General features: G+C 62.7%; 64 protein-coding genes and 1 other RNA gene (2 of these 65 running past the window's edge). 29 read left to right on the top strand and 36 right to left on the bottom strand.

The features are described 5' to 3' along the window. Together NKL04_RS27665 and glmM are read right to left on the bottom strand one after the other, a co-directional pair. Positions 1–303, bottom strand: the start of a protein-coding gene (locus NKL04_RS27665) for an outer membrane protein (protein ID WP_023673590.1). It extends 543 nt beyond the left edge of the window; 303 of the gene's 846 nt are visible here — the first part of the coding sequence; its start codon is at positions 301–303; its stop codon lies off the left edge, out of view. Between the two features lie 252 nt (positions 304–555). Continuing rightward, entirely contained in the window at positions 556–1908 is a 1353-nt protein-coding gene (gene glmM / locus NKL04_RS27660; RefSeq protein ID WP_023688970.1) for a phosphoglucosamine mutase, read from the bottom strand. Positions 1909–2252: 344 nt separating this feature from the next. Between glmM and NKL04_RS27655 the strand changes: the two genes are divergently transcribed. Continuing rightward, positions 2253–3254, top strand: coding sequence for a hypothetical protein (locus NKL04_RS27655; protein WP_023703183.1), 1002 nt, complete (start codon positions 2253–2255; stop codon positions 3252–3254). Positions 3255–3494: 240 nt separating this feature from the next. Continuing rightward, positions 3495–3947: a hypothetical protein gene (locus tag NKL04_RS27650; RefSeq protein ID WP_023688968.1), complete on the top strand. Its 453-nt coding sequence runs from the start codon at positions 3495–3497 to the stop codon at positions 3945–3947. A gap of 73 nt (positions 3948–4020) precedes the next feature. On the opposite strand, the gene NKL04_RS27645 is transcribed toward NKL04_RS27650, so the two are convergent. Then, on the bottom strand, positions 4021–4896 hold the full coding sequence (locus NKL04_RS27645) for an NAD(P)-dependent oxidoreductase (protein WP_031209980.1): 876 nt from the start codon (positions 4894–4896) through the stop codon (positions 4021–4023). Positions 4897–4924: 28 nt separating this feature from the next. After that, positions 4925–5689 carry an SDR family oxidoreductase gene (locus tag NKL04_RS27640; RefSeq protein WP_023703180.1) on the bottom strand — a complete coding sequence of 255 codons (765 nt, stop codon included), beginning with the start codon at positions 5687–5689 and terminating at the stop codon, positions 4925–4927. Between the two features lie 185 nt (positions 5690–5874). Here NKL04_RS27640 and NKL04_RS27635 point away from each other — a divergent pair, with 185 nt between their 5' ends. Continuing rightward, on the top strand, positions 5875–6243 hold the full coding sequence (locus NKL04_RS27635) for a winged helix-turn-helix transcriptional regulator (RefSeq protein WP_023726185.1): 369 nt from the start codon (positions 5875–5877) through the stop codon (positions 6241–6243). Between the two features lie 66 nt (positions 6244–6309). On the opposite strand, the gene ftsH is transcribed toward NKL04_RS27635, so the two are convergent. From ftsH to ybgC, 9 genes are all read right to left on the bottom strand, one after another. Beyond that, positions 6310–8235, bottom strand: a complete 1926-nt coding sequence (gene ftsH, locus NKL04_RS27630) for an ATP-dependent zinc metalloprotease FtsH (RefSeq protein WP_023673598.1) — start codon at positions 8233–8235, stop codon at positions 6310–6312. A 103-nt stretch (positions 8236–8338) separates the two neighbouring features. After that, a complete protein-coding gene (tilS, locus tag NKL04_RS27625; RefSeq protein ID WP_352724676.1) occupies positions 8339–9745 on the bottom strand; it encodes a tRNA lysidine(34) synthetase TilS in 1407 nt (468 codons plus the stop codon). A gap of 51 nt (positions 9746–9796) precedes the next feature. Further along, entirely contained in the window at positions 9797–10879 is a 1083-nt protein-coding gene (gene ybgF, locus NKL04_RS27620; protein WP_023733018.1) for a tol-pal system protein YbgF, read from the bottom strand. Positions 10880–11090: 211 nt separating this feature from the next. Next, positions 11091–11597, bottom strand: a complete 507-nt coding sequence (gene pal / locus NKL04_RS27615; protein ID WP_023684182.1) for a peptidoglycan-associated lipoprotein Pal — start codon at positions 11595–11597, stop codon at positions 11091–11093. Between the two features lie 249 nt (positions 11598–11846). Continuing rightward, the gene (gene tolB, locus NKL04_RS27610) at positions 11847–13151 is read right to left on the bottom strand and encodes a Tol-Pal system beta propeller repeat protein TolB (protein WP_023700292.1); all 1305 of its coding nucleotides are present in this window, start codon (positions 13149–13151) and stop codon (positions 11847–11849) included. A gap of 38 nt (positions 13152–13189) precedes the next feature. Beyond that, the gene (tolA, locus tag NKL04_RS27605) at positions 13190–14347 is read right to left on the bottom strand and encodes a cell envelope integrity protein TolA (protein WP_023700291.1); all 1158 of its coding nucleotides are present in this window, start codon (positions 14345–14347) and stop codon (positions 13190–13192) included. A 7-nt stretch (positions 14348–14354) separates the two neighbouring features. Then, the gene (gene tolR / locus NKL04_RS27600) at positions 14355–14807 is read right to left on the bottom strand and encodes a protein TolR (RefSeq protein WP_023673843.1); all 453 of its coding nucleotides are present in this window, start codon (positions 14805–14807) and stop codon (positions 14355–14357) included. A gap of 9 nt (positions 14808–14816) precedes the next feature. After that, the gene (gene tolQ, locus NKL04_RS27595; protein ID WP_023673844.1) at positions 14817–15527 is read right to left on the bottom strand and encodes a protein TolQ; all 711 of its coding nucleotides are present in this window, start codon (positions 15525–15527) and stop codon (positions 14817–14819) included. Between the two features lie 312 nt (positions 15528–15839). Beyond that, positions 15840–16310: a tol-pal system-associated acyl-CoA thioesterase gene (gene ybgC / locus NKL04_RS27590; protein ID WP_023700290.1), complete on the bottom strand. Its 471-nt coding sequence runs from the start codon at positions 16308–16310 to the stop codon at positions 15840–15842. Between the two features lie 65 nt (positions 16311–16375). Here ybgC and NKL04_RS27585 point away from each other — a divergent pair, with 65 nt between their 5' ends. Next, positions 16376–17626, top strand: a complete 1251-nt coding sequence (locus tag NKL04_RS27585) for a glycoside hydrolase family 5 protein (RefSeq protein ID WP_023700289.1) — start codon at positions 16376–16378, stop codon at positions 17624–17626. Positions 17627–17770: 144 nt separating this feature from the next. Here NKL04_RS27585 and NKL04_RS27580 read toward each other — a convergent pair whose 3' ends face one another. The 6 genes from NKL04_RS27580 to NKL04_RS27555 all read right to left on the bottom strand — a co-directional run bounded on the left by NKL04_RS27580 (position 17771) and on the right by NKL04_RS27555 (position 22386). Beyond that, the gene (locus tag NKL04_RS27580) at positions 17771–18670 is read right to left on the bottom strand and encodes a metallophosphoesterase (RefSeq protein WP_023700288.1); all 900 of its coding nucleotides are present in this window, start codon (positions 18668–18670) and stop codon (positions 17771–17773) included. Positions 18671–18804: 134 nt separating this feature from the next. Then, a complete protein-coding gene (gene ruvB / locus NKL04_RS27575) occupies positions 18805–19842 on the bottom strand; it encodes a Holliday junction branch migration DNA helicase RuvB (protein ID WP_023700287.1) in 1038 nt (345 codons plus the stop codon). Between the two features lie 43 nt (positions 19843–19885). Next, entirely contained in the window at positions 19886–20506 is a 621-nt protein-coding gene (gene ruvA, locus NKL04_RS27570; protein WP_023700286.1) for a Holliday junction branch migration protein RuvA, read from the bottom strand. A gap of 10 nt (positions 20507–20516) precedes the next feature. Continuing rightward, positions 20517–21023 (bottom strand): crossover junction endodeoxyribonuclease RuvC, encoded by a 507-nt coding sequence (ruvC, locus tag NKL04_RS27565; RefSeq protein ID WP_023668769.1) that lies wholly within the window; start codon positions 21021–21023, stop codon positions 20517–20519. 66 nt (positions 21024–21089) lie between these two features. Beyond that, a complete protein-coding gene (gene rcdA, locus NKL04_RS27560; RefSeq protein WP_023668768.1) occupies positions 21090–21620 on the bottom strand; it encodes a protease adaptor protein RcdA in 531 nt (176 codons plus the stop codon). A 385-nt stretch (positions 21621–22005) separates the two neighbouring features. Further along, complete coding sequence (locus tag NKL04_RS27555; RefSeq protein WP_023668767.1) at positions 22006–22386, bottom strand: hypothetical protein; 381 nt, start codon at positions 22384–22386, stop codon at positions 22006–22008. Positions 22387–22696: 310 nt separating this feature from the next. On the opposite strand from NKL04_RS27555, the gene NKL04_RS27550 reads away from it, so the two are divergent. Continuing rightward, a complete protein-coding gene (locus tag NKL04_RS27550) occupies positions 22697–23248 on the top strand; it encodes a DUF2269 family protein (protein WP_023700285.1) in 552 nt (183 codons plus the stop codon). A gap of 7 nt (positions 23249–23255) precedes the next feature. Here NKL04_RS27550 and NKL04_RS27545 read toward each other — a convergent pair whose 3' ends face one another. Next, a complete protein-coding gene (locus NKL04_RS27545) occupies positions 23256–24026 on the bottom strand; it encodes a sulfite exporter TauE/SafE family protein (protein WP_023700284.1) in 771 nt (256 codons plus the stop codon). Positions 24027–24244: 218 nt separating this feature from the next. On the opposite strand from NKL04_RS27545, the gene NKL04_RS27540 reads away from it, so the two are divergent. After that, the gene (locus tag NKL04_RS27540) at positions 24245–24742 is read left to right on the top strand and encodes a GNAT family N-acetyltransferase (RefSeq protein WP_023700283.1); all 498 of its coding nucleotides are present in this window, start codon (positions 24245–24247) and stop codon (positions 24740–24742) included. On the opposite strand, the gene NKL04_RS27535 is transcribed toward NKL04_RS27540, so the two are convergent. After that, a complete protein-coding gene (locus NKL04_RS27535; RefSeq protein ID WP_023704892.1) occupies positions 24699–25136 on the bottom strand; it encodes an Lrp/AsnC family transcriptional regulator in 438 nt (145 codons plus the stop codon). The two genes, NKL04_RS27540 and NKL04_RS27535, sit on opposite strands and share 44 nt — an antisense overlap. Before the next feature lie 131 nt (positions 25137–25267). Here NKL04_RS27535 and NKL04_RS27530 point away from each other — a divergent pair, with 131 nt between their 5' ends. The 3 genes from NKL04_RS27530 (at position 25268) to NKL04_RS27520 (ending at position 28087) form a co-directional block, all read left to right on the top strand. Continuing rightward, positions 25268–26185, top strand: a complete 918-nt coding sequence (locus NKL04_RS27530; protein ID WP_023700282.1) for a DMT family transporter — start codon at positions 25268–25270, stop codon at positions 26183–26185. A gap of 143 nt (positions 26186–26328) precedes the next feature. Beyond that, on the top strand, positions 26329–26976 hold the full coding sequence (locus tag NKL04_RS27525; protein WP_023700281.1) for a thiamine phosphate synthase: 648 nt from the start codon (positions 26329–26331) through the stop codon (positions 26974–26976). Positions 26977–27022: 46 nt separating this feature from the next. Beyond that, on the top strand, positions 27023–28087 hold the full coding sequence (locus NKL04_RS27520) for a tetratricopeptide repeat protein (protein WP_023694591.1): 1065 nt from the start codon (positions 27023–27025) through the stop codon (positions 28085–28087). A 9-nt stretch (positions 28088–28096) separates the two neighbouring features. On the opposite strand, the gene NKL04_RS27515 is transcribed toward NKL04_RS27520, so the two are convergent. After that, a complete protein-coding gene (locus NKL04_RS27515) occupies positions 28097–29113 on the bottom strand; it encodes a zinc-dependent alcohol dehydrogenase family protein (protein ID WP_023700279.1) in 1017 nt (338 codons plus the stop codon). Between the two features lie 101 nt (positions 29114–29214). Between NKL04_RS27515 and NKL04_RS27510 the strand changes: the two genes are divergently transcribed. The 7 genes from NKL04_RS27510 (at position 29215) to NKL04_RS27480 (ending at position 35338) form a co-directional block, all read left to right on the top strand. Next, positions 29215–30078, top strand: a complete 864-nt coding sequence (locus NKL04_RS27510) for a LysR family transcriptional regulator (RefSeq protein WP_198029287.1) — start codon at positions 29215–29217, stop codon at positions 30076–30078. Between the two features lie 141 nt (positions 30079–30219). Further along, positions 30220–30786 (top strand): elongation factor P, encoded by a 567-nt coding sequence (gene efp, locus NKL04_RS27505; RefSeq protein WP_023668757.1) that lies wholly within the window; start codon positions 30220–30222, stop codon positions 30784–30786. A 22-nt stretch (positions 30787–30808) separates the two neighbouring features. Beyond that, the gene (locus NKL04_RS27500) at positions 30809–31609 is read left to right on the top strand and encodes an inositol monophosphatase family protein (RefSeq protein ID WP_023700277.1); all 801 of its coding nucleotides are present in this window, start codon (positions 30809–30811) and stop codon (positions 31607–31609) included. A gap of 109 nt (positions 31610–31718) precedes the next feature. Continuing rightward, a complete protein-coding gene (gene trhA, locus NKL04_RS27495) occupies positions 31719–32435 on the top strand; it encodes a PAQR family membrane homeostasis protein TrhA (RefSeq protein WP_023700276.1) in 717 nt (238 codons plus the stop codon). Positions 32436–32614: 179 nt separating this feature from the next. Further along, entirely contained in the window at positions 32615–33640 is a 1026-nt protein-coding gene (locus NKL04_RS27490) for a MotA/TolQ/ExbB proton channel family protein (protein ID WP_023668754.1), read from the top strand. Between the two features lies 1 nt (position 33641). After that, positions 33642–34673: a peptidoglycan -binding protein gene (locus NKL04_RS27485; protein ID WP_023700275.1), complete on the top strand. Its 1032-nt coding sequence runs from the start codon at positions 33642–33644 to the stop codon at positions 34671–34673. Between the two features lie 239 nt (positions 34674–34912). Further along, complete coding sequence (locus NKL04_RS27480; RefSeq protein ID WP_023700274.1) at positions 34913–35338, top strand: hypothetical protein; 426 nt, start codon at positions 34913–34915, stop codon at positions 35336–35338. Positions 35339–35416: 78 nt separating this feature from the next. Here NKL04_RS27480 and NKL04_RS27475 read toward each other — a convergent pair whose 3' ends face one another. Further along, positions 35417–35770 (bottom strand): DUF1304 domain-containing protein, encoded by a 354-nt coding sequence (locus NKL04_RS27475; RefSeq protein ID WP_023700273.1) that lies wholly within the window; start codon positions 35768–35770, stop codon positions 35417–35419. A 145-nt stretch (positions 35771–35915) separates the two neighbouring features. On the opposite strand from NKL04_RS27475, the gene NKL04_RS27470 reads away from it, so the two are divergent. Beyond that, on the top strand, positions 35916–37403 hold the full coding sequence (locus tag NKL04_RS27470) for a carboxypeptidase M32 (protein ID WP_023700272.1): 1488 nt from the start codon (positions 35916–35918) through the stop codon (positions 37401–37403). A gap of 10 nt (positions 37404–37413) precedes the next feature. Here the strand turns inward: NKL04_RS27470 and NKL04_RS27465 are convergent, their stop codons facing one another. Beyond that, complete coding sequence (locus NKL04_RS27465; protein WP_023700271.1) at positions 37414–39216, bottom strand: ABC transporter transmembrane domain-containing protein; 1803 nt, start codon at positions 39214–39216, stop codon at positions 37414–37416. 204 nt (positions 39217–39420) lie between these two features. Here NKL04_RS27465 and rpmE point away from each other — a divergent pair, with 204 nt between their 5' ends. Continuing rightward, entirely contained in the window at positions 39421–39642 is a 222-nt protein-coding gene (gene rpmE, locus NKL04_RS27460; protein WP_023668748.1) for a 50S ribosomal protein L31, read from the top strand. Between the two features lie 186 nt (positions 39643–39828). On the opposite strand, the gene NKL04_RS27455 is transcribed toward rpmE, so the two are convergent. After that, complete coding sequence (locus NKL04_RS27455; protein ID WP_023700270.1) at positions 39829–40470, bottom strand: TetR/AcrR family transcriptional regulator; 642 nt, start codon at positions 40468–40470, stop codon at positions 39829–39831. Between the two features lie 116 nt (positions 40471–40586). On the opposite strand from NKL04_RS27455, the gene NKL04_RS27450 reads away from it, so the two are divergent. Both NKL04_RS27450 and NKL04_RS27445 read left to right on the top strand, forming a co-directional pair. After that, complete coding sequence (locus NKL04_RS27450; protein WP_023700269.1) at positions 40587–41414, top strand: NAD(P)H-binding protein; 828 nt, start codon at positions 40587–40589, stop codon at positions 41412–41414. Position 41415: 1 nt separating this feature from the next. Further along, the gene (locus NKL04_RS27445) at positions 41416–41892 is read left to right on the top strand and encodes an anthrone oxygenase family protein (protein WP_023668743.1); all 477 of its coding nucleotides are present in this window, start codon (positions 41416–41418) and stop codon (positions 41890–41892) included. Positions 41893–41925: 33 nt separating this feature from the next. On the opposite strand, the gene NKL04_RS27440 is transcribed toward NKL04_RS27445, so the two are convergent. The 4 genes from NKL04_RS27440 to NKL04_RS27425 form a co-directional block, all read right to left on the bottom strand. Further along, on the bottom strand, positions 41926–42237 hold the full coding sequence (locus tag NKL04_RS27440; RefSeq protein ID WP_023700268.1) for an Rdx family protein: 312 nt from the start codon (positions 42235–42237) through the stop codon (positions 41926–41928). Further along, a complete protein-coding gene (locus NKL04_RS27435) occupies positions 42234–43022 on the bottom strand; it encodes an RDD family protein (protein ID WP_023700267.1) in 789 nt (262 codons plus the stop codon). Before NKL04_RS27435 ends, NKL04_RS27440 begins: the two co-directional genes overlap by 4 nt. 80 nt (positions 43023–43102) lie before the next feature. After that, positions 43103–43852 carry a YebC/PmpR family DNA-binding transcriptional regulator gene (locus NKL04_RS27430; RefSeq protein WP_023668740.1) on the bottom strand — a complete coding sequence of 250 codons (750 nt, stop codon included), beginning with the start codon at positions 43850–43852 and terminating at the stop codon, positions 43103–43105. A gap of 180 nt (positions 43853–44032) precedes the next feature. Further along, complete coding sequence (locus NKL04_RS27425) at positions 44033–44356, bottom strand: ArsR/SmtB family transcription factor (protein ID WP_023668739.1); 324 nt, start codon at positions 44354–44356, stop codon at positions 44033–44035. Between the two features lie 51 nt (positions 44357–44407). Between NKL04_RS27425 and NKL04_RS27420 the strand changes: the two genes are divergently transcribed. The 3 genes from NKL04_RS27420 to NKL04_RS27410 are packed head-to-tail and all read left to right on the top strand — an operon-like array spanning position 44408 to position 45785. After that, entirely contained in the window at positions 44408–44890 is a 483-nt protein-coding gene (locus tag NKL04_RS27420; RefSeq protein ID WP_023668738.1) for an SRPBCC domain-containing protein, read from the top strand. A gap of 20 nt (positions 44891–44910) precedes the next feature. Continuing rightward, a complete protein-coding gene (locus tag NKL04_RS27415) occupies positions 44911–45273 on the top strand; it encodes a VOC family protein (RefSeq protein WP_023700266.1) in 363 nt (120 codons plus the stop codon). A gap of 29 nt (positions 45274–45302) precedes the next feature. Further along, the gene (locus NKL04_RS27410) at positions 45303–45785 is read left to right on the top strand and encodes an SRPBCC family protein (RefSeq protein WP_023698429.1); all 483 of its coding nucleotides are present in this window, start codon (positions 45303–45305) and stop codon (positions 45783–45785) included. A 21-nt stretch (positions 45786–45806) separates the two neighbouring features. Here the strand turns inward: NKL04_RS27410 and NKL04_RS27405 are convergent, their stop codons facing one another. From NKL04_RS27405 to ssrS, 5 genes are all read right to left on the bottom strand, one after another. Continuing rightward, on the bottom strand, positions 45807–46568 hold the full coding sequence (locus NKL04_RS27405; RefSeq protein ID WP_023700265.1) for a TerC family protein: 762 nt from the start codon (positions 46566–46568) through the stop codon (positions 45807–45809). Positions 46569–46638: 70 nt separating this feature from the next. Continuing rightward, positions 46639–47463, bottom strand: coding sequence for a TIGR00282 family metallophosphoesterase (locus tag NKL04_RS27400; RefSeq protein ID WP_023700264.1), 825 nt, complete (start codon positions 47461–47463; stop codon positions 46639–46641). Positions 47464–47519: 56 nt separating this feature from the next. Beyond that, positions 47520–48047, bottom strand: a complete 528-nt coding sequence (locus NKL04_RS27395) for a DUF3592 domain-containing protein (protein WP_198029286.1) — start codon at positions 48045–48047, stop codon at positions 47520–47522. Positions 48048–48129: 82 nt separating this feature from the next. Beyond that, complete coding sequence (locus NKL04_RS27390) at positions 48130–48714, bottom strand: 5-formyltetrahydrofolate cyclo-ligase (protein ID WP_023700262.1); 585 nt, start codon at positions 48712–48714, stop codon at positions 48130–48132. A 92-nt stretch (positions 48715–48806) separates the two neighbouring features. Further along, positions 48807–48962, bottom strand: a non-coding RNA gene (gene ssrS, locus NKL04_RS27385) — 6S RNA. Between the two features lie 149 nt (positions 48963–49111). On the opposite strand from ssrS, the gene NKL04_RS27380 reads away from it, so the two are divergent. Both NKL04_RS27380 and NKL04_RS27375 read left to right on the top strand, forming a co-directional pair. Further along, positions 49112–49312, top strand: coding sequence for a hypothetical protein (locus NKL04_RS27380; RefSeq protein ID WP_156951428.1), 201 nt, complete (start codon positions 49112–49114; stop codon positions 49310–49312). 8 nt (positions 49313–49320) lie between these two features. Continuing rightward, a complete protein-coding gene (locus tag NKL04_RS27375; RefSeq protein ID WP_023700260.1) occupies positions 49321–49554 on the top strand; it encodes a hypothetical protein in 234 nt (77 codons plus the stop codon). Here NKL04_RS27375 and NKL04_RS27370 read toward each other — a convergent pair. Further along, positions 49544–50386: a BRO family protein gene (locus NKL04_RS27370; protein ID WP_023700259.1), complete on the bottom strand. Its 843-nt coding sequence runs from the start codon at positions 50384–50386 to the stop codon at positions 49544–49546. The two genes, NKL04_RS27375 and NKL04_RS27370, sit on opposite strands and share 11 nt — an antisense overlap. A 64-nt stretch (positions 50387–50450) precedes the next feature. On the opposite strand from NKL04_RS27370, the gene NKL04_RS27365 reads away from it, so the two are divergent. From NKL04_RS27365 to NKL04_RS27350, 4 genes are all read left to right on the top strand, one after another. Continuing rightward, entirely contained in the window at positions 50451–50942 is a 492-nt protein-coding gene (locus NKL04_RS27365) for a hypothetical protein (protein WP_023700258.1), read from the top strand. A 51-nt stretch (positions 50943–50993) separates the two neighbouring features. After that, a complete protein-coding gene (locus NKL04_RS27360; RefSeq protein WP_023700257.1) occupies positions 50994–51881 on the top strand; it encodes a DDE-type integrase/transposase/recombinase in 888 nt (295 codons plus the stop codon). 5 nt (positions 51882–51886) lie between these two features. Continuing rightward, on the top strand, positions 51887–52249 hold the full coding sequence (locus NKL04_RS27355) for an Imm8 family immunity protein (RefSeq protein ID WP_023700256.1): 363 nt from the start codon (positions 51887–51889) through the stop codon (positions 52247–52249). Between the two features lie 134 nt (positions 52250–52383). Then, a complete protein-coding gene (locus NKL04_RS27350; protein ID WP_023700255.1) occupies positions 52384–53223 on the top strand; it encodes an AAA family ATPase in 840 nt (279 codons plus the stop codon). Between the two features lie 41 nt (positions 53224–53264). Here NKL04_RS27350 and NKL04_RS27345 read toward each other — a convergent pair whose 3' ends face one another. Continuing rightward, a protein-coding gene (locus tag NKL04_RS27345) for an MFS transporter (RefSeq protein ID WP_023700254.1) crosses the window boundary here: on the bottom strand, positions 53265–53814 show its 3' portion. 989 nt of this gene lie beyond the right edge of the window; 550 of the gene's 1539 nt are visible here — the last part of the coding sequence; the start codon falls outside the window, past its right edge; the stop codon is at positions 53265–53267.

Genomic DNA, 53814 nt, shown 5'->3' with positions numbered 1-53814 from the left:
GACCTGGTAACCGACACCGGCGCCGGCCGAAAAGGAACTCTTCAACTTGCCGGAGGCGAACGAACCGGGGAGTTGGGGCGGTGCCGGGCTGTAGGTGGTGTAGTCACCACCGCGGAACTTCGACCAGTGATAGTCGATATCGCCGCGGATGTACCAGCCGCCGAAATCGGCCGGCTGCTCGTAGGCGATCGGCGCCGGCGCCTCTTCGACCACTGGCGGCTCCGCCAGATCGGCGGCGAATACTGGCCCGGCCACGCCTGCGAACAGCGCGGCAAGGAAAGCCATTTTTGCTGCATTGAACATGTTTGTCACCCCTGAGAACCCGTCGGAACTTTGAATCCGCTCGAATGTGTTTGACCTCAGTTGTGGATAATGAATTGCAAAAGTTAAAAGGCGTTTAACCCTGTCGATTAACCACGAATTCTCGACATTTTAGCAAACGGCCTCCGCCGGCATGACGCTTGGACCAACCCTGGCCGAAACAAAAAGCCCGCCTGCAGGCGGGCTTGAAGTCTTGAGCCGGCAGTTCGCCCCTGCCCGTCGGAGGCAGCGCAATCAGGCGGCGCTGCGCGTTTCCGAGATGATGTCGACGATGTCGTTGACCACGGCCTCGACCAGCTGTGGGTCGTCGCCCTCGGCCATGACGCGGATCAGCGGCTCGGTGCCCGAGGGCCGGATAACCAGGCGGCCGGCCTTGCCTAGACGGTTGCGCGCATCTTCGATCGCCGCCTTGACCAAGGCTTCTTCAAGCGGCTTGCCGCCGGCGATGCGGACATTCTTCAACAGTTGCGGCACCGGCTCGAATTTCTTCGACAATTCGCTGACCGGCCGGTTCTGCCGCTTGATGCAGGCCAGCACCTGCAGAGCCGAGACCAGCCCGTCGCCAGTGGTCGAGAAATCGGACAGCACAATGTGGCCCGACTGCTCGCCGCCGACATTCAACCCGTGCGCGCGCATATGCTCAACGACATAGCGGTCGCCGACCTTGGTGCGATGCAGCTGCAGCTTCATGTCGCCAAGGAAGCGTTCGAGGCCGAGATTGGACATCACCGTCGAGACGACGCCGCCGCCGGCCAGTCGCCCGCTCTGGTGCCAGGACTCTGCGATCAGCGCCATGATCTGGTCACCGTCGACGATGGCGCCGTTCTCGTCGACGATGACGACACGGTCGGCATCGCCGTCGAGTGCGATGCCGATATCGGCGCGCACTTCATGCACCTTCTTCTGCAGGCCGGCCGGATGGGTCGAGCCGCATTCCTTGTTGATGTTGAAACCGTTCGGATCGACATTGATGGCAATGACCTCGGCGCCCAGTTCCCAAAGTGCGGCGGGCGCCACCTTGTAGGCTGCGCCATTGGCGCAATCGACGACGATCCTGAGACCCGACAGCGACATCGAGCGCGGCAGCGTGCGCTTGGCGAATTCGATGTAGCGGTCATGCACGCCGTCGACGCGCTTGGCGCGGCCGAGCCCGTCGGAATCGGCGAGCGCCAGTTCGATATCCTTGTCGAGCATGCTCTCGATGCGCTCCTCGATCTCGTCGGAGAGCTTGTAGCCATCGGGACCGAACAGCTTGATGCCGTTGTCGTAATAAGGGTTGTGCGAGGCCGAGATCATGACGCCGATATCGGCGCGCAGCGAGCGCACCAGCATGGCGACCGCCGGTGTCGGGATCGGGCCGAGCAGGAACACATCCATGCCGGCCGCGCACAGGCCGGACACCATGGCGTTTTCGATCATGTAGCCGGACAGCCTGGTGTCCTTGCCGAGCACGACGCGGTGGCGATGGCTGCCGCGCTGGAACGACAGGCCGGCGGCCATGCCGACCCGCATCGCGATCTCAGCCGTCATCGGAAACTTGTTGGCGCGCCCGCGAATGCCGTCGGTGCCAAAATAACGTCCTGCCATGCTTGCCAGAATCCCCGTCGGTTTTCAGCCGGCTCGTAATGCCACAATTGGTCCGAGCCCGACTATCACATTGTGTGATTGTATATTACCAATTCTTAGAAAATCATTGTAGCAGGCTGTTCGGAGCGTTGGCAGCGTATCATGACACGGTGTTGCCGCAATATAGCATTCACACTGGGCCACACTGCGCAGATTGGGCCGGTAAGCCGGGACTGTTGGAGGGGCAGATCGCAAGGGTCCATCACCTTATCGGGAGAACGCCGTTTAGCATCTGGCGCAGCCTAGCGTTGAGAGCTATTGATTGACACAGATACAACCTATGGGCGCAGCAACGGGAGAACGCCATGCTCATCCACCGACTTGCAACTTTGACGGGTCTTGCCGTCGCAACCTTGTTCATGGCGGCGCCCGCCAACGCGCTGACCATGGCCCAGTGTAGTACCAAGTATAATGCCGCCAAGGACGCCGGCACGCTGAACGGGCAGACCTGGAATCAGTATCGGAAGGCCGAGTGCGGCACCGACGCGGCGGCCACCACCGAGACCGCAAAGCCGGCGGCCAAGAAGGCCGCTGCGGCCAAGACGGACACGACCAAGGCCGCCGCTGCTGATGACGGCGCCAAGGGTCTGACGGCCAAGGAATGCAGCGCTAAGTACCAGGCTGCCAAGGCCGCCGGTACGCTCAATGGCGCAAAGTGGAACGACTTCCGCAAGACCGAATGCGCCGCCGGCGCATCCGCCTCGGCAGAACCGGCCAAGGCCACGACCAAGGCCGCAGCCACAACCGACGATGGCGCCAAGGGCCTGACGGCCAAGGAATGCAGCACCAAATACCAGGCGGCAAAGGCCGCCGGCACGCTGAACGGCGTGAAGTGGAACGACTTCCGCAAGACCGAATGCGCCGCCGGGGCTTCGGCCGCGGCAGCACCCGCCAAGGCAACCACCAAGGCAGCTGCCGACAGCAGCGGCAAGGGCCTGAGCATGGCCGATTGCAGCGCCAAGTACCAGGCTGCCAAGTCTGCCAATACGCTGGGCGGCAAGAAGTGGAACGACTTCCGCAAGGCCGAATGCGGCGCAGGCGCAGATGACGACGACACCGTGCCCGCTCCGAGCGAGGCGACCTATACCAGCGAGCCCGAGAAGCCCTCGGTCACCGCTCCCAAGGGCGTGAAGTTCCCGGCCGCGATCTCGAAGAAATACGCCGGCGAGACGCCGGCCAAGGGCCGCATGCATACCTGCCTCGAGGTGTATTATGCCAACAAGGACGCCAACACGCTCAATGGCCTGCGCTGGATCCAGAAGGGCGGCGGCTTCTACAGCCTCTGCAATGCCAAGCTGAAGAGCTGATCGCGTAGCCATATTCTCCAGACAAAGGCCCGCGCATCGCAGCATGCGCGGGCCTTTTTATTGCGCTCGAACACACCCGGCGTTGATCGCGTTTCCATATCGCGGAAGCTGTCGGCATCATCTATTCGCCCACACTGCCCACCCCAGACATATCGGTGGTTCGCAAAGATTCCAGTTGGACATATGCAGAACAAATGGTATACAAAAGGACATCGAACTTTTGTCAACCAGGAGGGTCTTATGTCCAGATTGAAATTGGCGGCATTGGCTGTGACGGCATGGATTGCGTGGAGCGTCGCCCCTGCAAGCGCACTGACGATGAAGGAATGCGGCGAGGCCTATCGCACAGCCAAGGAAGGCGGCACTCTGAACGGCATGGATTGGACCGCTTTCCGCACCGAGAAATGCGCGACGTCAGCTGCGGAGAGTGCCAATGCGGATGCGGTCAAAACCGAGCCGCAGTCGCAGAAGGAAACCAGCGCGGCGGTCGCCCCCGCTGTAGCGCCGACGGGCGTGACATTCCCGACCACCCTCGCCGCCGAATTCAAGACCGAGAAGCCCTCGAAGGCGCGTATGAAGACCTGCCTGCAGGGCTACCACGGCAACAAGGACGCGGGTACGTTGAACGGCCTTCGCTGGATCCAGAAGGGCGGCGGCTATTACAGCCTCTGCAACGCCAAGCTGAAGAGCTGATCGACCAGCAGCGTTTGAAGATCGAAGGCCCCCAACCGCAAGGTTGGCGGGCCTTCTCTTGGGTCTTGCCCCGTCAAGCGCCTTGTTTCGAGAGCTGGAGCAGTGCGACCAGGCTTGTAAGATCGGCATTGGCCTGGCCGGCAGCCACCCCGCGCTTCATCAGGCTTTGCATCGGCAAGACGAGTTCGGTGCTGACATCAGCCGACCTGCTGGCATCGATGAGATTGACGTAGGCATCAGCCTGCATGCCCAGGTTGGAAACGACATTGCTGGTGTGATCGCAACTGTCGATCTGTTCCGCCCACTTCGGCAGCAGGCCTTGCATCGACTGAAGCCAGGAGGCCAGCAGCGGCATGAACTCGCCGGCCGGGATCCCTGCTGCGCCCGTCAATGCCAACGCCTGCAGAACGCCCGCGAACATGCCGTACATGCCGCTCAGAAGCGAGATATCATAGAGCGGCGCGAGGCAAGCATCCTCACCGAGGAATTTGCTGGTGCCGAGCGCTCCGAGCTGCCCCGAACAGGCATCGAACGCCTGGCGCGAACCGCTGTAGAGAATCAGGGCGTGCGGCCCGCCGATCATCGGCGGCACCGCCATGATGCCGCCGTCGATATAGCTGGCGCCCTGGCTCACCGCCCAGCCCGACATCGCCCGCGCCTGCTCGGGCGTGCCGTTGGTGAGATTGACCAATGTGCGGCCCGACAGCGCCTCTCGGCTTGGGCCGAGCACCTCACGAACGGTGTCATAGACAAGCAGGCACGCCACGATCAGTGGACTCCATCTGACGGCTTCCTCGACACTCTTGGCCACAATGGCGCCCTTGGCTGCCAAAGCCTCAGCCTTTGCCGGAGAACGGTTCCACACCGTCACCGCATGTCCCTGGTTCAGAAAGGCTTCGGCAAGCGCAGTGCCCATGGCGCCGAGACCGATTACTGTTATGTCGCTCATTCTGCTTCTCCTTGGTTTGGTTGCGCGGTTACGCCGGTGTCGGGGTCAGGTCCTGGCCAAGGCCACCGTCCACGGTCAGCCGCGCGCCCGTGGTGAAGGTCGCGTCGAACGCCAGGAACAGCACTGCACGCGCCACCTCCTCCATCGTGCCGTGGCGCTTCATCGGCGTGACCGCGTCGCCGATCGCCATGAAGGCGGCCCGCTCCTCGGCCGAGGCGTCGGCCACACCCATCGTCGGCGTATCGATGAAACCAGGGCTGACCACATTCACGCGGATCCGGCGCGGCAGAAGCTCGGCGGCCAGGACCTTGGCGAAGGCGCGCAGTGCCGCCTTCGATCCGGAATAGACGCTCATGCCGCCGGTGCCGGATTCGTCGGTGATCGACGAGGTGAAGACTATCGCGCCACCATCCCTGATGAGGGGCAGCAGGCGCTGCGCGGTGAAGAAAGCGCCTTTGGTGTTGATGTCGAAGGTGCGATCGTAACTGTCCTCGGTGACCCGCTCCACGGGTTCGAGATTGGCCACCCCGGCATTGACGTGAAGGAAGTCGATGTGGCCAAGCTTCTGCCCCACTTCGGCACCGAGCGTGACGATATCGGCCATGTCTGAGATATCGGACCGCACGACATGAGCTCGCGAAAGCAGCTTGGCTCGCGCGGCCTCGATGTTGCGCTGGTCGCGGCCGGTGACCAGGACCTCGGCGCCGCTTTCGATCAGGGCTTCGGCAACGGCGAGCCCCATGCCGTGCGTCCCGCCGATGACAACGGCCTTCTTGTTTGCGTATCGTGTCATGATCCATCCCTTTTTGACAAAATCCGGCCGCCGACGGCCTTTGCAGGTCGAAGCGAGGTACCGATATGATGTTGTGGTGTTCGCCGATGCCGGCGAGCTGGTTTGAAGCTATGGACCGGCTTGGTTTTTCTCAAGTACCGACAAAAATGTAAGCTACCCACCGATTGCTCAGAATTGGATGAAACATGGGAAAGAAACAGCCAGATAGTTGCGGATTGGGGCCGGCGCTGGAGGTCATCAGCGGCAAATGGAAGGCGCTACTGCTCTGGCAGATTCACAAGGCGCCGGCACGATTCGGTGAGCTGAAGCGGCTGGTGCCTGACATCAGCGAAAAGATGCTGATCCAACAGCTGCGCGAAATGGAGGCCGACGGCATCGTCCATCGCGAAATCTTTCCCGAGGTGCCGCCGAGGGTCGAATACTCGATTACCGAATTCGGCATCGAGCTGGACAATGCCCTGATCCCGCTGGCCAGATGGGGCAAGCAACATGCTGGCCGGACTGACGGTGTGCGCCCCGGCAAAGCAAATGCATCCGTCCCGCATGCTATTTGAGAGACCCTGAATAGCAAAACGCCGCGGATTGAGCCGCGGCGTTTTCTTGCATCACATGATGTCAGCTCAGCTCGACGGCTGAGGCTCCATGCCGCCTTCGGGCTCGGGACCCTTCTTGCGGCGGCCGGACTTCGGCACAGCCGAGCCGCGGCTTGTGGGGGTGTCATCCCCCAAATCTCGCGCGGGCTTCTGCCCGGCGATCAGCTGCTTGATCTCTTCGCCCGAAAGCGTCTCGTATTCGAGCAGGCCCTGCGCCAGAGCGATCCATTCCTTCTTCTTCTTGGTCAGAATGGACTTGGCCGTGACATAGGCCTCGTCGATCAGGCGGCGTACTTCGGCGTCGATGATCTGCGCAGTCTCTTCCGAGACGTTCTGCGTGCGCGCCACCGAATGGCCGAGGAAAACCTCTTCCTGGTTGTCGCCATAGGCGACGTGGCCGAGCTTGTCGGAGAAGCCCCAGCGCGTCACCATGGCGCGCGCCAGCTTTGTCGCCTGCTCGATGTCCGAGGACGCGCCGGAGGTGATGTTCTCCTTGCCGAACTTGAACTCCTCTGCGACGCGGCCGCCCATCATGATGGCAAGCCGCGAGATCATGTATTTGTAGCTCATCGAATAGCGGTCGCCTTCCGGCAGTTGCATGACCATGCCGAGCGCGCGACCGCGCGGGATGATGGTCGCCTTGTGCAGCGGATCGGCCGACGGCACGTTGAGCGCCAGGATGGCGTGGCCGGCCTCGTGATAGGCCGTGAGTTCCTTTTCGGCCTGGGTCATGGCCGACGAGCGGCGCTCGGCGCCCATCATGATCTTGTCCTTGGCGTCCTCGAACTCGGCCATGGTGACAAGGCGCTTGTTGCGGCGCGCCGCCATCAGAGCGGATTCATTGACAAGGTTCATCAGGTCGGCGCCCGAGAAGCCCGGCGTGCCGCGTGCGATCACCTTGAGGTCGACATTCGGTGCCAGCGGCACGTTGCGCACATGCACCTTGAGGATCTTCTCGCGGCCGACGATGTCGGGGTTCGGCACCACCACCTGGCGGTCGAAGCGACCCGGACGCAGCAGCGCCGGATCGAGCACGTCGGGCCGGTTGGTGGCGGCGATAAGGATGATGCTCTCGTTGGACTCGAAGCCGTCCATCTCGACCAGCAGTTGGTTCAGCGTCTGCTCGCGCTCGTCATTGCCACCGCCGAGGCCGGCGCCGCGATGGCGGCCCACAGCGTCGATTTCGTCGATGAAGATGATGCAGGGAGCATTCTTCTTGGCCTGGTCGAACATGTCGCGGACACGGCTTGCGCCGACGCCGACGAACATCTCGACGAAGTCGGAACCCGAAATGGTAAAGAACGGCACATTGGCCTCGCCGGCGACCGAGCGCGCAAGCAGCGTCTTGCCGGTGCCAGGAGGGCCGACCAGAAGCACGCCGCGCGGGATCTTGCCGCCGAGGCGCTGGAACTTCTGCGGATCGCGCAGGAACTCGACGATCTCTTCCAGATCTTCCTTGGCCTCGTCGACGCCGGCGACATCCTGGAAGGTGACGCGGCCATGCGCCTCAGTGAGAAGCTTGGCCTTCGACTTGCCGAAACCCATGGCGCGGCCGGAGCCGGACTGCATCTGGCGCATGAAGAATATCCACACGCCAAGGATCAGGATCATCGGCAGGTAGGAGATCAGATAGCTGAACAGCGAGTTGGAACCGTCCGACTCAGGCCGCGCATTGATGGTGACGTTCTTGTCCTGCAGCCGCGAGACCAGCTGCGGATCGCCAGGCGAATAGGTCTGGAAGCCATTGGCGTTGTCAGCGTAGGTGCCCGTGATGCGGGCGCCGGCGATGACCACCGTCTTGACCCGGCCGGCCGCGACCTCTTGCAGGAACTGCGAATAGGGAACGTCGGTCGAGGCCCCGCGAGTCTGCGGCGTCTGGAACAGATTGAAGAGAGCAATGAGCAGGACCGCTATGATCGCCCAGAGCGCGAGATTGCGATAATTCGGATTCATCAATTGTCCCGTTGGTGCCCGCTGGGACACGCGTCATGAGAGGAAACTTGCGCCTAACATAGGGAGAGCGCCCCCCCTTGCCAAGCATAACAGCACGTCTGGGTTAAGCTTTCGCGCCATGATCAACCGGCACTGTGGCGGCCAAAGGGCAAGCCGGGACAGGCGGTGCGCCGATCAACTCGGCCACGGCCTGCGCCAACACCAGATCGAAGCACGGCAGAAAACGGGCAAAGGGCGCAACGGCGGGACTGACGGCGATTGCCGCCGCCGCCGCTACATCCCCTGCAAAACCAAGGCATTCGCCGCCGCGCCATAGCGCCGGTTCCGCAGCCAGGGCGGCGCGCACAAGGCTTGGCGGCGCGCCATCCCCGGCAATCGGCGTTTTGGCGGCGGCAGCGGCGCCAAGCGGCGCGATCAACCATGCACCCGAACTGTCGCCCAATGTGATCGCCCCGGCTTCGATGTCTGGCGTGATCCGCCGGCGACCGTCCCAAAGCAGAGTGCCAGCTATTGGCGCGGAACGCGGCAGGTCGCGCGATTCACGGCGCAGGAAGATGCCGTTTCGCCTGATATCGACGACCGCCCGCGACAATGTGGCGCAAAGCCGACCGGCCCGCATTTGCTCGAACAGCGCTTCGCCGCGCGCCTGGTCCGGCAACAAGGCGGTGCCGCCCGTCGCCGCCAGCAGGACACGCAGCGCATAGACCGCGGCTCGCGTGTCGTCAGCTTCGGCAAGACCGGGATCGAGACGGATGAGACCCCTCGCCGGCCGGCTGGCAAATTCACCGATCAGGGCGGCGGCGCGGCGACCGAGTTGTTCGCGCTCGCCGGCGGCCCGCCTGGCCAGGCCGATCGCTTCGGCAAAACGCTGCCCGCTCCGGTCTTCGCCGAGCACGGCCCGGATGCGCGGGCGTTCGAAATTCGTGTCGATGTTGGTCGGATCCTCGACCCAGCCGACATGTTCGCGCTGCAGGAAGGCGCGCAACGCCGCGCGCCGAGCGCCGAGCAGCGGCCGCGCGATCCAGATCCGCCAGTCATAGAGGGTGGCAGGCGCCATGCCGGCGAGACCTCGGCCTGCAAGCTCTCGCCCGTCATTCCGCGCGGCTCGCATCAGGACGGTCTCGGCCTGGTCGTCGGCGGTGTGGCCGGTCACGATCACACCAATGCCTTGCGCCTGCGCTGCCTCGGCCAGCAACCGGTAGCGCGCCTCGCGCGCCGCCGCGGGCAGGCCGGCCGACGGCTTGGCGCCGGACCAGTTGAGCGTCCGGTGCGCGATGCCGCGCTCGGCACAAAGCTTTGCCACGCTGCGCGCTTCGGCTGCTGCTTCCGGACGCAGGCCGTGGTCGATCGTCACCGCCAGCAGCCGGGCTGTCGGGGCGCTGCGGTCGAGGTGAGCCTTGAGGAGAAGAAGGAGGGCGGTCGAGTCGCTGCCGCCGGACACGGCCGCAAGCGCGCCGTTGGTAAAGTCGATCTGCGAAAAATTCGAAAGGTCAGGCTCGGTATCGAGCATCAATGCATGTCGCGCAAAAGTGGTCCCGGTTCTGGGACAACACGGCAAAGACTAGCACGCCGCCAGCGCCCTCTCCTGCTTGACGCGTTCCTTGAGCGCGGCCGAAATATCGGGATAGCGCTTGCCGATCTCGCCGAAGGTGGCGCAGGCGACATCCTTCTGCTTGAGGCCGACCAGCGACACGCCAAGCTTCAGGAGCATGTCAGGCGCCTTCTTGGCCTTCGGATAGTCCTTGCTGGCGGAGAGGAAAACCTCGGCAGCGTCATGATACTTCTGCTGGCCAAGCAGCGATTCGCCAAGCCAGTAATGCGCGTCCGCCGCCTTGGCGTCCTTCGGGAAGCGGGCGATGTGGTCGCGAAAACCCTGCTCGGCGGTGCTGTAGTCGCCCGACAGGATGAACTGGTAGGAGTTGCGGTAGATCTCTTCCGGGTTGTTGGTGGCAGGCAGCGCCGCCACCACCGTGCCGTCCGACTTGCCGGTCTTAGCCCCGGCAGCCGGCGCCTCGGCGGCGGGAGCCGCACCTTCCGCCGGCGCCGCTGCCTGCGTGTTGCCGCCGGCGTCGATTACATTGCCGTTCTTGTCGACGGTAATGGTGCCGAAGGTCTTGGGCGGCGTGCCGTTGATCACCTTGCCGGGATCGCCGGTCTGCGATTCGACGATGACCTCGCCGACGCTCTGGCCGCCATCCGACTGCGCGCCGGCATCGGCCGGCGCCTGGTCTGCCGGGGCCTCGGCGACGCCGGTGCCCGCGCCACCGTCCTGCGGCGCGGCCTCCGATTTCTTCTGCGCGGGCGGCTGCCCGCTGGAGCCGCCTTCCAACTGCTGGAAGCGGAACTCGTTGTCTTCCTGCTGCTTGCGCATCTGCTCCTGCATCTGCAGGATCTGGAAGTTGAGTTCCTCGAGCTTGCCGTTCATCTGCCGGAGCTGATCTTCCAGCCCCGCGGCGGCGGTGCCGTCCTGCTGCTGCGCGATCTGTTGCTGCTCCGGCTTCTCCTTCTTGCCGAAAATGCCGAGCGTCGGCAGATGGAAGGAAAAGCCGCTATCCGCGGGTTGTCCGGTGCCGCTCGCAGAAGCCGCGAAGCCTGATACGAGCAGCAGCGCAAGCGTGCCGCTCAAGACCGATCTGAAATGCATGTGCCTCTCGCCGTGAATATCGTGAGCCTGTTCGCGCCTTCCGATCACAGTGGGACCGGCACGACGCCCTCGGCTCTTAGCAGGAGGCGAGACTTCGGCCAAATTTTGTTTCCGGGTTTGTTTCCGGGGCCGAAACTGAAAAAGGCGGCCACAAGACCGCCTTTCGCATGGAGGTGTTGCAATTATGCGACTAAGGCCGCCGTCTTACTCATCAGGAGCCGGCGCCGGAGAGCGTGGTGACGGCGCGGCGATTCTGCGACCAGCAGGAGATGTCGTCGCAGACCGCGACCGGACGTTCCTTGCCGTAGGAAATCGTCTTCAATCGGCTCGCCGAGACGCCCCTGGCGACCAGGAAGTCGCGAGTGGCGGCGGCGCGGCGGGCGCCGAGAGCCAGATTGTATTCACGTGTGCCGCGTTCGTCAGCATGGCCTTCGACGACGATGGCGTACTGCTTGTATTGGTTGAGCCACTGCGCCTGGCGCGACAGCGTCGTCTGCGCATCGGCGCGGATCGCGGTCGAGTCCGTGTCGAAGAAGATGCGGTCGCCAATGTTGACGGTGAAGTCCTGCGCCGAGCCCGGCGTTGCCGCACCCGCGCCATTGAGACCGAGATCGGCAGCGTTGTTCGGGGTTTTCTTCGAGGCGCAACCGGTGATGGCGAGCATCGCGATCAGGGCGATCATCGCCGGGTTTCTGGTAAGTGCTGCGATACGGCCCATGCCGCCTCTCCTTCGTATTCGAGTGATCGTATTTCGAGTGATTTCGTTGATCACCCAGTAACCACGTTTGGGTTAACCGGCATTCAAGAAATACGGTTAATGTTTGGTTTCGATCGTCCGTCCACGACCTTCAAATCCACGGTCACAGTTGGCGCGGACCCTAGGCGGAAATGCGGCCGAAACGCGACTAATGAATGGAAAAGGGGCCAAACGGGCCCCTTTTTAGCAGGTGTGGCAATTCGGCCGAACCTACTCCAGCAGCGGCGACCAGGCGGGATCCGACGCGAAATTCGCGGTCGGGATCGACTGTTCGTTGCGGCCGGTGAGATCGACGGAAACCAGTTTTGGGCCGCCGGCGGAGTCGCGGAAGAACATCAGCACGCGGCCGTTGGGCGCCCAGGTCGGTCCCTCCTGCTGGAAGCCCGAGGAAAGGATGCGCTCGCCCGAACCGTCGGTCTTCATGACGCCGATCTGGAATTCGCCGCCCGTCTGCTTGGTGAAGGCGACGAGGTCGCCGCGCGGCGACCATACCGGCGTCGAATAGACGCCGTCGCCGAACGAAATGCGGGTCTGGTCCGAGCCGTCGGCGCCCATCACATAAATCTGCGCACGGCCGCCACGATCGGAAGTGAATACCACCTTGCTGCCGTCGGGCGAATAAGAGGGCGAGGTGTCGATGGCGGTCGAGTTGGTCAGCCGGGTGGTCGAGCGGCTTCGCAGGTCCATGGCGAAGATGTTGGAATTGCCGTCATCGCGCAGCAGGCTCATGATCACCTTCTGGCCGTCGGGCGAGAAGCGCGGCGCAAAGGTCATGCCGGGAAAGTTGCCGACCAGTTCGCGCTGTCCGGTCTCGATCTGCAGCAGATAGACCCGCGGCTGGCCGCTTTCATACGACATGTAAGTGATTTCCTGCCGATTCGGCGAGAAACGCGGCGTCAGCACGATCGAGCGGCCATCGGAGAGATAGCGCACATTGGCGCCGTCCTGGTCCATGATGGCGAGCCGCTTCTTGCGCGCATTCTTGGCGCCGGATTCGTCGATGAAGACGACGCGTGTGTCGAAATAGCCCTTCTCGCCGGTGAGCTTCTCATAGATCGCATCGGCGATGATGTGGGCGACACGGCGTTGATTTGCGTCGTTGGCGAAAAACTGCTCCCCGGCTATCTGCTGGTTGCCAAAAATATCCCATAGTCGGTACTGGGCGCGGATTCGGCCGTCCGCCTCCTTGCTCACGCTGCCGGTGACCAGCGCCTGCGCATTGATCACCTTCCAGTCGTCGAAACGGGGCTGCGCATCCGGATTGGCGATCTTCTCGATGAAGGCGTTCTTGTCTATCGGTGCGAAGAGACCGGAGCGCTTCAGGTCGGCGGTGACGATCTCGGAAATCTGCGCGCCGAGCCCTCCCTGGAAATCTGGGATGGCGATCGGCATCGGTTCGACATTGCCTTTGTTGACGTTGAGCTCGAGGGTTGCTCGAGCAGGCAAGGTGACGACGGCGTTCATGCCCATCGCCATCGCGGCGACCATCAGGAGCGGCTTGAGGATGGATTTCATGTCTTCTCGCTTCTCTTGCTGATTTCTGGGTGCTCAGGCTACAGGCCAAGCATCGCTCTGGGATCGAAGTTGACGCGAACGTCGGACCAAATGTCATGCTTTCCGGCGGGCACCTGCAGGCCGGCGACATCGCATTTCTGCACAGCGCGAACCGCGCTGCTGTCGAATTGGGGGTTGCCGCTGGACTTCTCGACGGTCGGACGGCCCTCCAGCTTGCCGGAGGCATCCAGGCTGAAACGGATCACCACGGTGAAATCCTCAGAACCCTCAAGCCCAACCGGGAGGGTCCAGCAGCCACCGAGCTGTTCTTCCAATGCCCCTTGCTCGGACTTCGACAGCTTCTGGCCTTGATCCTTGTCGCCGCCTAGCGATGCCTGCTGGGTCGAGCGCTTGGCGCCGCCGCCGGATGGCTTCTGCTTGTCGAGCAAAGCCTTGATGTCAGCCTCATTGAACTGCTTGTCATCCGACTTCGGCTTCGACGAGGCTTCCTTGACCGGCTTGTCGGTGTCCTTGCGGTCCGGAGCCTTCGCGCTTTCGGCCTGCGCCGGCTGCGGCTTCGGCCGTGCTTCGGGAGCAGGAGCGGAAGTCGGAAGCTGCGCTTCTTCCAGAGGCTGCTGATCCGATATGGCTTCGGCGACCGCATCGGGCTTCACGCGTGGCTTCGGCTCTATGGCGGCGGTCGTGTCCGGCTGCGGTGTTGGTGCAGGCTCCTTCACCGGGGTCGGCTTCGGTTCAACCTGCTTCACCGGCTCGGGCTTGACCTCTTCCTTCGGCTGCGGCTCCGGCGCCACCTCCGTCGCAGGTGTCGGCTTCGGCGCTTCCTTTGGCTTCGGCGTGTCCTCGGTCTTCGGCTTTTCGGTCGGCGTCGGCGCCGGAGCAGCCGTCGCTGTTTTCTCCACCGGCTTCGGCTTGGGATCGTCCGTCACCGGCTTGTCGGTATCAACGCTGTTCTCGCCGATTTTCTGTGCATCTGGCACGATGTCGGGACGCTTGGTCGGCATCGGCGCCGGCTTTTCGTGCATTACCGCCTTCTTGTCGCCCTGCAGCGTCTGCGCAATGGCTTCCATGGGAACGATGTCGACCGCTATCGACTCGACATCCGTGGACGGCAGCGCGGCCGGCGCCGACAGGGTGAACAGGCCGAAAGCCAGTGCCACCGTATGCAGTATCACCGATGTGGTGAGGCCGGTCTTCATCGTGCGTCTACTGATCCTGTTGCTGCAGTGAAATCAGGCCGATATTCTTGTAGCCGGCGGCCTGGATGAGGGCCATGACCTCCATCGCGGCGCCATAGTTAGTCGCCTTGTCGCCGCGGATGAAGATGCGCTCTTCGTAGCCGGTCTTGGAAATCGCCTGCAGTTTGGCGACCAGCTCTTCCCTTGGGATTTCGGTCTCCTGCAGGAAAATCTTGCCGGCCGCGTCGATCGAAACGGTGATCGGCTGGGTGTCGGCGTTCATAGCCTTGGCCTTCGTCTCCGGCAGGTCGACCGGCACTCCGACCGTCAACATAGGTGCGGCGACCATGAAGATAATCAAGAGCACCAGCATCACGTCGACCATCGGCGTGACGTTGATTTCCGACATCAATGCATGGTGGCGGCCGCGCCGCCTGTGTCCGCGCCCGCCGCGTCCTGCCATGCCAACCGACATACCCATCTTCTTACCTCAGCCCTTAGGCGCTACTTTTTCATCGATTTGGCGCGAGAGTATGGCGGAGAACTCATCCGAGAACCCTTCCATCCGCACCGCGATCTTGTTCGCGTCGGATGACAGCTTGTTGTAGGCGATAACCGCCGGTATGGCGGCGAGAAGACCGATGGCCGTCGCCAGCAGCGCTTCGGCAATGCCGGGTGCAACAACCGCGAGACTGGTGTTCTTCGAACCGGCAATCGCCTGGAACGAGGTCATGATGCCGATGACGGTGCCGAACAGGCCGATGAAGGGTGCAGCCGAACCGGTGGTGGCGAGAAAGCCGAGACGGCCCTCCAGCTTCTCCATCTCGCGCGTCAACGCCAGGTCCATCGCCTTGTCGATGCGGGTCTGCAGGCCGAGCGGCGATTTGGCCCCCTTCTCGAAGCTCTTCTTCCATTCGCGCATGGCGGCGACGAAGATCGCACCCATGCCCGTGGTCTTGCGGTCGGCAAGCGTGCGATAGAGCTCTTCCAGCGACTGCCCCGACCAGAACACCTGTTCGAAGCGATTGAGCGACAGACGCATGCGGGCATAGCTGACCAGCTTGTCGACGATGATCGCCCAGGTCCAGACCGAGGCGCAGAGCAGACCGATCATGACCAGCTTGACCACCCAGCTGGCCTGTGTGAACAGCGCCCAAATCGACAATTGCGCTGCCGGATCGGCGAGTGCGGTAGTTTCCATGCTTCAGTCCTTAAGATTTTCCGGGCATCGCTGGCGGCTGGCCCATGGGCATCCCTTGTGGTCCGTTCGCGCTTGGCTTCCGGATTAACCCCAAAATGCACCGTTGGCGGCCTTTTCAGGGCAAATATTGGTGAAAGGAAGGCGCGCGGATTCTTCCAATCTTCACCGATCTCTTCATGAACCGTTATGGTTAAGGATGGGTTAGGAAATATGGCGCGGCGCATTGCCGCGCCAAGGGACGACGCGGACCATCCATCCACAATCGAATGCGCTGCCGATTGGCCGCCCGTTGCCGGCCGGCAGGCCTGGATATCAGCTTGCTCCTGGTAGAAAGGCCGCGATCCATTCTTTCGGAAAGCGCTTCGGCCGGCCGTTCTCGCCAATGATCGCCGCCTCGACCTTTGCTTCGACCAGAACCTCTGTCCCGCGTTTCAATTGCTGCGCCATGACGATGCGGGCGCCGGAAATATCCTGCGTTGATGTGTCGATGGTCAGGATGTCGTCCATGCGGGCAGGCGAGCGGAAGTCGATCTCCATGCGCCGCACCACCCAGACGATCCGTTCGCCGTGCTTGCCTTCGTGAAGTTCTGTGTGGTGGACGCCCGCCAGCCTGAGATAGTCCGAGCGCCCGCGCTCGAAGAATTCGAGATAGCGCGCATGGTAGACGACGCCGGAAAAATCGGTGTCGGCATAATAGACTCGCGCCATCAGCCGATGGCCGAATTCCGTCAAGGCTCCGGAAAGCCCGGCAGCAAGCGCCGCCGATTCACCATGATCGTCCATCGCGCTTTCCTTTTTGCCCCCGGCGGGGCACCTGTCTTGCCAAAATCACCAGCGCAGCAAACCCGATGGCACTGTTGACGGCGATGATCAAGACCTTGATGGCAGCGCTGCTGGTGCTGGCGGCGTCTGCGCTTCCCGGTCAGGCCGCGACCTTTTCGATGAAGCGCGGCCTCAACCTCGACCAGTGGACGACCTGGGTCGGGGAAGACAAATGGAACGACCGACAAGCCATCCTGCCCTATCCGGAATGGCGCAAGTTCCTCGACGAGGGTGACCTCAAGGCGCTGAAGGCCGCCGGTTTCGACTTTCTGCGCATGCCGGTCGACCCCTCGCCGTTTATGTCGGACCAGACGCTGGCGCTGCGCGACGACCTCTATGCCAGCGTGCGAGACTCGGCGCGCATGATCAACCGGGCCGGTCTGAAAGTGATCGTCGACATGCACCTGATCCCGGCCGGCGGCGGCCGCGAGATCGGCATGGGCCAGGTGATGGACGATCCCGCAACCTTCGAGGCCTATGTCGAGGTCGTCCGCAAAATGGCGCGCACGCTTGCCACTGAGGACCCGGCGCAGGTCGCTTTCGAGCCGATGAACGAGCCTATCGTCGACTGCGACAGCGAGGGCACCAGCCTGTGGCCGGAGCGTCAGCAAAAGCTGTTCGCGGCCGCGCGCGCCTCGGCCACCAGGCTGACGCTGATCCTGACCGGCGCCTGTTATTCCAGTGCGGCTTCGCTGGTCAGGATCGACCCAAAGTCGATCCCCGACGACAACATCATCTGGACCTTCCACTCCTACGACCCGTTCCTGCTGACGCATCAGGGCGCGACCTGGGCCGGCGATTTCATTCTCTATGTTACCGGCCTGCCCTATCCGCTGACCGCGGTGCCGCGCGCCGAGCTCGATGCGACGCTGGATGCGATCCGCGCCAAGATAAAAGCCGAGGCGCCACGGACCAGACGGAACGGCCTGCTCGCCTATCTCGATGAACAAGTCGCCAGCATGGACACGGACGAAAAGCTGCTCGGCGTCATGGATGCGCCGTTCGAAAAGGTCGAGGCCTGGGCGAAGGCCAACGCCATCAAGCCGGAAAACATCACGCTGGGCGAGTTCGGCATGATCCGCCAGGAATATGGCAATCCCTATGTGATGCCGCCCAAATACCGCGCGGCCTATGTCAAGGACATGATCGCGCGCGCCGAGGCGCATGGCTTCTCATGGTCGGTGTGGAGTTTTGGCGGCGCCTTCGGCATCGTCGACGCTTTCAACGGCGAAAAGGCCGAACCCGCCGTGATGGATGCGATCCGCTCGCTCCATTAGCCCTAGGGCATGTCGAGATTCAGGTCAGGCCGAGTCGAAAATGAGGGGTCCGAAAACCGGAACGGAGCGGACTTTGGTCCGTGACTACCGGAAGCGCAGGAACACCTCATTTGCAGGCCGGCATCACCTGAATACCGGCATGCCCTAACCGAGGTCGATCTGCAGGATCTCCGGCCGCATGCCAAAGCGCACCGGCGCGATGCTGAAGCCGAGTCCGCCTGACACGATCAAATTGCGGTCATTCTCGACGACATGGCCATAGGCAAAGCGGTTGCCGAAGCGGGACGGCACCACCGGTGAATAGCCGAACAGCCTGACCTGCCCGCCATGTGTGTGGCCCGACAGCGTCAGCGAAACCCGCCACGGCACTTTCGGGAAAATGTCAGGCTCATGCGCAAGCAGGATGATCGGTGCCTGGTCGGTGATCTTGGCCAGCGTGCCGTCGAGATCGTCCAGGCCTTCAAATCTGTCGCGGCCTGCGGCCTTGTTCGGTAACAGTGCCAGCTGGTCGGCGAGCCCGGCGATCCAGAAGCCGTATCCATCCTTTTGCAGGCGCACGGCGTCGTTCTCCAGAACCGAGATGCCGGATTCCTCCGATGCCTTGCGCGCCACAGTCCCCGCTCCGGCCTGCTGCGCGAAAGGATCGTGCCACCAGTCGTGATTGCCGAGGATCGACAGCACACCAAGCGGCGCCTTCAGTCCTGACAAGGCCGGCGCCCATTCATGGGCCTCCACCCGGTTCGTCACCAGGGACATGCCTGAGAAATAGTCGCCGAGCAGTACGATCAGATCGGGCTTCAGCACGTTCGCATCTTCGACGAGCGAAGCGATCCGCTCAGGCGTCATCCAGGGACGGCAGGCGTGAATATCGGCAAGTGCTACGACGCGCAGCTTGAGATCTGCAGGCCAATGCGGCGGCGTCAGCTGGTAGCGCTTCACATGCGTCAACAGCATCGGCTCGATGCCGACCGCATAGGCACTGAGCGAAGCCAGCGAGAGGAACGAACCTCCGGCGAATTTCAGGAACCCGCGTCTGGTGATCACTTTTCTGGCTCCGACCTTGATCGGAGCAGTTCGCGCCGACATTGCGACGCCCGATACAATCGAGGAATGCGCCTTCACGCTGGCAGGTTTGAGGAGATTCTGCACAGAAATCCGTTCCGAAGAACAAATGTCCGTTACTCTTCCTGGAACAGGTTGATCTGCTGCTGTGCCAGATCCTTTGGCGCGTCGAGGCCGAGATGGCGCCAGGCGTTGGCGGTCAGCACGCGGCCGCGTGGCGTGCGTTGGATGAAACCCTGCTGGATCAGATAGGGCTCGATAATGTCCTCGATGGCGTCGCGCGGCTCGGAGAGGCCGGCGGCGATGGTTTCGATGCCGACCGGCCCACCACCGAAATTGCGCGCGATCATCGAGAGATAGCGGCGGTCGAGTGCGTCGAGGCCGAGCGCGTCGACCTCGAGCCGGGTGAGAGCTTCGTCGGCAATCTGCTTGTCGACGTGGCCGTCGCCGGCGACGGAGGCGAAATCGCGCACGCGGCGCAGCAGCCGGCCGGCGATGCGCGGCGTGCCGCGGGCCCGACGTGCGATCTCCAGCGCGCCATCGTCGCCAAGCGGCATTTGCAGGATGCGGGCGCCGCGCCGCACGATCTGCTCCAGTTCCTCGACAGAATAGAAATTGAGCCGCACCGGAATGCCGAAACGGTCGCGCAGCGGGTTGGTCAAAAGGCCGAGCCTGGTGGTGGCGGCGACGAGCGTGAAGCGGGCAAGATCGATCTTGACCGAGCGTGCCGCCGGACCTTCGCCGATGATCAGGTCGAGCTGGAAATCCTCCATCGCCGGGTAAAGGATCTCCTCGACTGCCGGATTGAGCCGGTGGATCTCATCGATGAACAGCACATCGCGGTCTTCGAGATTGGTGAGAAGTGCGGCGAGATCGCCGGCCTTGGCGATCACCGGACCGGAGGTCGAGCGGAAATTGACGCCGAGCTCGCGCGCCATGATCTGCGCCAGCGTTGTCTTGCCAAGCCCCGGCGGCCCGACGAACAGCACATGGTCAAGCGCCTCGCTGCGGCCCTTGGCGGCCTCGATGAAGACTTTGAGATTGGCCCGCACTGCGGCCTGGCCGACGAAATCGGCGAGCGTCTGCGGCCGCAAGGTCTGCTCAGCATCCTCGCCGCGCTTTTCCGGGGCAATGAGGCGGGGTGAAAGGCTCATGCGGCCTTCCTCGCACAGGGCAAAGGACCGGACAAGCAATCACTCACCGCGCCAGTTCCTTCAGCCCGAAACGAATGAGCTTCGAGGCATCGGCGTCCTCGCCGGCCGTCTTCAGCGCCGCCGCGACAGCATTGGCTGCTGTGTCGCGCGAATAGCCGAGATTGACCAGCGCCGAGACGGCGTCGGTAATCGGCGCCGGCGCCACGCCTTCGCCGAGCTCCTGCTTAAGGCCGATGGTGCCGGAGGCGGTTCCGGCATAGGCCGGCGCCTTGTTCTTCAACTCGGTGACGATGCGCTCGGCCACCTTCTTGCCGACGCCGGGCGCGCGGCTGACCATGGCGATGTCGCGCAGCGCGATCGCATTGGCGAGGTCTGCCGGCGCCAGCGTCGACAGGATGGCCAGCGCCACCTTGGCGCCGACGCCTTGCACATTGCTCATCAACAGCCGGAACCATTCGCGCTCAAGCACCGACTGGAAACCGTAGAGCCGGATCATGTCCTCGCGCACATAGGTCTCGATGAACAGCACCACCGCCTCGCCGGGCGAAGGCAGCGCGGCCAGCGTGCGCGCCGAGCAATAGGCGACATAGCCGACGCCGTGCACATCGACGTGGCAGAAATCCTCCTCGATCTCGTCCAGCGTGCCTTTCAATTTGCCGATCATGCGTGATCCCTCATGCCAGCGCCATCCTGTAGGCGACGCTTTGCCGGTGATGCGCGTGGCAGATGGCGATAGCCAACGCGTCTGCGGCATGTTCGGTGTCGAAAACGGCTTTCGGCAACAGCACCTTTACCATCATGTGGATCTGCTTCTTGTCGCCATGGCCAACGCCGATCACCGCCTTTTTGACGGCATTGGGGGCATATTCGGCCACAACAAGGCCGGCGCGCGCCGGCACCAGCATGGCTATGCCGCGCGCCTGGCCGAGCTTCAGTGTCGCCACCGCATCCTTGTTGACGAAGGTTTGCTCGACGGCCGCTTCCTGGGGCATGGCCGCATGCAGGATCTCGGCCAGCCCGTCATGCAATTGGCAGAGCCGTGTCGCCAGCGCCGCCTTGTCGTCGGAGCGTACAGTGCCGGAGCTGATAAAGCGCAGCGAGTTGCCGAGGCTCTCGACGATGCCCCAGCCGGTGCGCCTCAGCCCCGGATCGATACCGATAATGCGAATCGCTTCCCTCATGCGCGAAGTCTACCTCCGGCGCACAGCGATGTCAGCGAAATGTGAACAAACCGGAAACGGAGGCGTTTAACCTCGAGCGAAAGCCGTGTTCAGCAGCGTGATCTGGTCGGAAACCGGATTGGCGCGGCGGGCGGCGGCAGGCGTCTCGGCAAACGCGCCGCCATAGATCTCTTCGTCCATGCGGCGCACCAGCGCCTGCAGGCGCAGCGAGCGGGTGACGAGGTCGAGGAAATCCTTCGGCAGTTCGCCCCAGCCGACCGCTTCGTCATGCGCCGAGGCGGTGTCGAGACGCACCTTGGATTTTTCCGAAGCGACCTGGTCGCGGGTCATCTCGCCGGAATTTGCCGCCCGCTGCAAAAGCAGCCAGGAGGCGACTTGCATCAACCTTGTGGTCAGCCGCATCGATTCGGCCGCATAGAGCGTCGCCGCCAGCCTGGACAGCTTCTTGGCCTCGGCCCGGCCCTTGCCGTCAAGATACTCGGCTGCCTGTTCGACCAGGCCCATGCCTTCCTGGTAGAGCGGTTTGAAGGATTGGGAGAAAACCCGGCGTTCCGCCAGCTTGATGGTTTTCGCGATGCCCTTCGAAGGCTCGTTCATCGATACGCCCCTGCACTGCCCCGTCGGCTGATTCGGCTTCTCGCCGTCACGCCGGCACCCTAGATGACTGAAGCTTGAAAATGCGCTTCGCCGCCGGCGAAGGCAAGCACATGTTTAACAAACGGTTAACGCCTGCGCAGGGGCGCCAAGCGGACCAAAAGCAGACAAAAAAAGAGCCGCGGATAAGGCGGCTCTCAGGAGTTTAACAGGGAGGCGTCAAACGAAGTGGCTCCAACCACTCGGTAAGAATCCAGATCACTGGATGGACATAGTAAACACCTGTAAAGCTTAATGAACCCTTAACGGCGCGGATATTTCTTGATCGACCGCTGCCCTTCTGTGCCGTATCAGCACAACGGTGCCCTAAGCCTGATCGTCGGCTTGTTCATGCCTTCTTCCACACAGCCGGCAAGGAAATGAAGGCGAACAGCAGCATTGCCGCATAAAACCCCATCGAGGAGGAAGCCAGCACCGGCTCGATCTCCGGATGGCCGGCAAGTTCAAAGTAAAGCCCGATCATCAGTGCGATGCCGCAGATTGCCGTCAGCCAGAAATGCACGACGGCAATCGTCTTTTGCCCGACCGCTGGAAACAGGTGGTAGAAGAAGGCAAACACCGCCGACATCAGCCAGCCCGCCACCATGGTGTGCGCGTGGGTCGGCATCTGCCCATGGTCATTGGAGATCGCCATATGCAGGCCGAGCGCCATGCCGCACAGGGAATAGATGACGGCCAGGGTGAAGAAATTTCGTGCTACGCCTTGCATGGGATACCCTCGATGGTTGTTGCAGACTTGGTCCGACCGCGCGCGGCCAAAATGGAGCGTCGGTCGCGAGCGGCTTAGTCCCCGCAGGTTTCAGGATCATGCCGCGAAACCAGCCAATGCCGACACGGCGTCCATCCGGCAAATGCCGGGTATTGTGCGGGCTGCGGTAAAATCCGGCGACGGCGCCACCGCAACAAGCCGGCACAGACGCGGCATCTTCTGGATACATGTACGGAGATAATCCGCCCTCCTTCGGAAGCAGACGCGCGAAAGCAGCGTTTACCCCCGGAACGATGCACAAGGAGCGGCAATGGACTGGTATTCTCTCTTCAAATTCCTGCACGTCATGGCAGCGATCCTCTGGCTCGGCGGCGGTTTCGCCATGCTGCTGATTTCGATACTCGCCGATCGCGCCGGCGACGACGAGACGCTGATGGTCATGCTGAGAACGACGGACAAACTCGGCTTGCGTCTGTTCGTGCCGGCGTCCGTCGCGACCCTGGCTTCTGGCCTGGTGCTGACTTCGCTATGGACCGGCTTCTCCGACCTTTGGGTCGTCATCGGCCTTTGCGGCTACGCCGCCGCGTTTCTGACCGGTATCCTCGTGCTGAAGCCTTCGTTCGAAAAGCTTGCCACAATGCTTGCCGCGGACGGCATGACCCCGGCTGCCATAGCGTTTGGGCGCCGCATGATACGGATCGTCAAGTTCGATTTCGTCATCATGATCGTCGTCGTCGCCGACATGGTGCTGAAGCCGACCGCGCACGACATCGCCACTCTCGGCGCAATGGCGGTCGTGGTCATGGGTGGTGCATCGCTGACCTTTGCGAGCGCCCCGCGAACCAAACCGGCAGCCGCCTGAGCGGGATTTAGAGCAGGCCGGCGATCCCGTCCCAAAGCAGCTTGACCGCGACCACGGCCACGGTCGCGTAGGTGAAGGGATAAAAAATCTCCGGCCGCATGCGCCGCACCAGCCAGGCGCCGGCGATGGTGGCCAGCGGCGCCAGCGGCATCAGCACGGCCGACGCCGTCAGGTTGGTGGTGTCGAACTGGCCAAGCGCGAAGTAGGGGATCAGCTTCAGCGCGTTGGTGGCGGCAAAGAAGATCGCCGATGTCCCCGACAGCACCTTCGGATCGAGCCGGATCGGCAGCGCATAGACCTGGAAGGGGGGCCCGCCGACATGGGCGACGAAGCTGGTGAAGCCGGCGACGGTGCCCCAGAAGGCGGCGGCGATGCGGTTGGGCGCCGCCGCATGGTCGGAACCGTGGCGGAACTGGAGATAGAGCCAGCGCAGCACGAAGATCAGCGCGACAGCGCCGACGATCAGCCGCACCATCTCTTCGGTTACGAGCGCTGCCGTCAGCCAGCCGAGCCCAATGCCGATCACCGCGCCCGGCATCATGTCGACCAGCATCTTTCTGTCGTAGACGCCCCACCACGTCCACACCGAAACGATGTCCATCAGGCACAGGATCGGCAGCAGGATGGCCGCCGCCTGCACCGGCGGCATGGCCAGCGCCATCAAAGGCACGCCAACGAAGCCGACAGCGCCGCCGAAGCCGCCTTTCGACAGCCCGACAAGTATCACCGCCGGAATGGCGGCGGCATAAAACCACGGATCGGCGAGCAGACCTGACATGAACTGGAAAAGCTGGAGGGAAGACGGTTGCCCTGCAATAGCCCAGAAACCCTTGCGCCGCGACCGGGAAAATGCCGGCCGTGTCGATCAACTGTGCGTAAAGCGACGGTTCCGGATTTGCGGCAAGATCGTCGCCGATGCATAAGGGCGCCATCCCCGCTGCATCAGGTTTTGGCCCCAGGTTTTTGACCCCAGGTTTTTGACTCCAGGTTTTGACAATGAGCGAACCCCACATCCGCCGCGCCCAAGCGGCCGACCTGTCTGCCATCGTAGTCATGCTCGCCGACGATCCACTTGGCCGCAGCCGCGAGGATGCCACCGAGCCACTCGCCAAGGTCTATCGCGACGCCTTTGCCGCCATCGAAGCCGACCCCAACCAGTTTCTTGCCGTGATGACGGAAGGGGGCCGCGTCATCGGCACGTTGCAGATCAGCTATCTCGCCGGGCTGTCGCTGCAGGGCGCCTTGCGGGGCCAGATCGAGGCTGTGCGCGTCGTCGCAGACCGCCGCGGCGAACGGCTGGGACAGCGTCTGCTGGAATGGGCGATCGAACAGTGCCGTGAACGCGGCTGCAAGATTATCCAGCTGACCACCAACAAGAGCCGCCAGGACGCGCATCGCTTCTATGACCGGCTCGGCTTCAAGGCCAGCCACATCGGCTACAAGCTGGAGCTTAATTCAGTGGCGGCGGACGGCGCCGGATCGGCTGCGCCTTGATGATGGCGGTGCTGGTCTCCGCCTTGTCGGCGATGCGGTCGAGAAGCTTGTCGAGCTCGCCGATGGAGCGCACGTAGAGCCGGGCCACGAAACAGTCGTCGCCGGTGACCTTGTCGCATTCGCCGAATTCCGGGATCTCCTCGATCAGCTTCTGGACGATATGCAGCTTGCCCGGCAGTGGCCGCACCCGCACGATCGCCTGCAACGGAAACCCCAGCGCTTCCGGGTCGATCTCGATGGTGAAGGCGCGGATGACGCCGCGTTCCTCGAGCCGCCGCAGCCGTTCCGAGACGCTCGGCGACGACAGCCCGACCTGCTGCGCCAGATCCTTCAACGAAGTCCGCGAATCCAGGATCAGGATGTCGAGAAGCTTTCTGTCCAACTCGTCCAGCATTTTCATCTCCTCGCAAAAGGGCGGATGTAGCCTCATTAAATTAGGCTACTACCGGATATCACCTTTCATGGGGCATATAAACCCTCAGGTCCATATGAGATTATGCGTCAACAGATATCAGAGGTATTGTCATGGACAACACGGTACGCGGCACGATCGAGATGACGGCGGCGATGACGATCGTCGGCACGATCGGCTGGTTTGTCGTCATGTCGGGCCAGCCCGTTATGGACGTGGTGTTCTGGCGCTGCGCCTTCGGAGCGGTGGCGCTGCTGATCACCTGCGCGGCACTCGGGCTGCTGCGCGGCAGGCTGACGCTGCGCATTGTTGCCATCGCCGCTCTTGGCGGCGCGGCCATTGTCATCAACTGGCTGTTGCTGTTCAGCGCCTTCTCCCGCGCCTCGATCTCGATTGCCACGGCGGTCTACAACACGCAACCGTTCATGCTGGTCGGCTTCGGCGCGCTGTTCTTCGGCGAGCGGCTGACCCTGGCCAAGCTGACCTGGCTCGGCATCGCCTTCGCCGGCATGCTGCTGATCGTGCAGACAGGGCCCGATGCGGGTGTCGGTTCCGGCATAACCGGCACAGATTATGTCATCGGCATCGTCATGGCGCTCGGAGCGGCCTTCTTCTGGGCTGTCGCGGCAATCGTCGCAAAGAAGCTCAAGGGCACCCCGCCGCATCTGATCGCGCTGATGCAGGTCTGCGTCGGCGTCGTCATGCTAGCGCCCTTCGCCAACCTCTCGCATTTGCCCGCCGATGCCTGGAGCTGGGCCATGCTGGCCACGCTTGGCGTCGTTCACACCGGCCTGGTGTACATATTGATGTACGCCGCCATCCAAAAACTGCCGACGCATCTGCAGGGGTCGCTGTCCTTCATCTATCCTGTCGTTGCGATCCTGGTCGATGTCATGGCCTTCGGCCACCGGCTGCATCCGGCCCAGCTCGTCGGCGCAGCCGCCATCCTGATCGCCGCCGCCGGCATGAATCTCGGCTGGACTTTGTGGAGGGCCAAATCGCCGGCCGAAAGCCCGCAAGCCGTCAAATGAGCCGCAGAGCGTCGGCTCGCCGGCGATCGTAAACCAAAGCCATCGCATCGATCCCCGCCCGCCTGTTCAAGGCGGGCGCTTTGTTCTATGCCGCAATGCAACCATCTTCGCCCGGCATAGGCGAAACCCGGGATCGAAAGCCAATGAACGACGCAACACCCCCCAACCGCTGCCGCATCGTGCTGATCGCACCCAAGGACGCTCCGGCGCAGCGCATTGCGGCTGCCTTCGACGGCGGTGATATCGCTTCGCTGATCCTGCCTGAGAACGGCATGGACGAGGCTGCCTTCCAGGCCTTTGCAGAACAGATCGTACCGGCCGCGCAAGCGGCCGGCATCGCCGTCATCATCGCCGGCGATACCCGCATTGCCGGCCGTGTCCAGGCCGACGGCATTCATGTCGAGGTTTCCAAGGACGCGCTCGCCGAGACCATCGAACACTTCCAGGGCAAGATGATGGTCGGCGCCGGTGGCGCCAAGACGCGCGACGACGCGCTGGAACTCGGCGAAACCAGGCCCGACTACATCTTCTTCGGCCGCTTCGGCTACGACAACAAGCCGGAACCGCATCCGCGCAACCTGTCGCTCGGGCAATGGTGGGCGGACGTGATTGAGATCCCTTGCATCGTCATGGCCGGTTCCGCCATCGCTTCGGTAGAAGCGGTGGCCGCCACTGGCGCCGAGTTCGTGGCGCTGTCCAGCGCCGTCTTGGCCGAAGGCGCCGATCCGAAGGCGGCGATTGCCGCCGCCAATGCGCTGCTCGACCAAACCGCGCCGCGCTTCGAGGGCTGACGTGCGCCGACATGGACTTCCTCTCGCGGTTCTCGTTGCGGCCTTGATGAGCGGGGCAGCGATCGCGGCGGAGACCGTTCCGCTGCCGCAGCCGAGGCCGGACACCAGCGCGCCCGCCCTCAGCGTGCCGGATGCGGTCGCCCCCGATGCGGGTGCCCCAAAAGCCGGTGCCACGGATTCCGGCGTCCATATCGACAAGCCGATCGACACCCCGCTGCCGCAGCCGGCGACAACCGCGCCGCTGCCGTCGGCCGACGCGATCAACCCCGAACGTTTCGGCGCCAAGCCGGCGGACCCCGCCTATGGCGCTTTCCAGCGCGGTCTTTACAAGACCGCCTACAATCTGGCGTTGGTGCGGGCCAAGAATGGCGACCCGGCGGCGCAAACGCTCGTGGCCGAGATTCTGTCGCGCGGGCTGGGCGTGCCGCTCAACCCGGCTGAGGCCGCCAAATGGTATGCGCAGGCCGCCGAGCAGGGGATTCCTGAATCGCAGTTCCAGTATGCGCTGATGCTGCTCGACGGCCGCTACGTCAAGAAGGACGAGAAGGGAGCCTATGCGCTGATGCAGGCCGCCGCCGAGGCCGGCAACCGGCTGGCGCAGTTCAACTTCGCGCAATTGCTCGTGCAGCAGGATCCGGGCGATGCCGGCATCGCCCGGGCTGTGCCCTATTATGAGCGTGCCGCGGCGACAGGGCTTGCCGACGCCCAGTATGCGATGGCGCAGGTCTATGCCAATGGCGTCGGCGGCAAGACGCGAGACGATGCAAAGGCGCGCAGCTTGCTGGCACAGGCTGCCAGGCAGAACTACGACACCGCGCAGATCGATCTTGCCGCCTGGATGATCGAGGGCCGGGGCGGTGTTCGCGACCTGAAATCCGGCTTCAACTGGATGAAGCAGGCAGCTGAAGGCGGCAATGTCGCTGCCCAGAACCGGTTGGCAAAGCTCTATATGGGCGGCATCGGAACCGACCCCGACCTGATCCTGGCCGGGGCCTGGTATGTGGTCGCCCGCCGCGCCGGCCTTATCGATCCGGAGATGGACGATTTCCTGCAAGGGCTGACCGACGATCAGACAAAGCAAGCCTTGCAGAAGGCCAACCGCCTGCCCTGACACGCAACGTCACTGTGTATGATCCAGCACGACCTTGCCGAAGGGAGAGCCGTGTTCGAGATGGCGAAAGGCCTGCGCTGCCTCTGCCCATGGGAAGACCCGGTCGATCACCGGCCTCAACCGATTGACGGCGAGCGCCCGGTTCATCGCTTCGAAGGACTCGCGCGAGCCGACCGGTATGCCGCGTGCTTTCACCTGGCGTCGGAAGATGTCGAGCGGATTGATCACCCCTTCGCTGCCGCCGAGATAGCCGATGACGTTGATCTGGGCGCCGCGCGCCGACGCCTTGAGCGACTGCGCGAAACTTTGTGGCCCACCGACTTCGATGATGTGATCGGCGCCGCGGCCATCGGTCAGCGCCAGCACGGCCGACGACCAGTCTGGATTGTCGCGGTAGTTGACGCCATCATGCGCGCCAAGCCCCTTCGCCCGGGCAAGCTTCTCATCGCTGCTCGACGTAACAATGACGCGCGCTCCGGCCGCCCTTGCGAACTGCACGGCAAACAGCGACACGCCGCCGGTGCCGAGGCTGAGCACGGTTTCGCCTGGCTTGAGCTTGCCCTCGGTGAACAACGCATGCCAGGCAGTGACGGCGGCGCAAGGCAATGTCGCCGCCTCTACGTCGCTGAGATGCGCCGGCGCGATGACAGCCGCCTGTTCGTCCAGCCGGGCGAATTCGCTCAGCAAACCGTCGATCGGGCCGCCGCGCTGGTAGGAAGGTTCGGCCATGGCGAAGCTGCCGCCGACCCATCGCTGCCAGAACGTGCCGCAGACCCGGTCGCCAACCTTGAAGCGGCTGACCTCGGAGCCAACCGCAACGACCTCGCCGACGCCGTCGGAAAGCGGCACCAGCGGCAAGGGGAATGTCGTATGATAGCTGCCGCGCGCGATCTCGACATCGCGGTAGTTGAGCGCCGTCGCCCTGACGCGGACGATCATCTCCTGGCGGCCGGGCTCCGGTATTGGCCGTTCGACCATCTTGAGATTGTCGATGCCGCCTGGGCTCTGCAGTTCGATTGCCTTCATTGTCGTCCTCCTTTCGTTTGAAAGGAAAATTGCTTGCCAGGCGATGGATTTCAAATTCATAATGTTTACAATGATTATGCCTACGAGACATGGTTCTGGCTATGCTTGAGGAATTGCGCACGCTCGCCCTGTTTGCCGAGGAGGGCTCGATCCAGAAGGTCGCCCGGCGCCTGCCGCTGACCCAGCCGGCTGTGACCCGGCAAATCCAGCGGCTGGAGGACATGCTTGGCACGACGCTGCTCGACCGCCGGCAAAAGCCGCCGCGACTGACGCCGACGGGGCTGGAAGTGCTGGCGCGCGGCCGCGATATCATCGCTTCCGTAGAAGCGCTGAAATCCTTCGCCGGAAAGACCGAGCCGGAAGGACTGTTCCGCCTGGGTCTCGCCCATGGCCTCTCGGACCGCGACATCGCCGGGGCCATCGCCAACGCCGCGGCGGCGTTCCCGAAAGTGTCGCTACGGCTCAAGACCGGCTGGAGCGCCGAACTGATCGATCAGTTCGAACGCGGCGAGCTCGATGTGACGATTGTTCTGCGATCGTCGGATAAGCCAGGCCCGGAAGCGCTTGGCACTGAACGTCTTGGCGTCATAGCTGCGTCCACCGTCCCCGATCCGGAAGACGGTGGCCGGACACCCATGCCGTGGGTGCTTAGTCCGGCCCCTTGCGACGCGCGCCAGAAACTCATGTCGGTTCTGGTCGGCGGAAGGCGTTGTTTCGAGATCGCGGCGGAGATACAGGATCCGGCCTTGCAGATGGAATGGGTCCGTCGGGGGCACGGCCTTGGGCTAATGCCGTTGCGTCTTGCAAGGCGCCGACTTCCCGACGGCCTCATGCTCGTCAACACGGAAGATGTCGACCTTTCCTTACAGGTCGCCGCACTTCGCTCGCCTCATCTCAACCGGCTGACTGAGGCTGCGGATGCCATCGTCGAGGCCGTCGGCAAAGTCATTGCAGCCCAAGTTTGAGGCTACCAGCCGCTGTCGGGCGATCTGGCATCCCTTGCCTCTCCTGCCGATTTGTGGTCTTGGGGGCCCGAAATCGCTTGTCCAGCGACCATCCCCATACCAACGGCCAAGCCGTTGGTAGCATCCCGGATCAATCTCATCATGGCCAAGATCAATGGCAACGAAATCCGTCCCGGCTATGTCATCGAACACGATGGCGGCCTCTGGGTGGCGGTCAGGACCAACACCGTCAAGCCCGGCAAGGGCGGCGCGTACAACCAGGTCGAACTGAAGAACCTGATCAACGGCACCAAGCTCAACGAGCGCTTCCGCTCGGCGGAGACCGTCGAGCAGATCCGGCTCGATCTGAAGGATTTTTCCTTCCTCTACGCCCAGGACGACGCGCTGGTGTTCATGGACACGCAGAGCTACGAGCAACTCGAGCTGGCGAAGGATTTCGTCGGCGACCGCGCCGCCTTCCTGCAGGACGGCATGATGGTGACGGTCCAGCTCTATGAGGACAGGCCGATCGGCATTTCGCTGCCCGACCAGGTGACGCTGACCATCACCGAGGCCGACCCGGTGGTGAAGGGCCAGACGGCCGCGTCCTCGTACAAGCCGGCGGTGCTGGAAAACGGCATCCGCGTGCTGGTGCCGCCATTCATCGGCGCCGGCGAACGCATCGTCGTCGACACCAACGAACTCACCTACATGCGCCGCGCAGACTGACGCGTAGGCAGGAACAGATACGATGGCACGCTCCGCACTTCTCAATGTCATGGTCCAGGCCGCCATGAAGGCCGGCCGCTCGCTGTCGCGCGACTTCGGCGAGGTGCAGAACCTGCAGGTGTCGATGAAGGGACCGGGCGACTATGTCAGCCAAGCCGACCGCAAGGCCGAGGACATCCTGTTTGCCGAACTGTCGAAGGTGCGGCCGGGCTATGCCTTCCTGATGGAAGAGCGCGGCATGATCGCAGGGGACGACGACCAGCACCGTTGGATCGTCGACCCGCTCGACGGCACCACCAATTTCCTGCACGGCATTCCGATCTTTTCCATCTCGATCGCGCTGGAGCGACAGGGCCAGTTGGTCGCCGCCGTCATCTACAATCCGGCAATGGATGAGCTCTACACCGCCGAGCGCGGCGGCGGCGCCTTCATGAACGATCGCCGGCTGCGCGTTGCCGGCCGCAGCAAGCTCACCGACTGCGTCATCGGCTGCGGCGTGCCGCATCTCGGCCGCGGCCAGCACGGCAATTTTCTCGTCGAGTTGCGCAATGTGATGGCCGAGGTCTCGGGCGTGCGCCGCCTGGGTTCCGCCGCGCTCGATCTCGCTTATGTCGCCGCCGGCCGCATGGACGGCTTTTGGGAAACCGGCCTGTCGGCCTGGGACATTGCCGCCGGCCTGCTGCTGATCCGCGAGGCCGGTGGCTTCGTCTCCGACATGGATGGCGGCCAGGATATGCTCGAGGCGGGTTCGCTCGTCGCTGGCAACGAGGTCATCCAGCGCGCGCTGCTCAAGGCGGTGAAGAAGCCGATCTCGGCGCGCTGATTACTTGGCATGCCGGCGCGGCGCGCTGAAGCGCCGCAGTCGCAAAACCGCAATCAAAGCTTGAAATACTGCCCGGCGGCCGCCCAGATAAGGGTGACGCAGGATCTTTATGACGAGCATACCTTCACTATCCTCGCGAGAAGCGCAGCCAGACCAGCCAATTGAAATCCCTTTTGTCGGGCGTTGGCACTATTCGCGTGCGGAGATGATCGCCGATGGCATCGTCCACGCGGTCGGCATCGTGCTGGCAATAGCCGCCGGCTCGGCGTTGCTGGCGCTGGCCGCCTTCCATGCCGGTCCCGGCGAATACATCGCCGCCGCCTTCTTCGTGGTGTCGCTGCTGACTGTGCTGTCGATTTCGCTGACCTACAATCTGTGGCCGGTGACGTCGCCGGCGAAGTGGATCTTGCGGCGCTTCGATCATGCGGCGATCTATCTCCTGATCGCCGCGACCTACACACCCTTTCTGGCCCAGCTCGACGGCTCGCCGCTGGCGCTGCCGATGATTGTGCTTGTCTGGACCGCTGCTTTGACCGGCATTGCCATGAAAGTGTTCCTGCCCGGCCGCTTCGATCGTCTGGCCATTGTCTTCTATCTCGCCATCGGCTGGAGCGGCGTCGTCCTGGTCAAGCCGCTGGTGGCGACGTTGCCGACGACTTCGATCGCGCTGATTGTCGCCGGCGGCATCGTGTACTCCTGCGGCGTCATCTTCTTCGCCTGGAAACGCCTGCGCTTCCACAATGCCCTCTGGCACGGCTTTGTCGTCACCGGCGCCGGGCTGCATCTTGCCGCCATGGTCGACTGCCTGGTCGTCAACCGCCTCTGAACGGCGTGGTGCGGCCCGACAGTCGGGCAATATTGCCAAGCGCCATTCAATTTGGTCACAATTCCGTTTAGAGTCGCGAATTACGTGATCGGCGGCACTGGAGCGGTTCCAGGGAAGTATGAGCGGCTTCCCGTTCGGAATTGCGTCAAGGCAAATAGAGCATCGGAAACGGGGCACGGATGGCTTTTCTCAGATCCTTCGGCGTGGGCAGGCGTTCTGATGTCCTGATGTACGATCCGCACAAACTGTCGAGCCCGCAGGTCTTCCTCCTGACCATGGTCATCTTCCTGGTCATCGTCGCCTTCATCGCCGCCATCCTCACCCGCCAGATCTCGACCGCTTTCGGGAGCAATCCCGGCCTCAACGGCCTGATCGTCGGCGTCCTTGTGGTCGGCATCCTGCTTGCCTTCGCCCAGGTCGGACGACTGTTTCGCGAAGTGCGCTGGGTCAATTCCTTCCGCGCCGGTTCCGAAACCACCGAGCCGGTGCTGCTGGCGCCGATGAAGGCGATGATCGGCCGCTCCTCGACGGTCGCCTTCTCGACGTCTTCGATGCGCACCATGCTGGATTCGATCGCCACCCGCCTCGACGAAAGCCGCGACACCTCGCGCTATCTCGTCGGGTTGCTGGTGTTCCTCGGTCTGCTCGGCACCTTCTGGGGCCTGCTCAACACCATCGGCTCGATCCGCGAAACCATCGAATCGCTCGATCCCGGCACCGGCGACGCCGCCGCCGTGCTCGATTCGCTGAAGCAGGGGCTGTCGGCGCCGCTGGCCGGCATGGGTACGGCCTTTTCGTCCTCGCTGTTCGGCCTTTCCGGGTCGCTGGTGCTAGGCTTCCTCGACCTGCAGGCCGGCCGCGCGCAGACCCGCTTCTATACCGAGCTTGAAAACTGGCTGTCCTCGGTCACCGATCTCTCCTCCGACATCGCCGTCGCCGACCCGGCCAAGACTGAATCCTCCGACGAGATCCGGGTCCTGTCGGAACGGCTGCGCAGCATGCAGGAAAGCGGCGGCGGCTCCAATCCGCGCGTCGCCACCGCCATGGCCAATCTCGCCGACGGCATTTCCGGCCTGGTCAAGAACATGCGCTCCGAGCAGCAGATCATGCGCGACTGGGTCGAGGCCCAGTCGGACGAGCAGAAGGCGATGCGCAACACGCTGGAAAAGATCGCCGACGCGCTGAAGAAACCCGGGGTCCACTAGCATGGCTCTCGCCAGGGGCCGGCGCACCGATCGCCGGATCGACTATTGGCCGGGCTTCGTCGACGCGCTGTCGACGCTGCTGCTGGCCATCATGTTCCTGCTCACCGTTTTCGTGCTGGCGCAGTTCCTGCTCGGACGCGAACTCTCCGGCAAGGATACGGCGCTCACGCGCCTCAACTCGCAGATCAACGAACTGACGCAGTTGCTGGCGCTGGAGCGCTCGAGCGCGCAGGACAAGGACGATTCGCTGGCCAATCTGCAGGCGTCGCTGTCGGCGGCGGAAGCTGAGAAGAGCCGGCTCGAGCAGCTGCTGGCGCAAGGCGCCGGCGCCGGCGACGCCGCCAACCAGCGCGCCGCGGAACTCGGCGGCGAACTCGACAGCCAGCGCCAGATCAGCCAGCAGGCGCTGAGCCAGGTCGAGATCCTGAACCAGCAGATCGCGGCACTGCGCAAGCAGATCGGCGCGCTCGAGGACGCCCTCAATGTGTCCGAAACGCGCGACCGCGATTCCAACACCAAGATCGCCGATCTCGGCCGTCGGCTCAACGTCGCGCTGGCGCAGCGCGTGCAGGAGCTGAACCGCTATCGCTCCGACTTCTTCGGCCGCCTGCGCGAAATCCTCGCCGACCGCGAGAACATCCGCATCGTCGGCGACCGCTTCGTCTTCCAGTCGGAAGTTCTGTTCCCGACCGGCTCGGAAGTGATCAACGATGCCGGCAAGGTCGAGATGAAGAAGCTCGCCGATGCCATCATCGAGTTGCAAAAGGAAATCCCGCCCGAGATCAACTGGGTGCTGCGCGTCGACGGCCACACCGACAACAAGCCGCTGTCCGGCGCCGGCCGCTATCGCGACAATTGGGAATTGTCGACGGCGCGTTCGACCTCGGTGGTCAAGTTCCTGATCGAGAACGGCGTGCCCGCCAACCGGCTGGTTGCGGCCGGCTTCGGCGAATTCCAGCCGCTCGACCCCGCCGACACCGAAGACGCCCGCAACAAGAACCGACGCATTGAACTGAAGCTCACCGAACGGTGATTTTCAGTCACGCGAAATTGTTTGCCGGCTCAACTCTAGGGCGCAACGCCAGGTCGGCAAGGCCTGAAAACATTATCTTTCTTTAATTACACTTCGCGTTTCCGGGCTCCTACTTTGACGCGCAGGGCCGAGAACCGCCGGCGATGCCTCCCATCGCGACGCGACGGAACCGGACGGCCCGCTTCCGGAAGGCGGAGCGAAAGCGCTTGCCCCTTCCATAGCAGGAGGAGACGCACATCATGCGCTCTTTGAAGACTCTCAGGACCGCAACCCTCACGACACTTCTGATCACTGTTCCACTCGCCGGCGCCTATGCCGCCGGACATCACAAGGGCGCCCTCGACGCCAGCGACCCGACCGACATGACCGGTCCGCGCGTGACCGGCCTGATCGAGCAGGTGCGGGGCGTCGAACAGGGCATCACGGATGCGCGCGAGACGAAGGGCATCTCGACCTCGGAAGCGCAGTGGCTGCATCTGCGTGCTGCGCATATCGGCCAGGCCGCCGAACGGGTCGCCGCTTCTGACCATGGCCGGATCCCGGCCGCGCAATATCACGATCTGCTGCGCCGCCTCGACAATGTCGATCAGAGGCTGATGTCCGACATCGGCAGCGGCTTCATGATCGGTGATGGCTCCGACGGCGGAAATTATCCGAACGGCTGAGATCCGCTCTGATATCTCCAGGAATGAGGAAGGGACTGTCTGACGCCCCCGGATCTGGCTCCGAGGGCGTCTTTTTTGTCACCAGCCCAGCCACAGCGCAGCGAGGGCCAGCACCGCCGGCACGGTCTGAATATAGAGGATCTTCCGGCTGGCAGTCGCCGCGCCATAGAGGCCGGCGACGGCGATGCAAAGCAGGAAGAACACCTTGATCTGGAATCCCGCCGCGCCGAGATAGAGGCCCCAGATCAGCCCGGCGGCAAGGAAGCCGTTGTAGAGCCCCTGATTGGCGGCGAGCACCTTCGATGCGCTGGCGAAGTCCGGCTTGAGGTTGAACACCCTGTGCCCGCGCGGTGTGTCCCACGCCACCATCTCCAGATAGACGATAAAGAGGTGGATCAGGGCCACCAGCCCGACCAGGATATTGCCGATCATCTTAGTCTCCCCTCCATGGCGGTGTTCCACCGTCAGCCAGCATTCCACGCACCAGCTCACCGGCGCAAGCTGCATAGCCACCTTTGAGGGTTGCCAATCCTGGCGCGTTGGTATCTTTTCCGCGGTCCAAAACGCGGAACCTGTCATGTCTTTTCAGAAACTCGATGATCTCGGCCACAAGCTCGAAGCGCTGGAACATGCGCTCGCTATCCTCGGCGCCGACGAGGCGACCCACATGGCCGTCGGCGGCGGCGAGAAGCGCGCCGAAGCCATGTCGTCCCTGGCCGGGATGCTGCATATCAGGGCAACGGCGCCGGAGATCGCCGACTGGCTCGCCGCCGCCGAACAGGAGGCGCTGAACGAGGAGCAGCAGGCGGCGGTCCGCGAACTGCGTCGCCAATACACCAACCTGACCTGCCTGCCGGTCGAATTCGTCGAGCGCCAGACGGTGGCGCGTATGCGCTCCGAGCAGCTCTGGCGCGACCTGCGCGCCAAGAATGACTGGGCCGGATTCCTGCCGGCGCTCGAAGGTGTCATCGCGCTGGTGCGCGAGGAAGCCGCCCTGCGCGCCGACGCGCTCGGCCTCGATCCCTACGACGCACTGATGGAGCAATACGATCCTGGCAACCGCGCCGCCGACATCACGCCGGTCTTCACCGAGCTGAAGACATTCCTGAAGGGCTTCGTGCCGGAAGCGCTGGCCGTACAGGAAGCGCAACTGGCCAAGCGCCCGCTGAAGCCGCTCTCCGGCAGCTATGCGATCGACAAACAGCGCGAGCTTGGTCTCGCCATGATGGCTTCGGTCGGCTTCGACCTCACCCATGGTTCTCTGTCGGTATCGCACCATCCCTTCTGCGGCGGGGTGCCGAGCGACGTGCGCATCACCACCCGCTACAAAACGTCCGATTTCCTGTCGGCTTTGATGGGCGTGCTGCACGAGACCGGCCACGCGCTCTACGAGCAGAACCTGCCGAAGGCCTGGGCGCACTGGCCGCTCGGCAAGGCGCGCGGCATGGCGGTGCATGAAAGCCAGAGTCTGTTCGTCGAGAAACAGGTCGGCCGCAACCCCGAATTCTGGCGCTGGGCGCTGCCCGTGGTCGAAAAGCATCTCGGCGAAGCCTGGTCGCTGGACGACATCCTGCCGCATGTGCACCGGGTCGAGCGCGGCCTGATCCGCGTCGATGCCGACGAGGTAACCTACCCGCTGCATGTCATCCTGCGCTACGAGTTGGAGCAGGAGCTGGTCTCGGGGCGGCTGCAGGCAGCCGACCTGCCCGAAGCCTGGGACGCCAAGATGCGGCAGTATCTTGGCCTTTCGACCATCGACAACCCAGCCGACGGACCGATGCAGGACGTGCATTGGCCGGGCGCCGCCTTCGGCTATTTCCCGTCCTATACGCTGGGCGCCATGATGGCGGCGCAGCAATGGGCTGCGCTGACGCGCGACCATCCTTCAGCCGACAGCGAGCTTGCCAAGGGCAATTTCGCCGCCATCAATGACTGGCGCCGCGACAAGATCTGGTCGCAGGGATCGCGCTGGTCGACGCCCGAACTGCTTGAGCGCGCCACCGGCGAAAAGCTCAACGCCGCGTATTTCACCGAGCATCTCCGCAAGCGGTATGGTCCCGCCTGATTGCGGGTTGCTACTCCGCGGCACCCCTGAAGGCGCTTGCTCCGGTTTCGAACTGCAGCTTGGCCAGCCTTGCATAGATGCCGCCCTTGGCGACCAGGCTCTGGTGCGTGCCTTCCTCGACGATGCGGCCGCCATCCATGACCAGGATGCGGTCGGCCTTCAGCACGGTCGCCAGCCGGTGGGCGATGACGATGGTGGTGCGGCCCTGCATCAGCCGTTCCAGCGCCGTCTGCACCAGCGTTTCGCTTTCGGCGTCGAGCGCCGACGTGGCTTCGTCGAGCAGCAGGATCGGCGCGTCGCGCAGGATGGCGCGGGCGATCGCCACGCGCTGACGTTGGCCGCCGGACAAGGTGACGCCGCGCTCGCCGACCTGGCTATCGTAGCCCTTGTCGAGCCTGAGGATGAACTCGTCGGCCAGCGCGTCCCCGGCGGCGGCCTCGATCTCGGCATTCGTCGCGCCCGGCCGGCCAAAGCCGATATTGTCGCGCGCGCTTGCCGCAAAGATGGTGACATCCTGCGGCACGATCGCAATGCGCTCCCGCACTTCAGCCGGATCGGCTTCGCGCACGTCGATGCCGTCAATGGCGATGCGGCCGGTTTCGGGATCGTAGAAGCGCAGAATCAGCGAAAAGACGGTGCTCTTTCCGGCGCCCGACGGGCCGACGATCGCCACCGTCTCGCCCGGCTTGACCTGAAAACTCAAGCCGTGGACGGCGGCACGGTCCGGCCTTGCCGGGTAGGAGAAGGAGACGTCGTCGAAGCTGATCGCGCCTGTCGCCTTGGCGGGCAGCGGCAGCGGATTGGCCGGCGGTTGAATCGCCGGCGTCTCGTCGAGTATCTCGGTCAGCCTTTCGGCCGCACCCGCCGCCTGGGCAAGCTCGCCCCAGACTTCCGACAGTGCGCCCAGCGCGCCTGCGGCAAACACGGAGTAAAGCAGGAACTGGCCGAGCGTGCCGGGCGACATCGTGCCGGCAAGCACGTCACGCGAGCCGAACCACAACACCGCCACGACCGAGGAAAAGATCATGAAGATGGCAAAGAAGGTGAGCAGCGAGCGGGAGAAGATCGACGAGCGCGCCGCCTGGAAGGCGGCTTCCACCGCGGCCGAGAACCGCCCGGTGACCAGCGTCTCGTTGGTGAACGCCTGCAGCGTGCGCACCGCGCCGATCTGCTCGCTGGCATAGGCGGTCGCTTGCGCCAGCGTATCCTGCGCCTGCCGTGACCGGCGCCTCACCGAACGGCCAAACGCGACCAGCGGCAGCACGATGAGCGGAATGGCCGCGATCACCAGGCCCGACAGTTTCGGGCTGGTGACGACCATCATCGCCACCGCGCCAAGGCCGAGGATGACGTTGCGCAACGCCACGGAGGCGGTGGCGCCGACGGCGGATTTCACCTGCGTGGTGTCGGCGGCAAGCCGCGAGACGATCTCGCCCGACTGGGCGGTGTCGAAGAAGGATGGCGAAAGCGTCGTGACATGCGAAAACACGTCGCTGCGGATGTCGGCAACGACCCGCTCGCCGAGCGTGATGACGAAGTAGTAGCGTCCGGCCGATGCCGCCGCCAGAATGGCTGCCATCGCCACCAAAGCGGCGAAATATTCGGCGATGAAGACGGTGCCGGAAGCGCTGAAACCGTGGTCGATCATGCGCCGCACGGCCAGCGGCAGCGCCAGCGTCGTCGCTGCGGCGATGGCGAGCGAAATGAGGGCGCCTATGACCAGTTTGCGGTAGCGGAATATGTAGGGATATAGGCGCCTGAGCGGCCCGAGCGAGCGCCTGCGCCCGTCTTGCTCGCCGCTGATGTCCGCCATGACCGTTTCCTCTGGCCGCTCCAGGTGGGCGCGTTCAATATGCGCCTGCCGTGGCCTTGTGATTCAATTCCGGCTGATGTATAGGCTCGCCGACCGTTTTAGAAGCCGTGGCTTTTCAATAGCTGCGGCTTCGAGTTTTAAAAAGGGGCGCATCGACGCAGGCCGCGGGCCCGTCTGTAGCGCCGCAAGCCAGGAAGCACGACAATGAAGGCCGATATCCATCCCGACTACCACACCATCAAGGTCGTCATGACCGATGGCACCGAATACTCGACCCGTTCGACCTGGGGCAAGGAAGGCGATACGATGAACCTCGATATCGATCCGACCACGCACCCGGCCTGGACCGGCGGCCAGCAGACCCTGCTCGACCGCGGCGGCCGCCTGTCGAAGTTCAAGAAGCGCTTCGAAGGTTTCGGCCTCTAAAGTTTACCTGTATCGCTGAATAAAGAACCCGCCTTTGTGGCGGGTTTTTTGTTGCCGTCAAAGTCAGTCGCTTCAAGCTAACGCGCCGATACCTCCCGCTTGTGGGGAGGTCGGCCCAAGGGTCGGGTGCGGTCCGACGCCTCCACCCTGCTGCTTCGAAGCGACCCTTCCCAGAGTGGTGCGAGCCTACCCGTCCACCAATTCCCGCAGCGCCATGCGCTTGTAGGCGGCGACCAGCCTGTCGCCCTCCTGCCGATCGACCGAGATCGCCAGCCGCACGGCAGCCTCGCCCATCTGCCAGACGAGGAAGGCCGTCGTCTCCAGCGCCACCGGATCGGCGCCGGGATGCAGCCGCTTCAGCACCGTGGTCAGGAATTCGGCATTCGCCCGGCTGTCGGCAAGTTCGAGCTGGCGCAGCGCCTTGTCGGCCTGCGTGCCCGACCAGATGTCGCGCATCACCGGCTCGGCCAGGAACAGCTGATAGTAGATATCCACCAGCTCCGAAAACGCCTGCCGCAGGCCCTCGGCGTCGACGACATCCTTGAGCGCCGAGGAGATGCAGGCCTGGCTTTCGGCGGTGTAGCGCTCGGCCAGCGCCCAGACGATCGCCCGCTTGTCGGGAAAGAACTGGTAGAGCGAGCCGATCGACACCGCGGCCCGCTCCGCCACCTCGCCCATGCGCATGGCGTCGCTGCCTTGCTCGGCAATCAGCGCCGAGGCTGCGGCCAGCATGCGCTCGACCCGCTCGCGGCTGCGCTGCTGGGTGGGCGCCCGTCGCGGCGATGCGACCTGCTCCTGGGCAGATGCGGGCGTTGCTGTGTCTTCCATGACGGCCTCCGGTCTCGACAAAATCTGCCAACAAACGGCTTGACTCCCAAAATACGAGGGTTTATCACATTTTGCAAATGTGAGGATTACTCATATTGTAACAAAGGAAAACCACCATGACCGACACCAAACCAGTCCTGATTCTCGGTGGCACTGGCAAGACCGGCCGTCGCCTCGCCGGGCGGCTGACCTCACAGGGCATTCCCGTGCGCATCGGCTCGCGTTCCGGCAGCCCCCGCTTCGACTGGGAGGTTCCGGCGACCTGGGAGCCTGCCATGCAGGGCGTGGGCGCCGTCTACATCAGTTACTATCCCGACATCGCCGTGCCGGGCGCCGCCGAGACCGTCGGCGCCTTCGCCGGGCTTGCGGTGGCAAATGGCGTCACCCGCATGGTGCTGCTCTCCGGCCGCGGCGAGACCGAAGCCCAGCGCGCCGAAGAGATGGTCAAAGCCTCGGGCGCTGACTGGACCATCCTGCGTTGCGCTTGGTTTTCGCAGAATTTCAGTGAAGGTTTTCTCGTCGAGTCCTTGCGGCAAGGCGAAGTGGCTTTGCCTGTCGGCCCTGTTGGCGAGCCCTTCGTCGATGTCGACGACATCGCCGATGCTGCCTTCGTTGCGCTGACCGAACCGGGTCATGTCGGCCAGCTCTATGAGTTGACCGGGCCGCGGCTGCTAAGCTTCGCCGACGCGGTTGCCGAGATCGCCAAGGCGACCGGCCGCGACATCCGCTATATCAAGATCTCGCATGACGAATTCACCGCCGCGACGGCGGCATACGAACTGCCGCCCGAAATCGCCTGGCTGCTCAACGAGCTGTTCACCGAAGTGCTTGACGGCCGCAACGAGACGCTGACCGACGGCGTCCAGCGTGTGCTCGGCCGCGCGCCGAAAGACTTTTCCGCCTACGCAAATGAAACCGCTGCAACCGGCATCTGGAGCAACTGAGATGATCAAGCTTCTTCCCACCCTCACCATCATCGCCGCCATCGGCTCGGGCGTCGTCGGCGGCGTGTTCTTCGCCTTTTCCAACTTTATCATGGCGGCGCTTGCCCGGCTGCCGGTCCCCCAAGGCATCGCAGCGATGAATTCGATCAACATCACGGTGATCACGCCCACCTTCATGACGGCGCTGTTCGGCACCGGCCTGCTCTGTCTGGTGCTTATCGCCGCCGTTCTCATGGGGTGGAGCCAGTCCGGCTCATACTGGCTGCTTGCCGGCGCCGTGATCTATTTGATCGGCAACCCGATCGTGACCATGGTCTTCAATGTGCCGCTCAACGATGCGCTCGCCGCCGTCGACCCGGCCAGCGCCAATGGCGCAGCCGTGTGGGCGAACCATCTGAATCAATGGGTGATGTGGAACCACGTCCGCACCATCACCGCCATCGTGTCGATGGCCTGCTTCATGTTCGCATTGCTCTGAAAAATGACACTTCGCAAACGCAAGGACCTCGCCTCAAGCGGGGTCCTTTTGCGAGTGACCCTTGCGGTCGGAATGACCGAGATCGCGGCCCGGATCGATGACGTCGCGCACCAGCTGCTTGAGCTTGGCGGCATCGGGAAAGCCGCCGTCGCGCTTGCGGTCCCAGACCAGCACATCGTTGCAGGAAACGGTGAAGATGCCGCCTGTGCCCGGCACCAGCGTCACTTCACCAAGATCCGTGCCGAAGGTGGAGAGCAGTTCCTGCGCCATCCAGCCGGCCCGCAACAGCCACTGGCACTGGGTGCAATAGGTGATGACCACGCGGGGCCTCTCCGGCACACTCATGTCTGGGCCTCCTGTATGCGCACCGTGGTATTTGCGAATCGATCGTGTATCGGGTCGTCGCCCAGAGCTATGGATATCGCAATCCAGACCGGCCAGATCAGCACCAAAACGAGGGCAGCGGATGCAACCACTATTTCCAGGCTGGAGTAATCCTGCACGCCACCGGGAGCGGTGCCCCAAGCCTGAAAAGCATACCAGCTTCCCGTCAGGACGATCGGTAATGCGCCGAGAAACTTGATAAGTTGCCGCCGAACAGCCTTTCTCGCCGGCAGGCCGACCCTATGTCTGTCGTCCTCATCATGTACAGTGAGCTCCGTGAGCCGCTTGCCGATTGATTGGCCGGACTTCAACTCCATAATGAGGAGATAAGACGCCAGAGCGATCAGCTCGAGGAAACCCAGGTCCAATGCTGCAGGCCTGAAATTCCCTTGCGAATCCAGATCGATCGAGATGGAGGAGGTTTCTCCAGGCTTTGAGCCCGGCGCCGTACCCACGCTCCATATGGCGACCGGCAAACCGAGTACTGATGTTCTACACACCTGCCAATCATAACGGGCAAGTGTCGGGGCACCGTGAACCGTACCCTCCTGGCATAGTTTCCAGTTCAGCCAAAAGCTGCCTTTTACGCCACCGTTGGTCAGCAGAAATAGAGCCCCTACGAGCAAATAGAGGGCGATCAGGATTACAAGGTAGTCGATGAGTGCAGCGAGAAACCGTCGCCATATGCCGGGCCGGCGAGGCCAGGCCACCGCATCGGCAAAACTTGCCTCTTTATAGTCGGTCATCGCCCCCCCTGATAACTGACTAATCTATAGGCAGGCCGCCGTCATACAGCAATATTCGCATCCGCCTGTATTGCACGGACCTACGCCGCGCTGAGCTTGGCCATGGTCTCGTCGTCGACCTCGAAATTGGCGTAGACGCTCTGCACGTCGTCATCGTCCTCGAGCGTTGCCACCAGTTTCATCAGCGATTGCGCCCGCTCTTCGTCGACCGGGACATTGTTCTGCGGCTGCCAGATCGGCTTCACCGATTCGGCCTCGCCAAGCGAGGCTTCCAGCGCCTTAGACACTTCGCCCATACTCTCGAACGCACAGTAGATGGTGTGGCCTTCCTCGTCGGACTCGACGTCATCGGCGCCGGCCTCGATCGCCGCGTCCATCACCTTGTCGGCGCTGCCGGCGGAGGCCGGATAGTAAATCTCGCCGGCGCGGTTCCACATGAACGACACCGAGCCGGTTTCACCAAGCGCACCGCCGGCTTTGGTGAAGGCGGCGCGCACGTTCGAGGCCGAGCGGTTGCGGTTGTCGGTCAGCGCCTCGACGATCAGCGCCACGCCGCCTGGCCCATAGCCTTCATAGCGCACCGCTTCGTAATTCTCGGCATCGCCCATCGATGCCTTGTTGATGGCGCGCTGGATGTTGTCCTTCGGCATCGACACCGCCTTGGCGTTCTGAATGGCCAGGCGCAAACGCGGGTTCATCGACGGATCCGGTGTTCCGCTCTTGGCGGCGACGGTGATTTCGCGCGCCAGCTTGGAAAACATTTTCGACCGCACCGCGTCCTGCCGGCCCTTGCGGTGCATGATGTTCTTGAACTGTGAATGGCCGGCCATGGCACCCCTGTCGTCTTCGGCTAGAGCATCCCGAAGCGAGGTGGTCTCACCTCGTCCTCCCGGGTACTCGAATTCAAATTTTCAGAGCCGTCCAAGGTGCAACGCGATGGATGCACGGCGTTCTCTGTCGGAATGGCCGGCTTATAGATAAATCGGCTCAATTCGTCCAGCCGCGCCGGTTCAGCCCTCCAGATCGGACTTCAGCCGGTCGATAATGCTGAGCGCATGGCCGGCATACTGGCTGATCCAGCGGTCGTGGATGTGCTTGATCGGCAGCGCGTTGAGATGGTTCCAGCGCTCTCGCCCTTGGCGCTTTGCCACCACCAGTTCGGCTTCTTCCAGCACCTTGAGATGCAGCATGACGGTGCAGCGATCGATGTCGGGAAACGCCTCGCACAACATGCCGGTCGTCTGCGGCGCATCCTTCAGCCGATCCAGCAATTCGCGACGGCGCGGATGCGCCAATGCCTTGAAAACGTGATCGTCTGCGGTTTGGCTTGACATGTTATGTTTCTATAACATATCGTCGAGCCAATCAAGGAAGGAGCTGTGGATATGTCTCTTGGATTCAGAGTTTCCGGGCGCATCGGCAAACCGGTCGCCGAAGTCTTCGACGCCGTCGTCAATCCCAAAAAGCTGAGTGGCTATTTCACCACCATCGGCGGCGCCAGCGCGCCGCTGAAGGCCGGCACCGGGGTGGTCTGGTGGGGCAAGGTGCCCGTCGAAGTCGATGAGGTGATCAAGGACCGCCATATCGTGCTGCGCTGGGATGCCACCGATGCCGAAGGCAAGCCCGCCTACAAGACACGCATCGAGATGAACTTCGAGCCGCTGGACGATGGCGGCACCCTTGTGACCATTGCTGAATCCGGCTGGCCGGAAGGCGTAGTCGGCCTGCAGAAATCCTACCTCAATTGCGAGGGCTGGTCGCAGATGCTGGCCTGCATGAAGGCCTATGTCGAATACGGCATCAATCTGCGCGACGGCTACTACCGCGGCGAGATGAGGGGCGAGCCGGCCAACGAGACAAACAGATGAACAGCGCAACGGAGCCCGCAATGACCGCGAAAATGACAGGTGGAATCAACATCGCCATGAAAGTCCCGTCACATCAGTACGAGGCGACGATCGCCTTCTATCGCGACGTCGTCGGCTTGAATCCATTCACCGCCAAGACGCCGGCCATCGGCTTCGAGCTTGGCCCAAACCGTCTGTGGATCGACGAGGCGCCGATGCTGAGCCAGGCCGAAGTCTGGCTTGAGCTTTTCACCGACAATTCTGCAGCCATTGCGGATCATCTCGCCAAGGCCGGCGTCGTCCGTTGCGACGCGGTCGAGCCCCTGGGCGAAGGCTTTCGCGGCTTCTGGATCGCCAACCCGGCCAGCATCGTTCACATGGTGCGCGAGCCTGACGCCTGGTGAGCGCAAACCGGACAAGGAAAGGAGCATCGATGGAAATTCACAAAACGCCGACTGCCGAAGCCGGCATGCTGATCAGGCGGCCGGTCGCCGAGGTCTTCGAGGCGATCGTCGACCCGGCCATCACCACGAAATTCTGGTTTACCCACAGTAGCGGCCGGCTGGATAGCCGCAAAGAGGTTCGCTGGGAGTGGCGCATGTACGGGGCCTCGGCGATGGTCAATGTCAGCGAGATCGTCGAGAACAAGAAGATCGTCATGCAATGGAGCGATCCGCCGACCACTGTGGTCTGGACATTCACGGAGATGCCCGGCGCCGAAACGCCTGACGGTGCGACCTTTCTTGAGGTCAGCAATTTCGGCTTCGCCGGCACCGCCGACGAGCAGGTCAAGCAGGCGGTCGGCTCGACCGACGGCTTCGCACTGGTGTTGGCTGGTGCCAAAGCATGGCTGGAACAGGGCCTGTCGCTTGGCCTGATCGGCGACCGTTATCCGAAGGGCGTGCCGGGGCGCTAGGATCGCCCCGATCGCCCAGCCTCAATGCCCACCGCTGGATTTCTTCCTTCGCCGCGCCAGCATGTTGAGGCCCTCGACCAGGGCGGAAAAGCCCATCGCGGCGTAGATGTAGCCCTTCGGCACATGATAGCCCATGCCGTCGGCGATCAGCGTCATGCCGATCATCAGCAGGAAGCCCAGCGCCAGCATGACGATGCTCGGGTTCTTGGCGATGAAATTGGCCAGCGGCCCGGCCGCCAGCATCATCACGCTCACCGCCACGATCACGGCGATGTACATGATGGCAATCTCGTCGGTCATGCCGACGGCGGTGATGATCGAATCGATCGAAAAGACGAGATCGAGCAGCAGGATCTGGAAGATGGCGCCGGCAAGCGAGATCTGCAGCGTCTCGCCCATCATCGTATCCTTGTGGTCGTCGGGATCGACGGTGTGGTGGATTTCCTTGGTCGCCTTCCAGACCAGGAACAGGCCGCCGGCAATCAGGATCAGGTCGCGCCAGGAAAAGCCATGGCCGAACGCTGTGAACACCGGCGTCGTCAGCTGCACGATGATGGAGATGGTTGCGAGCAGCACCAGCCGCATGATCAGCGCCGCCGAGATGCCGAGACGGCGGGCGCGGGCGCGCTGCGCCTCAGGCAATTTGTTGGTCAGGATCGAGATGAAGATCAGATTGTCGATGCCGAGCACGACCTCGAGGACGATCAGCGTCAGCAACGCGACCCACGCGGTTGGATCGGCAACAAATTGAAAATGCGGCGCCAGGAATTCAACGAGCTGCACGGAGGTCGTCCCCTCTACGATCTAGAGCAGTTTCGTCGCCAGTTAGGTACTATATTCCACCATATCAATGTCACGACCAGAACGATGGCGCGGTTTCTTCAAGCCGAGGCCCGCGGCGAAACGGCGCGATCTTTTCGGCCAGGCCCGTCCGGTCGGAAATGTCGACGCCGACGCCGCACAATGTCGCCGGTCCGGTCGCCGCCTCGAAGCGGCCTTTCGGCACTTTCGACAGGAAGCGGTTGAGCGGCTCTTCCTTGTCCATGCCGAGCGAGGAATCATAGTCGCCGCACATGCCGGCATCGGACATGTAGCCGGTGCCGCCATTGAGGATCTGGTGGTCGGCCGTCGGCTGGTGCGTATGGGTGCCGATGACGAGGCTGGCGCGGCCGTCGACGAAATGCGCGAAGCACATTTTCTCCGAGGTCGCTTCGGCATGGAAGTCGATGACCACGGCATCGGCCTGCTCGCCCAGCGGACAGGCGGCCAGCTCGCGCTCGCCGGCCTGGAACGGATCGTCGAGCTCGGGATGCATGAACACCCGGCCCATGATGTTGGCGACCAGCACGCGCGCGCCGTTTTTGGCGATATAGACGCCGGAACCGCGCCCCGGCGTTCCCTTGGGGAAGTTGGACGGGCGCAAAAAGCGCTCCTCGCGCGGCGCGAAGATCAGTGCGTCGCGCTGGTCCCAGACATGGTTGCCGGTGGTGACGACATCGGCACCGGCGGCGATGGTGTCGCGAAAAATGTCTTCGGTGATGCCGAAGCCGCCGGCGGCGTTCTCGCCATTGACGATGACGAAGTCGAGTTTGAAATCCGAGATCAGGCTGGGCAGTTGTTCCCACACCGCCGTACGTCCCGATTTGCCCACCATGTCGCCGAGGAAGAGAAGTCTCATGCCCACTTCTATCCAGAGGCACGGACGCTAGGCAAGCGCTACCCGGGCGATTGGCGCTAACGCCGGCCGAAAGTACCACGCTGCCGTTGAGACGGCTTTGCGCTCGCGCCCGCGACGCGAACTGCCGAAGGCATCATCGGTGACGCCGGCGGTGCGGCGCGTCCGCGCAGCCAGAAGAACCAGACGTAGAAAACAGTGAACCCACCAGTAGCGGCCAGGAGCAACAGCCCGCCGCGCCAGCCCTTCATCGCCGCGGTATCGAGGATCGATGGATTGGCAGGGTTGTAATACAACTCCACCGCGTCGCCTTTGGACGCCGTGTAGAGGCCGATGTCCTTTCCCTTGCCGGACCACGTCATCGGTGCATCGTTCGCGACATAGGTGACAGCGACGTTGATGCCTTTCGCGGTGAGGCCATTACCCTGGGCTTCGCTGTAGGAACTGACATCCGTCACAGTGGCAACGGCCTGCTGCCAGGCGAACTGGTGATGCAGGGCAGTTCCCACAATATGCACTGCCATCGCGAACAGCGCCACCGCGATAAGGACGAACGGCATCAGCAGGAAGCGTGCGAAGACAAACATGATGGCCGCCATCGGCTCGGACTGTGTTGCCGGAATACTATCCGGCACGTCTTGGAAACGCGTTAAGCGGGATCGCGGTCTTTTAAGCGATGTCGAAGCGGCGCAAACCGCTCTCGGTCAGTATTTCCGGGATGATGACGTCGTGCGCCTCATCCGGCACGAGACCCACCTCCTGGCAATCGAAAGCGACGCCGATCAGTCGTGGCGGCTGGCCCTCGTCGATCAGCCTGGCGATGGCGCGGTCGTAATAGCCGGCGCCATACCCGATGCGATGACCGCGGCTGTCGAAGGCCGCGAGCGGCACCAGCATCACCGCGGGATCGAGAACCTCGGCCTCCGCATGCGGACCGACCGTGCCAAAACCCATCTCGACCATCGGCGCGCCGCGCACCAGTTCGCGAAAGACGATGGTGGTCTTGTCGAGGATGGCCGGCAGGCAAAGCCTGGCCCCCTTCTCGCGCAAGGCGAACATCAGCGGCCTGATGTCGACTTCCGATCGCATCGGCCAGAAAGCTGAAACGATCTGACCCGGCTCGATGGCGAGGTGGTCGCGCGCCGTCTCGGCCATCTCAAGCGCGATCTCCACCCGCCACAGCGGATCGAGCGCATCGCGGCGGCCGAGTGCCTCGAGGCGCAGCTGCTTTTTCAGGGCTTTGGGAGATGTCATGCGCGGACGATAGAAAAGGTCGGATCTGGGTGACGTTTCATGAGCGACGTTTTCTACCACATCATCCGCCAAACTGGGCGGATACAGGTAAGTGACGATCCACACAACCGGTGGAGAGAGCGATCCCGGGAACCTACAAAGTAGGTGGGCGCCGTATGAGAAAACCCACGGGTCTTCCCAGGGACAGCTCCCTAAGGATCGTTAAGGCCCCGGGGAAAATGTTCTCCTGCCGGGAAGCGCAGACCGCCAAGCCCAATATAGGCGGCTGGTCGGTCAAGCGCTAGTGACATGAGGTAGTGTCTCAGTTTGAAATTTGAAATATGCGAAAGCGCCTATCCGGGTTTGCCCGCATAGGCGGAAACGCCTATATGCTTAGCGGAAAGCATGGAGTGGTTGTGTGGCGATCCGTTGCCTTGTTAAAATTGAAAACGAAGCGTCGATGTGGACCTTCGCGTCAACGCCTGTGATAGGCGACTGGGTGCACATGCCATCCGGCGATAGTCTGGCCATCTACGCGGTAACCGAGATAACACATGCGCCGCAGCCGGCGGACGTGGAGAAGGTGCCGCTGGTGTTTGTCACTCTGGAAAGCACATAGGAGTAGCAATGCCAACCGGACCTAAAGGCCAGAAGCGCCCCGCCGACGTGATCGGCAACGCCGGCCGCGTCATGCGCATTGCCACTGGCGATGAAGACGACACCGTGATCGACGACGGCAAAGACCCCGCTGCGAAGGCGCTGGGCGCCAAGGGCGGGAAGAAGCGCGCCGAGAACATGACGCCAGAGCGGCGCGCTGAAATTGCCAAGAAGGCAGCGGAAAAGCGGTGGGCTAAGACTTAATTTCGAGTTTGCGGGCCGCCTTCACTCTCTTTTCGACTACCCTAATCGGCTCGGCAACCGGAAGGTTTTCCGGCATCGTTGAGCCGTTTTCGCGCATCACCTTCCGCACGTCCTGCGCAATCTTCTTATTGCGGTCTATGACCCGGTATTCGCCTTTGATGCCTTCTTTTTTGATGACGTCAGCGGCCATGTTCATCTGAAATTCGTTTGCCGACAATTCCAGCGGCCCGGCGTAGTCGAAGGGGTTGTCTTCCCGCTTCAAACCTTTTCGCGCCATCACATCGCGTCTCGGCATATCATAGAGGCCCTGATACCGGGCATCGTGAAACAGAGCTTGCTTCGAATTGGGGACGCCAGCTTCCTTCGCCACTCCGCTGACAGTGCGGAACGCGGTCGTCACTTTGTCCCGCAGATTCAGCCGCTTCTCATCCTGGGTCAGTGCGTCTTCTGCTTCCATGCGATGGGTCTGGACAACGAAGTAAGCCTGAGCGGCGGCGATCTCGGCTTTGCTCGGGTCGCCGTTCATGGCGATGAGACGGCACGCGGCGCGACTGAGGAAGTAATCCAAGCCTTCTCGTTTTCCGCCCCCTCCGAGTTCCATCATTTTGCTTGCACGAGCAATATGATGTGACGGATCAATCGTGTTAGCCGTGAATGAGGAGGCGGCACGCTCAATCACTGGCTCGAACTTATCCCATACAGGGTAACCCAACACTGGATGGATATCCCGGGCCATCCAGTATTCCTGCCCGTTCGAGCCTTCCTGTCTGAGCTTTTCCAGTCGGTCGATGGTTGATCGGTAGGCAGGAAGTTCCTCAATCGCTGTTACCATGTCGAATCCTCTTGCGCGTGATGCATCCCATCACATACCATCGTCACATACAGGAGTCGATGGCATGACCGAACGGAAGAAGATTGAAGAGCGCCTTCGCAAAAAAGAGCAGGAGGTCGCGTCTCTCGAAGAGAAGACCAAGGTAGCTCGCGTCTATGTTCAGGCGTTGCGGGACATCCTCAAAATGTTGGCCACCGACGGCGACGACAACAATACCGATGCGGAAACCGTGCTGCGCACCGGAAGCGCTGTCGCAGATGCGCGGCATGTGATCCTAAAGAAGCGAGCCCCTGTCCATATCAACGAGATACTGGAAGCGCTTGGCCGGGAAGCCACGCGGGAGGCGAAGGCATCGCTGACAAGCTCGCTCGCCGCATATGTTCGGCGCGGAGAGATTTTTACACGTCCAGCCCCGAACACGTTTGGATTGGCCGAACTAGGCCACGAAACAATCGAGGAGGAAGCGGCCGAGCCACCGCCGAACTTTGGAAGGCCAACGCCGCCTCGGCCATCACGACCACCGGAACCGGAACCGGACGAAGACATTCCGTTTTAAAGTGAACTTTTGATGCTTGACACTAAGCATAAAAGTTCACATATGAGGGGCATGAACAAGCTGCCCCTCAAAACCCGCGTCCAAATCCTCACCATGCTTTGCGAGGGTTCTTCGATGCGCTCTACCTCCCCCGTTGCCGACGTGTCGATCAACACGGTTTCAAAGCTGCTGGTCGATGCCGGCAAGTTCTGCGCCGATCTGCATGACAGTGAAGTCCGAAACGTGGCTTCCAAGCGCGTCCAGTGCGATGAAATCTGGTCGTTCGTCGGCGCGAAGGCCAAGAACGTTTCGGCCATGAAAGCCCCGGTTGAAGGCGCTGGCGACGTGTGGACGTGGACCGCTCTCGACAGCGACAGCAAGCTTATCATTTCCTGGCTCGTGGGCGGTCGCGATGGCGAATATGCACTGGCATTCATGGATGACGTGAAGGACCGTCTTGCAAACCGCGTCCAGCTTACGACCGACGGTCACCGCGCCTATCTCAATGCGGTCGAGGAAGCATTTGGAGCGGACATCGACTATGCGATGCTGATCAAGCAGTACGGCGAACCGGAAGGCAAGAAGACCTCGCCAGAGCGCCGCTACAGCCCCGCCGTCTGCACCGGCGCAACCAAGACGCGGATTGAAGGCAACCCGGACCCGATGCATGTCAGCACGTCGCATATCGAGCGCGCTAATCTCACCATGCGCATGGCAAACCGCCGCTTCACACGCCTGACCAATGCGTTCTCAAAGAAGTTCGAAAACCATGTCCACATGGTCGCGATTTACACGGTCTGGTACAACTTCATAAAAATGCACAAGACGCTGAAAACGACGCCGGCAATGGCGGCTGGCGTGTCACAAACTCTCTGGTCCATGGAAGATCTTTGCGAGAAGATGGACGCTGTTGCTCCGAAGCCGGGGAAACGAGGTCCTTATAAGAAGCGGGAACAGTGAGTTTCATGAAAGCGGAGTATAAGGGTCATAGGATTGTGGAAGCCGATAAACTCGCGTTCGATCTCTCTACATGGCGTCCGTCCGATCCAACTGATTTTTCGGTCACCATTGATTTCTATGCGGGAGAAGAGGGCAAAGAAGGCTCGGATGCTTTCACTGCCACGGTGTGTTCGCCGACATGGTTTCTTCGGTCCCACAAAGAAGCGGTATTTTCTGGTGAAAGCGTGATTTTCATGCGGACGTTCGATCACCTTCAACTGGAAAAATTTCTCATCGCTCGATGTGCTTCGGCTGAGGGCAATAGCTGGCATGAGATAGCCTTTGAGCTTTCGCGGGTCGGGCTATGGGAATTCGAATACAAGCTCTGAATTTCAAACTGAGACACTACCTGACATGAGCCGATGTTTCCATTTCGATCTCACACGCTTTGGTCGCAGCCGGCTCGCCCTTGCACAGGTCAAGCAGCGTCCTTACGCTCGCGCTGACCAACCGAGGAGCAAGTATGCGTTTCGAAGGCACGGCGGCCTATGTCGCCGACAAGGATCTGATGGTGGCGGTGAACGCCGCGATCGCGCTGGAGCGGCCGTTGCTGGTCAAGGGCGAGCCGGGCACCGGCAAGACCGAGCTTGCCCGCCAGGTGGCATCGGCGCTCGGCCTCGACCTGATCGAATGGCACGTCAAGTCGACCACCCGTGCGCAGCAGGGACTGTATGAATATGATGCTGTCTCGCGGCTGCGCGACAGCCAGCTCGGCGATGCCAGGTTCAACGACATCAAAAACTACATCAAGCGCGGCAAGCTCTGGCACGCCTTCGCGGCCGGTAAGAAGGTCGTGCTGTTGATCGACGAGATCGACAAGGCCGATATCGAATTCCCCAACGACCTGCTGCAGGAACTCGACCGGATGGAGTTCTTCGTCTACGAAACCGGCGAAACGATCCGCGCCGCTGTGCGCCCCATCGTCATCATCACTTCCAACAATGAGAAGGAACTGCCCGACGCCTTCCTGCGCCGGTGCTTCTTCCACTACATCCGCTTTCCCGATGTCGACACGCTGCACAAAATCGTCGACGTGCACTATCCCGGCATAAAGCAGAATTTGGTGCGTGCTGCCCTGACCCAGTTCTACGAGATCCGCGATGTGCAGGGGTTGAAGAAGAAGCCGTCGACCTCCGAGGCGCTCGACTGGATCCGCCTGCTGGTCGCCGACGACATCGCACCCGAGGATCTGCGCGCCGACCCCAGGAGCGCGCTGCCGAAGCTGCACGGCGCACTGCTCAAGAACGAACAGGACGTGCATCTGTTTGAACGCCTGGCCTTCATGGCCAGACGGCAGGGGTGAGGATCGAGGGTTGGCTGACAGCTACGGGCGGCTTTGGCCGCTTACTCCGCGGGAGCAAACCCTCTCTCCTGCGGCGCGACGCGCTTCGGCCCGAAGATGACGAAGCCGATGACCGACAGGGCGAGAACGCCGATCCCGCAATAGAGCATGACCCAGCCGAAACCATTGACCAGCGCGGCATGCACGATGGCGCCGGATGGGTCGAGGGCTGCGAGCTTCGGCGTCCCCTGCGCAAGGCCCTCCAGATTGCCGGTGGCGACCCTTTCCGCCAGTGCCCGCAACTCATCCGGCTCCAAAGCCGCGCCGAGTGTGGCCCGCAGGTGGGAAACGATACCTTGCGTCAGCAGCAGGCCGAGCACCGCGATGTTGATAGCGAGCGTGATCAGGCGTGCGCTGATGTCGATGCCGGACGCCATGCCGGCACGATCCGGCGATACCGCGCCGGTCGTGGTATTGGTGGTCGGCGAATTGGTGAGACCGATGCCGATGCCGGCAATCAGCGTGCCGGGCAGCATGGTCAGCCAGGTGGCGCCCTCGAGCCTGGAGCCGATCCACATGGCGATGAAACCGATCCCTAGCGTCAGCAGACCG

Origin of the sequence: Mesorhizobium sp. C264A (assembly GCF_040324515.1) — a bacterium.
Taxonomy (GTDB): Bacteria; Pseudomonadota; Alphaproteobacteria; order Rhizobiales; family Rhizobiaceae; genus Mesorhizobium.
Note: the sequence above shows the minus strand (reverse complement) of the source record. Positions and strands in the feature narration are given on the sequence as shown.

Bases quoted from the DNA above. Each gene is read 5' to 3' on its own strand.
- NKL04_RS27365 (WP_023700258.1), top strand. From the start codon at position 50,451: ATGACCGAACGGAAGAAGATTGAAGAGCGCCTTCGCAAAAAAGAGCAG.
- NKL04_RS27435 (WP_023700267.1), bottom strand. From the start codon at position 43,022: ATGACCGACTATAAAGAGGCAAGTTTTGCCGATGCGGTGGCCTGGCCT.
- NKL04_RS27415 (WP_023700266.1), top strand. From the start codon at position 44,911: ATGACCGCGAAAATGACAGGTGGAATCAACATCGCCATGAAAGTCCCG.
- ftsH (WP_023673598.1), bottom strand. From the start codon at position 8,235: ATGAATCCGAATTATCGCAATCTCGCGCTCTGGGCGATCATAGCGGTC.
- NKL04_RS27540 (WP_023700283.1), top strand. From the start codon at position 24,245: ATGAGCGAACCCCACATCCGCCGCGCCCAAGCGGCCGACCTGTCTGCC.
- glmM (WP_023688970.1), bottom strand. From the start codon at position 1,908: ATGGCAGGACGTTATTTTGGCACCGACGGCATTCGCGGGCGCGCCAAC.
- NKL04_RS27410 (WP_023698429.1), top strand. From the start codon at position 45,303: ATGGAAATTCACAAAACGCCGACTGCCGAAGCCGGCATGCTGATCAGG.
- NKL04_RS27370 (WP_023700259.1), bottom strand. From the start codon at position 50,386: ATGGTAACAGCGATTGAGGAACTTCCTGCCTACCGATCAACCATCGAC.
- NKL04_RS27510 (WP_198029287.1), top strand. From the start codon at position 29,215: ATGCTTGAGGAATTGCGCACGCTCGCCCTGTTTGCCGAGGAGGGCTCG.
- NKL04_RS27645 (WP_031209980.1), bottom strand. From the start codon at position 4,896: ATGAGCGACATAACAGTAATCGGTCTCGGCGCCATGGGCACTGCGCTT.
- NKL04_RS27525 (WP_023700281.1), top strand. From the start codon at position 26,329: ATGAACGACGCAACACCCCCCAACCGCTGCCGCATCGTGCTGATCGCA.
- NKL04_RS27425 (WP_023668739.1), bottom strand. From the start codon at position 44,356: ATGTCAAGCCAAACCGCAGACGATCACGTTTTCAAGGCATTGGCGCAT.
- trhA (WP_023700276.1), top strand. From the start codon at position 31,719: ATGACGAGCATACCTTCACTATCCTCGCGAGAAGCGCAGCCAGACCAG.
- tilS (WP_352724676.1), bottom strand. From the start codon at position 9,745: ATGCTCGATACCGAGCCTGACCTTTCGAATTTTTCGCAGATCGACTTT.
- NKL04_RS27515 (WP_023700279.1), bottom strand. From the start codon at position 29,113: ATGAAGGCAATCGAACTGCAGAGCCCAGGCGGCATCGACAATCTCAAG.
- NKL04_RS27375 (WP_023700260.1), top strand. From the start codon at position 49,321: ATGCCAACCGGACCTAAAGGCCAGAAGCGCCCCGCCGACGTGATCGGC.
- NKL04_RS27465 (WP_023700271.1), bottom strand. From the start codon at position 39,216: ATGGCGGACATCAGCGGCGAGCAAGACGGGCGCAGGCGCTCGCTCGGG.
- pal (WP_023684182.1), bottom strand. From the start codon at position 11,597: ATGGGCCGTATCGCAGCACTTACCAGAAACCCGGCGATGATCGCCCTG.
- ruvB (WP_023700287.1), bottom strand. From the start codon at position 19,842: ATGAGCCTTTCACCCCGCCTCATTGCCCCGGAAAAGCGCGGCGAGGAT.
- NKL04_RS27475 (WP_023700273.1), bottom strand. From the start codon at position 35,770: ATGATCGGCAATATCCTGGTCGGGCTGGTGGCCCTGATCCACCTCTTT.
- NKL04_RS27360 (WP_023700257.1), top strand. From the start codon at position 50,994: ATGAACAAGCTGCCCCTCAAAACCCGCGTCCAAATCCTCACCATGCTT.
- ruvA (WP_023700286.1), bottom strand. From the start codon at position 20,506: ATGATCGGCAAATTGAAAGGCACGCTGGACGAGATCGAGGAGGATTTC.
- NKL04_RS27500 (WP_023700277.1), top strand. From the start codon at position 30,809: ATGGCACGCTCCGCACTTCTCAATGTCATGGTCCAGGCCGCCATGAAG.
- NKL04_RS27450 (WP_023700269.1), top strand. From the start codon at position 40,587: ATGACCGACACCAAACCAGTCCTGATTCTCGGTGGCACTGGCAAGACC.
- NKL04_RS27485 (WP_023700275.1), top strand. From the start codon at position 33,642: ATGGCTCTCGCCAGGGGCCGGCGCACCGATCGCCGGATCGACTATTGG.
- tolA (WP_023700291.1), bottom strand. From the start codon at position 14,347: ATGAAGACCGGCCTCACCACATCGGTGATACTGCATACGGTGGCACTG.
- NKL04_RS27430 (WP_023668740.1), bottom strand. From the start codon at position 43,852: ATGGCCGGCCATTCACAGTTCAAGAACATCATGCACCGCAAGGGCCGG.
- tolR (WP_023673843.1), bottom strand. From the start codon at position 14,807: ATGGGTATGTCGGTTGGCATGGCAGGACGCGGCGGGCGCGGACACAGG.
- NKL04_RS27390 (WP_023700262.1), bottom strand. From the start codon at position 48,714: ATGACATCTCCCAAAGCCCTGAAAAAGCAGCTGCGCCTCGAGGCACTC.
- NKL04_RS27355 (WP_023700256.1), top strand. From the start codon at position 51,887: ATGAAAGCGGAGTATAAGGGTCATAGGATTGTGGAAGCCGATAAACTC.
- rpmE (WP_023668748.1), top strand. From the start codon at position 39,421: ATGAAGGCCGATATCCATCCCGACTACCACACCATCAAGGTCGTCATG.
- NKL04_RS27480 (WP_023700274.1), top strand. From the start codon at position 34,913: ATGCGCTCTTTGAAGACTCTCAGGACCGCAACCCTCACGACACTTCTG.
- NKL04_RS27535 (WP_023704892.1), bottom strand. From the start codon at position 25,136: ATGCTGGACGAGTTGGACAGAAAGCTTCTCGACATCCTGATCCTGGAT.
- NKL04_RS27470 (WP_023700272.1), top strand. From the start codon at position 35,916: ATGTCTTTTCAGAAACTCGATGATCTCGGCCACAAGCTCGAAGCGCTG.
- NKL04_RS27440 (WP_023700268.1), bottom strand. From the start codon at position 42,237: ATGAGTGTGCCGGAGAGGCCCCGCGTGGTCATCACCTATTGCACCCAG.
- NKL04_RS27350 (WP_023700255.1), top strand. From the start codon at position 52,384: ATGCGTTTCGAAGGCACGGCGGCCTATGTCGCCGACAAGGATCTGATG.
- ybgC (WP_023700290.1), bottom strand. From the start codon at position 16,310: ATGGACGATCATGGTGAATCGGCGGCGCTTGCTGCCGGGCTTTCCGGA.
- NKL04_RS27545 (WP_023700284.1), bottom strand. From the start codon at position 24,026: ATGTCAGGTCTGCTCGCCGATCCGTGGTTTTATGCCGCCGCCATTCCG.
- NKL04_RS27395 (WP_198029286.1), bottom strand. From the start codon at position 48,047: ATGTTTGTCTTCGCACGCTTCCTGCTGATGCCGTTCGTCCTTATCGCG.
- rcdA (WP_023668768.1), bottom strand. From the start codon at position 21,620: ATGAACGAGCCTTCGAAGGGCATCGCGAAAACCATCAAGCTGGCGGAA.
- NKL04_RS27445 (WP_023668743.1), top strand. From the start codon at position 41,416: ATGATCAAGCTTCTTCCCACCCTCACCATCATCGCCGCCATCGGCTCG.
- efp (WP_023668757.1), top strand. From the start codon at position 30,220: ATGGCCAAGATCAATGGCAACGAAATCCGTCCCGGCTATGTCATCGAA.
- NKL04_RS27550 (WP_023700285.1), top strand. From the start codon at position 22,697: ATGGACTGGTATTCTCTCTTCAAATTCCTGCACGTCATGGCAGCGATC.
- NKL04_RS27640 (WP_023703180.1), bottom strand. From the start codon at position 5,689: ATGACACGATACGCAAACAAGAAGGCCGTTGTCATCGGCGGGACGCAC.
- ybgF (WP_023733018.1), bottom strand. From the start codon at position 10,879: ATGCATTTCAGATCGGTCTTGAGCGGCACGCTTGCGCTGCTGCTCGTA.
- NKL04_RS27420 (WP_023668738.1), top strand. From the start codon at position 44,408: ATGTCTCTTGGATTCAGAGTTTCCGGGCGCATCGGCAAACCGGTCGCC.
- NKL04_RS27530 (WP_023700282.1), top strand. From the start codon at position 25,268: ATGGACAACACGGTACGCGGCACGATCGAGATGACGGCGGCGATGACG.
- NKL04_RS27585 (WP_023700289.1), top strand. From the start codon at position 16,376: ATGGCACTGTTGACGGCGATGATCAAGACCTTGATGGCAGCGCTGCTG.
- NKL04_RS27520 (WP_023694591.1), top strand. From the start codon at position 27,023: ATGAGCGGGGCAGCGATCGCGGCGGAGACCGTTCCGCTGCCGCAGCCG.
- NKL04_RS27455 (WP_023700270.1), bottom strand. From the start codon at position 40,470: ATGGAAGACACAGCAACGCCCGCATCTGCCCAGGAGCAGGTCGCATCG.
- NKL04_RS27400 (WP_023700264.1), bottom strand. From the start codon at position 47,463: ATGAGACTTCTCTTCCTCGGCGACATGGTGGGCAAATCGGGACGTACG.
- NKL04_RS27655 (WP_023703183.1), top strand. From the start codon at position 2,253: ATGCTCATCCACCGACTTGCAACTTTGACGGGTCTTGCCGTCGCAACC.
- NKL04_RS27635 (WP_023726185.1), top strand. From the start codon at position 5,875: ATGGGAAAGAAACAGCCAGATAGTTGCGGATTGGGGCCGGCGCTGGAG.
- NKL04_RS27650 (WP_023688968.1), top strand. From the start codon at position 3,495: ATGTCCAGATTGAAATTGGCGGCATTGGCTGTGACGGCATGGATTGCG.
- NKL04_RS27490 (WP_023668754.1), top strand. From the start codon at position 32,615: ATGGCTTTTCTCAGATCCTTCGGCGTGGGCAGGCGTTCTGATGTCCTG.
- tolQ (WP_023673844.1), bottom strand. From the start codon at position 15,527: ATGGAAACTACCGCACTCGCCGATCCGGCAGCGCAATTGTCGATTTGG.
- tolB (WP_023700292.1), bottom strand. From the start codon at position 13,151: ATGAAATCCATCCTCAAGCCGCTCCTGATGGTCGCCGCGATGGCGATG.
- ruvC (WP_023668769.1), bottom strand. From the start codon at position 21,023: ATGAGGGAAGCGATTCGCATTATCGGTATCGATCCGGGGCTGAGGCGC.
- NKL04_RS27555 (WP_023668767.1), bottom strand. From the start codon at position 22,386: ATGCAAGGCGTAGCACGAAATTTCTTCACCCTGGCCGTCATCTATTCC.